General features: G+C 47.6%; 47 protein-coding genes, 1 tRNA gene and 1 pseudogene (1 of these 49 running past the window's edge). 38 read left to right on the top strand and 11 right to left on the bottom strand.

Features of this window, described 5'->3' with window-relative positions:
- Window positions 1-151: 151 nt before the first annotated feature.
- From rpoN to ispG, 4 genes are all read left to right on the top strand, one after another.
- On the top strand, window positions 152-1609 hold the full coding sequence (gene rpoN, locus Tanf_RS05965; protein WP_046825254.1) for an RNA polymerase factor sigma-54: 1458 nt from the start codon (window positions 152-154) through the stop codon (window positions 1607-1609).
- An 80-nt stretch (window positions 1610-1689) separates the two neighbouring features.
- On the top strand, window positions 1690-2067 hold the full coding sequence (gene gcvH, locus Tanf_RS05970; protein WP_014224526.1) for a glycine cleavage system protein GcvH: 378 nt from the start codon (window positions 1690-1692) through the stop codon (window positions 2065-2067).
- Between the two features lie 6 nt (window positions 2068-2073).
- Complete coding sequence (gene purE, locus Tanf_RS05975; RefSeq protein ID WP_014224527.1) at window positions 2074-2580, top strand: 5-(carboxyamino)imidazole ribonucleotide mutase; 507 nt, start codon at window positions 2074-2076, stop codon at window positions 2578-2580.
- A complete protein-coding gene (gene ispG, locus Tanf_RS05980; RefSeq protein ID WP_046825255.1) occupies window positions 2577-4406 on the top strand; it encodes a (E)-4-hydroxy-3-methylbut-2-enyl-diphosphate synthase in 1830 nt (609 codons plus the stop codon). The genes purE and ispG overlap by 4 nt, the downstream gene beginning before the upstream one ends.
- On the opposite strand, the gene Tanf_RS05985 is transcribed toward ispG, so the two are convergent.
- Window positions 4354-5262 (bottom strand): alpha/beta fold hydrolase, encoded by a 909-nt coding sequence (locus tag Tanf_RS05985; RefSeq protein ID WP_046825256.1) that lies wholly within the window; start codon window positions 5260-5262, stop codon window positions 4354-4356. The genes ispG and Tanf_RS05985 overlap by 53 nt on opposite strands.
- A gap of 104 nt (window positions 5263-5366) precedes the next feature.
- Window positions 5367-9125 (bottom strand): T9SS type A sorting domain-containing protein, encoded by a 3759-nt coding sequence (locus Tanf_RS05990; RefSeq protein ID WP_046825257.1) that lies wholly within the window; start codon window positions 9123-9125, stop codon window positions 5367-5369.
- A 407-nt stretch (window positions 9126-9532) separates the two neighbouring features.
- On the opposite strand from Tanf_RS05990, the gene Tanf_RS05995 reads away from it, so the two are divergent.
- Window positions 9533-11188, top strand: coding sequence for a phospholipase D-like domain-containing protein (locus Tanf_RS05995; RefSeq protein ID WP_046825258.1), 1656 nt, complete (start codon window positions 9533-9535; stop codon window positions 11186-11188).
- A 33-nt stretch (window positions 11189-11221) separates the two neighbouring features.
- Here the strand turns inward: Tanf_RS05995 and Tanf_RS06000 are convergent.
- Window positions 11222-11295, bottom strand: a tRNA-Ala gene (locus Tanf_RS06000).
- A gap of 73 nt (window positions 11296-11368) precedes the next feature.
- Between Tanf_RS06000 and Tanf_RS06005 the strand changes: the two genes are divergently transcribed.
- Complete coding sequence (locus Tanf_RS06005) at window positions 11369-11683, top strand: DUF4286 family protein (RefSeq protein ID WP_014224532.1); 315 nt, start codon at window positions 11369-11371, stop codon at window positions 11681-11683.
- Entirely contained in the window at window positions 11680-12255 is a 576-nt protein-coding gene (ruvC, locus tag Tanf_RS06010) for a crossover junction endodeoxyribonuclease RuvC (RefSeq protein ID WP_014224533.1), read from the top strand. Before Tanf_RS06005 ends, ruvC begins: the two co-directional genes overlap by 4 nt.
- A gap of 47 nt (window positions 12256-12302) precedes the next feature.
- Here the strand turns inward: ruvC and gdhA are convergent, their stop codons facing one another.
- The gene (gdhA, locus tag Tanf_RS06015; protein WP_046825259.1) at window positions 12303-13637 is read right to left on the bottom strand and encodes an NADP-specific glutamate dehydrogenase; all 1335 of its coding nucleotides are present in this window, start codon (window positions 13635-13637) and stop codon (window positions 12303-12305) included.
- A gap of 110 nt (window positions 13638-13747) precedes the next feature.
- Between gdhA and Tanf_RS06020 the strand changes: the two genes are divergently transcribed.
- The 3 genes from Tanf_RS06020 (at window position 13748) to Tanf_RS06030 (ending at window position 21686) form a co-directional block, all read left to right on the top strand.
- Window positions 13748-16720 (top strand): PEP/pyruvate-binding domain-containing protein, encoded by a 2973-nt coding sequence (locus Tanf_RS06020; protein ID WP_046825260.1) that lies wholly within the window; start codon window positions 13748-13750, stop codon window positions 16718-16720.
- A gap of 119 nt (window positions 16721-16839) precedes the next feature.
- A complete protein-coding gene (locus Tanf_RS06025; RefSeq protein WP_046825261.1) occupies window positions 16840-19839 on the top strand; it encodes a tetratricopeptide repeat protein in 3000 nt (999 codons plus the stop codon).
- A 32-nt stretch (window positions 19840-19871) separates the two neighbouring features.
- Window positions 19872-21686: a TonB-dependent receptor gene (locus tag Tanf_RS06030; RefSeq protein WP_236684395.1), complete on the top strand. Its 1815-nt coding sequence runs from the start codon at window positions 19872-19874 to the stop codon at window positions 21684-21686.
- A gap of 1 nt (window position 21687) precedes the next feature.
- Here Tanf_RS06030 and Tanf_RS06035 read toward each other — a convergent pair whose 3' ends face one another.
- On the bottom strand, window positions 21688-21951 hold the full coding sequence (locus tag Tanf_RS06035; RefSeq protein WP_041591137.1) for a tetratricopeptide repeat protein: 264 nt from the start codon (window positions 21949-21951) through the stop codon (window positions 21688-21690).
- A gap of 118 nt (window positions 21952-22069) precedes the next feature.
- On the bottom strand, window positions 22070-23488 hold the full coding sequence (gene ahcY / locus Tanf_RS06040; protein WP_046825262.1) for an adenosylhomocysteinase: 1419 nt from the start codon (window positions 23486-23488) through the stop codon (window positions 22070-22072).
- Window positions 23489-23829: 341 nt separating this feature from the next.
- On the opposite strand from ahcY, the gene Tanf_RS06045 reads away from it, so the two are divergent.
- The 5 genes from Tanf_RS06045 (at window position 23830) to dusB (ending at window position 28264) form a co-directional block, all read left to right on the top strand.
- Window positions 23830-25029: a beta-ketoacyl-[acyl-carrier-protein] synthase family protein gene (locus Tanf_RS06045; RefSeq protein WP_046825263.1), complete on the top strand. Its 1200-nt coding sequence runs from the start codon at window positions 23830-23832 to the stop codon at window positions 25027-25029.
- 6 nt (window positions 25030-25035) lie between these two features.
- The gene (locus tag Tanf_RS06050) at window positions 25036-26064 is read left to right on the top strand and encodes a beta-ketoacyl synthase chain length factor (RefSeq protein WP_014224545.1); all 1029 of its coding nucleotides are present in this window, start codon (window positions 25036-25038) and stop codon (window positions 26062-26064) included.
- Entirely contained in the window at window positions 26058-26411 is a 354-nt protein-coding gene (locus tag Tanf_RS06055; RefSeq protein ID WP_041590685.1) for an EamA family transporter, read from the top strand. Before Tanf_RS06050 ends, Tanf_RS06055 begins: the two co-directional genes overlap by 7 nt.
- A gap of 27 nt (window positions 26412-26438) precedes the next feature.
- Window positions 26439-27173, top strand: a complete 735-nt coding sequence (locus tag Tanf_RS06060; protein WP_014224547.1) for an RDD family protein — start codon at window positions 26439-26441, stop codon at window positions 27171-27173.
- Between the two features lie 86 nt (window positions 27174-27259).
- Entirely contained in the window at window positions 27260-28264 is a 1005-nt protein-coding gene (gene dusB, locus Tanf_RS06065; protein WP_046825264.1) for a tRNA dihydrouridine synthase DusB, read from the top strand.
- Here the strand turns inward: dusB and Tanf_RS06070 are convergent.
- Complete coding sequence (locus Tanf_RS06070) at window positions 28258-29679, bottom strand: lamin tail domain-containing protein (RefSeq protein ID WP_052449031.1); 1422 nt, start codon at window positions 29677-29679, stop codon at window positions 28258-28260. The two genes, dusB and Tanf_RS06070, sit on opposite strands and share 7 nt — an antisense overlap.
- 167 nt (window positions 29680-29846) lie before the next feature.
- On the opposite strand from Tanf_RS06070, the gene Tanf_RS06075 reads away from it, so the two are divergent.
- Window positions 29847-30857: an aspartate-semialdehyde dehydrogenase gene (locus Tanf_RS06075; protein WP_046825265.1), complete on the top strand. Its 1011-nt coding sequence runs from the start codon at window positions 29847-29849 to the stop codon at window positions 30855-30857.
- A gap of 27 nt (window positions 30858-30884) precedes the next feature.
- On the opposite strand, the gene Tanf_RS06080 is transcribed toward Tanf_RS06075, so the two are convergent.
- Entirely contained in the window at window positions 30885-31118 is a 234-nt protein-coding gene (locus Tanf_RS06080) for a rhodanese-like domain-containing protein (RefSeq protein ID WP_052449032.1), read from the bottom strand.
- A gap of 264 nt (window positions 31119-31382) precedes the next feature.
- Here Tanf_RS06080 and Tanf_RS06085 point away from each other — a divergent pair, with 264 nt between their 5' ends.
- The 9 genes and pseudogenes from Tanf_RS06085 to Tanf_RS16380 form a co-directional block, all read left to right on the top strand.
- Window positions 31383-33704 (top strand): TonB-dependent receptor, encoded by a 2322-nt coding sequence (locus Tanf_RS06085; protein ID WP_041590688.1) that lies wholly within the window; start codon window positions 31383-31385, stop codon window positions 33702-33704.
- The gene (locus tag Tanf_RS06090; RefSeq protein ID WP_046825267.1) at window positions 33701-34282 is read left to right on the top strand and encodes a glycosyltransferase; all 582 of its coding nucleotides are present in this window, start codon (window positions 33701-33703) and stop codon (window positions 34280-34282) included. Before Tanf_RS06085 ends, Tanf_RS06090 begins: the two co-directional genes overlap by 4 nt.
- Entirely contained in the window at window positions 34263-34670 is a 408-nt protein-coding gene (locus Tanf_RS06095) for a hypothetical protein (protein WP_041590689.1), read from the top strand. The genes Tanf_RS06090 and Tanf_RS06095 overlap by 20 nt, the downstream gene beginning before the upstream one ends.
- A 12-nt stretch (window positions 34671-34682) precedes the next feature.
- Window positions 34683-34874 carry a hypothetical protein gene (locus tag Tanf_RS14770; RefSeq protein ID WP_140230623.1) on the top strand — a complete coding sequence of 64 codons (192 nt, stop codon included), beginning with the start codon at window positions 34683-34685 and terminating at the stop codon, window positions 34872-34874.
- A gap of 370 nt (window positions 34875-35244) precedes the next feature.
- Window positions 35245-36783 carry a YcaO-like family protein gene (locus tag Tanf_RS06100; protein WP_140230624.1) on the top strand — a complete coding sequence of 513 codons (1539 nt, stop codon included), beginning with the start codon at window positions 35245-35247 and terminating at the stop codon, window positions 36781-36783.
- 218 nt (window positions 36784-37001) lie between these two features.
- Complete coding sequence (locus Tanf_RS14775) at window positions 37002-37523, top strand: hypothetical protein (protein ID WP_140230625.1); 522 nt, start codon at window positions 37002-37004, stop codon at window positions 37521-37523.
- The gene (locus Tanf_RS06110) at window positions 37493-37711 is read left to right on the top strand and encodes a LuxR C-terminal-related transcriptional regulator (protein WP_046825269.1); all 219 of its coding nucleotides are present in this window, start codon (window positions 37493-37495) and stop codon (window positions 37709-37711) included. Before Tanf_RS14775 ends, Tanf_RS06110 begins: the two co-directional genes overlap by 31 nt.
- Before the next feature lie 195 nt (window positions 37712-37906).
- A complete protein-coding gene (locus tag Tanf_RS06115) occupies window positions 37907-38203 on the top strand; it encodes an S-adenosylmethionine:tRNA ribosyltransferase-isomerase (protein WP_041590691.1) in 297 nt (98 codons plus the stop codon).
- Window positions 38204-38308: pseudogene (locus Tanf_RS16380) on the top strand (aspartate-semialdehyde dehydrogenase); the annotation flags it as partial. It abuts the gene before it with no gap.
- 27 nt (window positions 38309-38335) lie between these two features.
- On the opposite strand, the gene Tanf_RS06120 reads toward Tanf_RS16380, so the two are convergent.
- Window positions 38336-38725: a rhodanese-like domain-containing protein gene (locus Tanf_RS06120; RefSeq protein ID WP_041590692.1), complete on the bottom strand. Its 390-nt coding sequence runs from the start codon at window positions 38723-38725 to the stop codon at window positions 38336-38338.
- Between the two features lie 77 nt (window positions 38726-38802).
- Between Tanf_RS06120 and Tanf_RS06125 the strand changes: the two genes are divergently transcribed.
- The 3 genes from Tanf_RS06125 to deoC are packed head-to-tail and all read left to right on the top strand — an operon-like array spanning window position 38803 to window position 41608.
- Window positions 38803-40356: a sulfatase gene (locus tag Tanf_RS06125; protein ID WP_046825270.1), complete on the top strand. Its 1554-nt coding sequence runs from the start codon at window positions 38803-38805 to the stop codon at window positions 40354-40356.
- Window positions 40340-40687 (top strand): nucleotide pyrophosphohydrolase, encoded by a 348-nt coding sequence (locus Tanf_RS06130; RefSeq protein WP_041591140.1) that lies wholly within the window; start codon window positions 40340-40342, stop codon window positions 40685-40687. Before Tanf_RS06125 ends, Tanf_RS06130 begins: the two co-directional genes overlap by 17 nt.
- 6 nt (window positions 40688-40693) lie before the next feature.
- Window positions 40694-41608 carry a deoxyribose-phosphate aldolase gene (gene deoC, locus Tanf_RS06135; RefSeq protein WP_046825271.1) on the top strand — a complete coding sequence of 305 codons (915 nt, stop codon included), beginning with the start codon at window positions 40694-40696 and terminating at the stop codon, window positions 41606-41608.
- Here deoC and Tanf_RS06140 read toward each other — a convergent pair.
- On the bottom strand, window positions 41605-43284 hold the full coding sequence (locus tag Tanf_RS06140; RefSeq protein WP_014224564.1) for a nucleoside kinase: 1680 nt from the start codon (window positions 43282-43284) through the stop codon (window positions 41605-41607). The genes deoC and Tanf_RS06140 overlap by 4 nt on opposite strands.
- Window positions 43285-43348: 64 nt before the next feature.
- On the opposite strand from Tanf_RS06140, the gene Tanf_RS06145 reads away from it, so the two are divergent.
- From Tanf_RS06145 to Tanf_RS06190, 10 genes are all read left to right on the top strand, one after another.
- Window positions 43349-45154, top strand: coding sequence for a Na/Pi cotransporter family protein (locus Tanf_RS06145; RefSeq protein WP_046825279.1), 1806 nt, complete (start codon window positions 43349-43351; stop codon window positions 45152-45154).
- Window positions 45154-46560, top strand: coding sequence for a glucuronate isomerase (gene uxaC / locus Tanf_RS06150; protein WP_046825280.1), 1407 nt, complete (start codon window positions 45154-45156; stop codon window positions 46558-46560). The genes Tanf_RS06145 and uxaC overlap by 1 nt, the downstream gene beginning before the upstream one ends.
- 127 nt (window positions 46561-46687) lie before the next feature.
- Window positions 46688-47671 (top strand): 6-phosphofructokinase, encoded by a 984-nt coding sequence (pfkA, locus tag Tanf_RS06155; RefSeq protein ID WP_041590693.1) that lies wholly within the window; start codon window positions 46688-46690, stop codon window positions 47669-47671.
- Window positions 47672-47961: 290 nt separating this feature from the next.
- Window positions 47962-48075 (top strand): ClbS/DfsB family four-helix bundle protein, encoded by a 114-nt coding sequence (locus Tanf_RS16105; protein WP_369057634.1) that lies wholly within the window; start codon window positions 47962-47964, stop codon window positions 48073-48075.
- 970 nt (window positions 48076-49045) lie between these two features.
- Window positions 49046-50029 (top strand): stage II sporulation protein M, encoded by a 984-nt coding sequence (locus tag Tanf_RS06165; RefSeq protein ID WP_046825273.1) that lies wholly within the window; start codon window positions 49046-49048, stop codon window positions 50027-50029.
- Window positions 50030-50234: 205 nt separating this feature from the next.
- Window positions 50235-50948 (top strand): hypothetical protein, encoded by a 714-nt coding sequence (locus tag Tanf_RS06170; protein ID WP_140230627.1) that lies wholly within the window; start codon window positions 50235-50237, stop codon window positions 50946-50948.
- A gap of 9 nt (window positions 50949-50957) precedes the next feature.
- On the top strand, window positions 50958-51608 hold the full coding sequence (locus tag Tanf_RS06175) for a DUF4129 domain-containing protein (RefSeq protein WP_080948575.1): 651 nt from the start codon (window positions 50958-50960) through the stop codon (window positions 51606-51608).
- A complete protein-coding gene (locus tag Tanf_RS06180) occupies window positions 51595-53100 on the top strand; it encodes a DUF4350 domain-containing protein (RefSeq protein ID WP_052299237.1) in 1506 nt (501 codons plus the stop codon). Before Tanf_RS06175 ends, Tanf_RS06180 begins: the two co-directional genes overlap by 14 nt.
- A 1-nt stretch (window position 53101) precedes the next feature.
- On the top strand, window positions 53102-54073 hold the full coding sequence (locus Tanf_RS06185) for an AAA family ATPase (RefSeq protein WP_014224575.1): 972 nt from the start codon (window positions 53102-53104) through the stop codon (window positions 54071-54073).
- Window positions 54073-55386, top strand: coding sequence for a DUF58 domain-containing protein (locus tag Tanf_RS06190; protein WP_046825274.1), 1314 nt, complete (start codon window positions 54073-54075; stop codon window positions 55384-55386). The genes Tanf_RS06185 and Tanf_RS06190 overlap by 1 nt, the downstream gene beginning before the upstream one ends.
- A 367-nt stretch (window positions 55387-55753) precedes the next feature.
- On the opposite strand, the gene Tanf_RS06195 is transcribed toward Tanf_RS06190, so the two are convergent.
- On the bottom strand, window positions 55754-57671 hold the 3' portion of the coding sequence (locus Tanf_RS06195; RefSeq protein ID WP_046825275.1) for a M4 family metallopeptidase. It continues 503 nt past the right edge of the window; the window shows 1918 of its 2421 coding nt (coding positions 504-2421); its start codon lies beyond the right edge, outside the window — the gene reads right to left on this strand; the stop codon is at window positions 55754-55756.

Genomic DNA, 57671 nt, shown 5'->3' on the forward strand with positions numbered 1-57671 from the left:
AAATTTTTTTCCTCCAAGATAGTAAAATTGTGGCTAAGAACACGCAGAGGAGGGGACAGAAAACAGAGCGTCGGCCTTGTGTTTTTATCTGCCCGGTGTAAAATCTCGAGGATTTTATCTAAATTTGCACATACGTTTTCAGATGCTTTTTATGCAGAAACAGCAGTTACAACAAAGTTTACAACAACGTCTTTCACCCCAGCAAATTCAGATTATCCGCATGCTCGAGTTGCCGGCCATCGAAATGGAAGAACGCATCCGGCAGGAGCTTGAAGAAAATCCGGCGCTTGAAGAAGGGCGCGAACCCTTGTCGGATGGTGAAACCGATGGTTCCGAGGCAGATGAAACCATATATGAAAGCCCGGAAAACGAGACCGATTTAACCCTTGGCAACTATCTTACCGAAGATGATATTCCTGATTACCAGATTCGTGTAATGAACGGCACAAACGAACGACGCGAAGATATTCCTTTTTCTGCCGGCCCTTCGCTCCATGACTTCCTTGTCGAACAACTCAGTCTTCGGAATCTGACCGAGGAAGAAAAGAAAATAGGCGAATACATCATAGGGAATATTGATGACGACGGTTATTTGCGTCGCGAACTGTCGGCCATTGCAGACGACTTGATGTTTAAGGCTGGGGTAGATGTGAACGAATCCGACATCGAACCAACCTTAAAAGTCATTCAGGATTTCGAACCCATCGGTATCGGAGCGCGCAACTTGCAGGAATGTTTGCATATCCAGCTCGAGAAAAAAGAACAGACACCTTACACCCGTCAGGCCACAGAAATCATTGATTGTCATTTTGAAGCTTTTATACGGAAGCATTACGACAAGATTCAGCGGGCCTTGAATATAGACGACGAAACCTTGCGAGCCGTTTTACATGAAATAACGGCACTTAACCCCAAGCCCGGCAACGGCTGGAACGAATCTTCCGAGAGTGCCATGAACGAAATCACACCCGATTTCATCGTCGAAAATCACAACGGTGAACTGACGCTGAGTATGAATCAGCGCGATGTGCCCGACTTGCGCATCAGCCGTGAATACAGCGATATGTTTCGCGATTATGCCGGCAACAAGACGAACCGCAGCCCGGAGATGCGCAATGCCGTTCAGTTTGTCAAACAGAAACTCGATGCTGCACAGTGGTTTATCAATGCTGTTCGGCAACGTCAAGAGACTTTACAGCGTACCATGGAAGCGATCGTCGTATTGCAAAACGAATTTTTCCTCACCGGCGATGAAACGAAGCTCCGGCCGATGATTCTGAAAGACGTAGCCGAACGTGCGGGATACGATATCTCGACCATCTCGCGTGTCAGCAACAGTAAGTACGTACAAACGAACTTCGGGATTTTCCCGCTGAAGTACTTCTTTTCCGAATCAGCTCGTAACGATAGCGGTGAAGAAATATCTACACGTGAAATCAAGCAAATTATGCGCGAAACCATCGATGCGGAAGATAAACAGAATCCTGTTACCGACGATGCGCTTTCAGTCCTTCTGAAAGAGAAAGGCTATCGGTTGGCACGCCGTACCGTGGCCAAATATCGAGAGCAAATGGAAATCCCCGTAGCCCGACTCCGAAAAGAAATTTAAAACAGACCGTTCCATTACGGTTATCGGAAAGTTTTTTATCTTTGTCGCGGAATAACATTAACCCATAAAAAATTAGAATCATGAATTTCCCGACAGAATTAAAGTACACCAAGGACCATGAATGGATCCGTGTTGAGGGCGACTGCGCCTATGTAGGTATTACCGATTATGCACAGAAAGAGCTGGGCGAAATCGTCTATGTTGACATTCCCACCGAGGGTGAGCATGTAGCTCAGGAAGAGGCGTTCGGCTCTATCGAAGCCGTAAAAACCGTTTCAGACCTGTTGATGCCTGTATGTGGCGAGATTCTCGAAGTCAATTCCGAACTCGAAGATAAACCGGAGTTGATCAATGAAGATCCGTATGGCAAAGGGTGGATCGTAAAAATCAAACCGGACGACGTAAGCAAAGCTGAGTCTCTGCTTTCTGCTGCCGATTATCAGAATCTTATCGGATAAACTGGTATGAAACCGGTTGTAAGTATCATCATGGGCAGTACGTCAGACTTGCCCGTGATGAATAAGGCGGCACAATTCCTCGACGAGATGGAAATCCCGTTCGAGATGAACGCTCTCTCGGCCCACCGTACTCCCGAAGAAGTGGAACGGTTTGCCAAAAATGCCGCCGGACGCGGAATCAAAGTCATTATTGCAGCGGCCGGTATGGCGGCACACCTCTGCGGCGTGATTGCTTCAATGACAACGTTACCCGTCATCGGCGTACCTATCAATGCTTCGTTGGATGGTATGGACGCGTTATTGGCTATCGTACAAATGCCGCCCGGTATTCCCGTCGCGACAGTAGGCATCAACGGAGCACAGAATGCTGCTATTCTGGCTGTACAGATGCTTGCCCTTGGCGATGAGAAGTTGAGCTCTCACCTGGCAGCTTATAAGGAGGATTTGAAGAAGAAGATCGTCAAGGCCAATGAAGAGTTGGCCGCTGTGAAGTTCAAATATAAAACGAATTGAAACGCCGCCACACATCGGTTGTAACGATCGGGAATACTCCGCTCGGAGGAACCAATCCTGTTCGTATCCAGTCCATGGCCGATGTTTCGACCATGGATACGGATGCTGCCGTAGCTCAGGCTCTCCGTATGGCCGAAGCGGGTGCCGAATACATACGCTTCACGGCGCAAGGTGAGCGGGAGGCTCATAACCTCGGTCTTATCCGCAGCAAATTGCGCGAAAAGGGGTGTGAAACACCTCTCGTGGCCGATATTCATTTTAATCCTAAAGCGGCTGAGGTGGCTGCTGTTCATGTCGAGAAAGTCCGAATTAATCCCGGTAACTATGTAGATGGGGTACGTAAATTTCGAAGCACTGATTATACGGACGAAGAATATGCAGCCGGGCTTCAAAAGATTCGCGACCGCTTTATTCCTTTTCTCCGTCTATGCCGAAAACATCGCACGGCTATCCGCATCGGTGTCAATCACGGCTCTCTTTCGGATCGTATCATGAATCGTTATGGCGATACGCCCGAGGGTATGGTCGCCTCATGTATGGAGTTTCTCCGCATTTGCAAGGAGGAGCATTTCAACGATGTCGTACTTTCCGTCAAGGCTTCGAATACAGTCGTTATGGTGCGTACCGTACGACTTCTCGTGCACATGATGGAAGCCGAAGATATGTATTATCCATTGCATTTGGGGGTGACTGAGGCCGGTAACGATGAAGACGGACGCATCAAAAGCGCCACGGGCATCGGGGCGTTGCTGACCGACGGTATCGGCGATACGATCCGTGTATCGCTCAGCGAGCCTCCCGAAGCCGAAATACCCGTCGCACGGAAGCTGGTACATCATATTGAGGCCTGCAGGGAGGTCGAATTCACCGATATGCCCTCAACCTATCAAGGTACGGTCACGGATTATACGAGGGAGACGAAAGCCGTCGAAATCATCGGTGGAGAACATCTTCCTGTTGTTATTTCATGCCGGAAACCGGATGATCTTGCGATTTCAACAGTCGATCGGCCGGATTATTTTCGGGTATCTTACAATGATAATGACACACAGTCTGTACACGAATCAAATATCTATCGCACAGGCGAAACTCTGAAGCCGAGCCATGTCCGTTTAATGGAAGTTACCATTGCCGATCTTACCCCAGCATTTATTGAAGAAATCAAGGGGCAGGAGGCTGTTGTCCTGATCTTGAAAAGGCTCTCGGCCGACGGGGTCAACGAGGCGCGTGCAGCTGTCCTTCGTCTTAAAGAAGCCCAATCTCAAACGCCGCTTATCCTGCATCGTCATTATAAGGAGACCGATCTCGAAAACCTTCAGATCAAAGCGGCGGCCGATCTCGGCGTGTTGCTTATCGATGGAATCGGTAACGGGGTTATGATTACGAGCGATGGGTTCGATGCTTCGGTGACTGATCGCCTTGCTTTCGGTATCCTGCAAGCTGCACGTGCCCGAATCAGCCGTACGGAATATATATCATGCCCCGGATGCGGACGGACACTTTATAACCTGCAAACAACCATCTCCCGTATCAAGGCGGCGACATCTCACTTAACGGGGTTGAAGATCGGTATCATGGGATGCATCGTCAATGGACCCGGTGAGATGGCTGATGCGGATTACGGCTATGTCGGTGCGGGACGTGGTCGGATCAGTCTGTATAAGGGGAAAACGTGTGTACTCAAGAATATCCCTGAAGAAGAAGCCGTAGAGCAATTGCTCAAGTTAATTGCCGAAAACCTCAGCATCGAAACCACAGCGCCTCCGACAGACCTCAACGAGCATCCACTACGTCGCGTAGCAAAAAGTCGGTTATTGAAGCCATGACTTCGCGCGTATAGTCATCATTTTTAAAAAGTCCGAAATGACATCCGAGGTTGGTCAGGTTTGACATTTCAAGGAATGGGATGATTTTACGGGCGCGTTTCATGACTTCTTCACCCGGAAATAAACAGTCGGATTTATCGGCAACCAGACCTACCGGTGCGCGAAACTTATGTAAATCTTTCTTCCGGAATTCTTTCCAATCTCCTTTGGAAATCTTCATATGCAGAAAGAGTATTCTGGCCATTTCGATTAAGTCGTCGTGTTCGAACGAAAGCACCGGCATCAAGTGTTTTTTTAGCAGTTCATCGGTCAGCTGTTCTTCATGTTTATCTCCCATACGCATCAGCTTCTCGACTTTCAATGACGAGTTCTTTGTGATACCGGCCGGCTGAACAAGCAAAAGCCGCCGGACGCACAACAGCGCTTCCGTACAGAGTTGTAAGGCGATATTGGCCCCCCATGAGTAACCTAATACCGCACATTCCCGAAGTCCCAGACTGTCCATGACTTGGAAAGCCCACTGCCCGTATTCGTATTTGGCCGCCTGCAGACGTTGTTCCGCGCTGAATCCTACTCCTCCCGGCACATCCGGTGCAACGAGTCGTAATCGCCTTAAATCCAACCCTTCGATAAAAGGGCGCATCGCCAACGGGTTGGTGACCCACTCTCCACTGAAACACATGACGGGCATACCGCTCGGGGAACCGTAATACATGACGTGTGTATCTCCGAAACATGTTTCCACCATCTGTTCCGAAAGAGGGACTTTCAATGCCAGCAAATGTTTACGATATAAATCGTGAAGCAATCGCCTGCCTTCAGCTGATTGATACACTTCGGTATTGTTTCTTTTCATTACAGGTATAAATTGAACACTTACTTAAGTATAAGTACTGTGTCACGGAAAAAGATATTCATACCCTGTCTTTCCGTGACACAGTATTCTTTATATTTATCTGTCTATTTAATAATGATCTTTTGTACCATTTGATCAATCTTGACGATGTATAATCCTTTGGCCAGTGAGAGGGCAATTTCACCTGCCGGAAGTTGTTGATGGTAAGAGAGTGTACCCATCACTGTGTATATCTGCACCATGGCGGGTTGATCCGTCCGAATATGTATACCGTTTCTGTCTGCCCATACTGCTGCATATTCTTCAATCAATTGGTTTGCCGTAGGTTTGATGCCGGAGAACCGAACGTTCAGAGACTCCGTCACGTAACGGAACACGACCGTCATACTGCCGTCGAGGTTCTTTGTTTTTTTCATTCCGCCATCTTTATCCTGCCATTTGGAACCGGTTGTGATCTCCAGCTCATCGAGTGTATATCCTTCGTCCGGCGTAATCGTGAACGTAAAATTCTCTCGCGAAGGAACCGAATGAATTCCTTTACCGGGTTTCGTCTTGGCATGTTCACATTCGTTGATCACGACACTATGACTCAACTGAGTCGGCGGCAGATTTTTCGGAATAAATTCGTATGCTCCGATATCCACCCGGTCGTCATAGATTCGTTCCCCTCCCGCCAGGTCCTTTGTGCACCCGGCAGTAATAATCGGCGGATTCCATCCCGCATTGTTTGCTACGCTCCGCAAGTCTTTCAAACGATAGTCTCCGGCCACCATCCCCCCGTTAGTATTGAATCCGGGCTTGGCAAAATACAGGATGCCGGTATGATTATCTCCTGCATTCGTGCCCAATAAGTTCCATGCGTTAGGAACGTCTATACCTTCGATCACGCAGAAAGAATACTCCGTACCGACTGCCATATTCACAATGTTAGGAAGGATTTGCGATGCAATCGTACGATTATCATAGATGATACTATTCATGACTTTCACACCTGTTGTCTGCGCATTATACATCCCTGCTCCCGACACTCTTGCCTGATTCCCGGAAAGAGTGACATTCAGCAGATTCGTCGCACCTCCTTCATTGTACATGCCGGCGCCTCGATTTGCCTGATTCCCACTTATCTCGGTATTGATGAACAACGGACTTCCAGTTGCACATGTTCCGCGTGAGAGAGTATATACGCCGCCGCCTTCGTGTGTGGCCGCATTGCCGCGGATGATACAATTGACAATCGTCGGAGAACCATTGTCATTAAAGATACCGGCGCCCTGTTTAGCCATACCTCCGGTAATGATGAAGCCATCCCACCGTGCACCGCGACTGACTCCACATCCTCCTTCGGGATAAGAACGATTCCCGTCAATCCGGATAACCGACGAGTCTTTACCTTGTAATATCGTCGGGTGGGCAACGATCTTACGTTCCTCAATCGCCGACTCCGTACCCCCAAAGCCTCCGTACACTTCTACACTGTCGTAAGCCATCACGTACGAGCCACCGGCAGGCGTATAGACCCCTTCAGCCATCCATATCCGGTCGCCCTTGCCGGCAACAGCCAGAGCCGTATCCAGGTTCAGGAATGCATCTTTCCATGAAAGACCGGTCTGTAGTCCGGATGTTGATCGCTTGTTCACGAAAAAGTCGATTGTTTTTCCTTGTATGTTGACTGTTCTTTTCGCAACCATTTCGCATCGCATCGTGTCGCCCGGAGCATAACTGATTCCTTTTTCAAAGATTTTCAATTCGATCTGTTTTTGGCCGATGGTTGTCCAAGTGACACTCGGAGCGGCAACCGTTGATGAAGCCGGTGTCCCTTCGGCAAATGTCCACGTATATCCCGAGATGGACGATGAGGCATTTTTTACGGCAAAGGTTTGAGGCACATTTACTTTGGCCGGTTTTCCCAAAGGTGTACGGAGTATGGTAATCATATCCGGGTCGTAGCATCCAAGAATGAGCTTCTGGGCTGTAGGAGTAGAAGGAAGTCCTCTGACAACGGATTTGATGGAGTGCGTGAATTTGTCGGCATAAGAGGATGCATCAGCCAACGTATAGGTCGTACCGTCTATGGTTGCCGTTCCCGGCACGACGACGATTCGTCCGTAGGGAGCATCATGGTGTGTGTCGGTAGTGATCCTGAACCTCCGTTCCGGTTCACTGACGAGCGTGATAAATTTATTGCGTAGCGGGTCACCGTTGGGAGCGGGATTCAACGTATCTTTTTCCAAAAAGATATCATCCATAACGTACGCCGTTCCCCCGAGATTAAACACAGAGACCGTTCCCCCGTTTTTGTCAGCCGCCATGAAGATGCCGTTGCCTACAGGCGCCTTATTGTTCTGTATCGTTGCGCGTCCAAGGATGCTTACTTCTGGAGTATTCGTTGCATGCGAGCCGATAAAGAGGCCTCCGGCTTTTTGAGAAGCCTGATTACCGCTGATTTCGCCACCGGTCATATAAAGTACGGTTTGGTTATTGACACCGATGCCGGCTGCAGTCGGCGCCTTATTGCTGGCTATTCGTCCTCCGGAGATACGGATGGTATCGGTCAGCCCGGAAGCATAAATTCCCCCACCGCTCTCTGATGCCGTATTATAAGCGATTTCGCCGAAGCGGAGATGTACTGTAGCATGTGAATCCATCGAAATACCACCTTGTGTCGTTTTCGCAGCATTGTGATTAATACGTCCACCGGCCATGTATAGAGTTCCCTGAGCTGTGGGTGTTCCCGAAAGGGCGACCCCTCCGCCATTCATCCCGGACTGATTATTACGTATGCCGGCATTGTCTTGCAAATAAATTCGGCCGGATTCATTCGCTACCCCGCCGGCTACTTTTTTCGACCGGTTATTGTATATACTGGTATTGTCGTTCATATGCAGTGTTGCACCGCCTCCGGCACCTCTCATGCTCAGAGATACCCCACCTGCCAATTCGGATGCTTCATTGCTGTGTACGGAGGCATTACCTTGCATTTCGACCGTAGCGTCTGTGTAGGCAGCTATTCCGCCTCCGCTTTTCGAAGCGCAGTGATGGATGGAAGCACTTCCGTTCATGATGAATTTGTTTTCGCGTTGTGTTACTCCGCCACCGGTATTTTTACTATAACAGCCATAGACAGACGAATTACCGTTCATCATAACAAGCGAACCATGCCCGCTGAAGATTCCTCCCGCGTCGTTATCATCAGCTTCGGACATACATCCGGCAATCGTGGCATGGCCATTCATCGTTACCACCGAATTGGGTCCTGTACTGCAAATGGCGCCGGCAACCGTTCCGGAAGCGGCTCCGGCGGGATGATAAGAACATAACCGAATAAGAGAGCCGTTGTTGAGGGTTAGCTTCCCGGAGTTCCGGATTCCGGCACAATCCCCTGAACCGGTGTTATGGTTATTCTGTAAGATCGCACCGTCGTTAAGTATCAGCGTAGCACCGGCATTTATAAGGATGAGCGGATGATCGGCCATAAGGCCACTGTTCGTACGGGTCGTATCGGCCTGCACCGTGAGAGCCTGTTGGTCCCATAAAGCGCCTCCGTCAAGCACAATACCCTCCATGAGGAGGGTAGCATCATTTTGTACCGTGATCAAAGACGTAAGAAGTGCTGCGCTGCGTTTGAGTGTAAATATCCCTCCCGCGCTTTTCAATACGATGTGCTGGCCGCTGTTTACGGTTACAGCCGTCGTCATACTGTGATTCATTGTGGCTTCGATGGTCGTAGGAATTCCTGTTGTGGGGACGGCAGCCACGGCCGCACTCAGTGTCGGGTAGTCCGTTGTCCCAATGCGAAACTGCGCTTGTGCAGCATAAGCTACCCCCAGGCAGAGGGCAAGGATTCCAAGTAATTTTGTTTTCATGTCCTTATTTATTATTATGAAGAATTTAACTGGTTTGCAAATGTCGGAGACATTATAAATGTCACCACAAAATTAGATGTAAATTATGAGAGGAAAAAATATTTTTCAAAAAAAAACTGTGCGTTCAATATTATTCTATATATTTTAGCTGTATAATCTAATATACAAAGCATAAATCTGTTGTAAGATGGATCGGGGCCCTTACTGTCAGAATATCTGATTATGCTCTGAATGGCTTGAAATGGTTGAGATCTGTCGGAAGAATTGTTATTGATTTTCACCTGTTTTTTATTGCCTTTAAAAATTCAGATTAAACGAAGGTCGGATTCTTTATTTTTTTATATCTTTACAGCGAAAAAGGCTGAATACGATATTTTGAAGAAAATCACCAGATAAAAAAGATTCTTATGAGAGCACAAAGAAAAAAAGGAGGGCTGAAGGTATATGCCGTATCCGGAAGCCATGTGGTTTTGCTGGGCATTCATTTGCCCGAAGAAGAGTGCGAGGAGTTGCTCGGCTTTTCGGTTTTGCGGGAAGACCATACCGAGGGGGAGAGGTATTATCTGAAAGCATCGAAAGTTTTTGAGGAGACGGACCCGAGGCTCAAACCCGGCACGCAGTATTCCACGCATAAGTTTCCCATTCAGAGTTTCCAGTGGGCCGACTATTCGGCCAAGCCGGGATATGCCTACACCTACGAGGTGTCTGCCCTGAAGGGCACGCCGGCCCATTTAACGGTCTATGCCACCGTGCGGGTGGCGATACGTACCGAGAAAGAGGAGGACGTGGGGCACAATGTCTTTTTCAACAGAGGGTCGGCCGCCTCGCAGGAATATGTGCGGCGATTCGGCGATGTGTCGCCGAAGGATGTGCCGGACAATAGGGCGTTTGAATGGCTCTCGCGTGGGGCCTACGAAGCGCTGGTGAGTTTTGTGGAGTCGTGCGGGCCGGAGCACAGCTTGCGGATTGCGGCCTACGAGTTTCATTACCGGCCTTTTCTCGAAGTGATCGGGAAAGCGATGAAGCGGGGGGTGGATGTGCGGATTGTTTACGACGGACGGAAGGAGTATCCGCGCCTGATCAATGAAGCGGCCATCCGCGAGACGGGGCTTGCCTCTTGTTGCACGCCCCGCCTCAACGGCAAATCCTGCATTTCGCACAATAAATTCATCCTGAAGCTCGAAAGAGGCCGTCCGGTATCGGTATGGACGGGTGGGATGAATTTTTCGGAAGGAGGCATTTTCGGACATTCCAACGTGGCGCATGTCGTCAACAATCCCGCCATTGCCGAGCGGTACGCACGCTATTGGGAGGCATTGCGAAGCGACCCCGAGAACGGGCCGATGAAGAAACGGGTGGAAGAGATCACGCCGGCATTCGCTTTGCCGTTCCGGGAGGAGGAAATGGTGGTCTTCAGCCCGCGCACCGGTATGGAGGTGCTGGAGAATTATGCCGGTATGGCACGGTCGGCCAGGCATGCGTTGTTTATGACGTTCGCTTTTGGAATGAACGAAGAGTTCAGGAAGGTGTATCAGACCGCACGCACGCCGTTGCGATATGCACTTATGGAGAAAGCGTGCATGGCCGGAAAAGACCGGGAGAAATTTGAAAGGGAGAAGAAGGAGATCGAAGCGATCCGGCGTAAGAAAGAGAATGTATTCGCTATTGGCAATATGATCCGCACGAATCGTTTCGACGGATGGCTCCGGGAACGGCTCACAGGATTGAACTCCAACGTGAAATACATCCACAACAAGTTTATGCTCATCGATCCGCTGGGCAAAAACCCCATCGTGGTTACCGGTTCGGCCAATTTCAGCGTCGCTTCCACGAAGAACAACGACGAGAATATGGTGATCGTCCGCGGCAACCAGAGGGTGGCCGACATCTACCTGGGCGAATACATGAGGCTGTTCAGCCACTACTCGTTTCGTGAATCGCTGCAATGGCGCGACCCTCTCGAAAAACCGAAATACCTGAGAACCGACGACTGGTGGAAAGATTATTTCCGGGACAATGCACGGGGAGCACGGAGAAAATATTTCGCTCAGGTCAGCGAATAAAAAAAGGAAGAATATGTTTCTTCCCACAAGAGGTGGAGTATAGCGGACTCGAACCGCTCACCTCGACACTGCCAGTGTCACGCTCTAGCCAGATGAGCTAATACCCCCTCGAATTATTTCACGGCAAAGGTAACGTTTTTTTCAACAATAGCGCTACCTTTGACGGGAAATTTACGGACTATGCTTGTTTTTTATACGACATTTCATCTCTCACACAGGAAATATGAAGAGGGGCTTGCTTATTTACGGACGGTTTACATCCCGGCGGCAACGCGCAGCGGTCAACTCCGATCGCCACGTTTGCAGCGAGTCGTTCATGAGGTGGAAGGTGCGGAAGGAGTCAGTCTGTCTGTGCAGTTCGGGGTAAGCGATGAAAAGACGTTACAAGCCTGGATGTGTGACGAGGGGGCAGCGTTACATCAAGAGCTTGTCGCGCGATTCGGACATGAGATGGCGGGGTTCTCGACTGTACTCGAAGAACTTGATTTGATATGAAAGGAGGGGGGGCGACGGCTTTAGAACGGATTATTCTCGGGATTGACCCTGGGACGATCGTTATGGGATATGGCGTACTTTCCATCAATGGGCGAAAAGCAGCCCTCGAAACGATGGGCGTGTTGAAGTTAGACCGTTATGAAGATCACTATGTACGTCTGCGCCGCATTTATGAACGTGTCATCTCGCTAATCGACCAATATCATCCAGACGAGATGGCGATCGAAGCGCCTTTTTTCGGGAAGAATATACAAAGTATGTTGAAGCTGGGACGTGCACAGGGGGCTGCCATTGCCGCAGCGTTAAATCGTGACGTGCCGATATTCGAGTATGCGCCGTTGAAGATTAAGATGGCCATCACCGGTAACGGACAAGCGGCTAAAGAGCAGGTGGCCGGCATGTTGCAGCATATCCTCCGTATTCCCGACGAATGTATGCTTCCGCAACTTGATGCGACGGATGGGCTGGCCGCAGCCTATTGTCACTATTTGCAAACCAACCGGCCCATGCCCGAAAAAGCATACACCGGTTGGAAAGATTTCATTGCTAAAAATCCCGGCAAGGTGCGGTGAAAATAAACAGTTGTGTTCTTTTCCGCCGCGATCGCCGGATGTAACTGTTATACTACGCCTTGTGCCATCATTGCGCGGGCTACTTTCATAAACCCTGCAATGTTCGCTCCTTTCACGTAGTTGATATATTTGCCTTCGCGACCGTGGAGCACGCACTGTTCGTGGATGCTGTTCATGATCTGATGCAGTTTCTCATCTACTTCTGACGCCGGCCAGGAGATATGCATGGCATTCTGGGTCATTTCTAACCCCGATGTGGCCACACCACCTGCATTCACCGCTTTACCCGGAGCAAACAGACGGTTGTTATGCAGGAACAGATCGACTGCTTCGGCCGTACAACCCATGTTCGAAATCTCGGCCACGCATAGCGTGTCATGGTCAATCAGAGCACGTGCATCTTCAGCGCCTAATTCGTTCTGTGTAGCACACGGCAACGCAATATCAACCTTCTGCTCCCACGGGCGTTTGCCTGCAAAGAATGTTGCTCCCTTAAATTCGTCGGCATATGGAGCAACAATATCATTTCCGGAAGCACGCAACTCGAGCATATAATCAATTTTCTTACCGGAGATACCTGCCGGATCGTAAATATAGCCATCGGGACCGGAAATAGTTACGACTTTTGCACCCAACTCGGTCGCTTTGGTGGCAGCACCCCAGGCTACGTTACCGAAACCGGAAATTGCAACCGTTTTGCCTTGGATATCGTGCCCGTGCTCACGCAACATCTGATGTACGAAATAAAGTCCACCGAAACCGGTCGCTTCGGGACGCAAGATCGACCCTCCGAATTCCATGCCCTTACCCGTCATCGTTCCCGTATTTTCACGAGCTAATTTTTTGTACATGCCATAGAGATAACCCACTTCGCGTGCACCTACGCCAATGTCACCTGCCGGAACATCCGTATCCGGGCCGATGTTACGCCAGAGTTCCATCATGAACGACTGACAGAAGCGCATCACTTCGGCATCACTGCGTCCGCGGAAAGCAAAATCCGCCCCGCCTTTTCCGCCCCCCATAGGAAGGGTGGTCAATGCATTTTTGAAGGTTTGCTCGAAGCCGAGGAATTTCAGGATCGAGAGGTTTACCGACGGATGGAAACGCAGCCCACCTTTATACGGGCCAATTGCATTGTTAAACTGTACGCGGTAACCGAGGTTGACATGTACTTCGCCCTGATCGTCGACCCAGGGCACACGGAATGTAAAAATACGGTCGGGTTCCACTAACCGTTCGATGATTTTTGCTTTTTCAAATTCCGGATGTTCGTTGTAAACATCTTCAATTGAGATAAGCACTTCTTTGACAGCCTGCAAGTATTCCTTCTCTCCGGGATGCTTGGCTTCCAATGATAATAAGATTTCTTCGGTCTTCATGTTTTTTTTATTTTTAAAAGTCCACAAATGTAAGGAGTTTTTACGGTATACCAAATATTTTTCTTTAATTTTGGCGAATGATCCCGTAACAGGTAGGGATCGTGAATTGTATGAGCAAAATAAAGGACTTTCAAAAAGTTGCATTCAAAGATGTTTCGTTTGCTGATCTGATGAATAAGCGTATATATAATGTGCTGCTGATTGCAACGGAATATGATACGTTCATGCTCGAAGATGACGGGCGAGTGGATGAGCAGATTTTCAATGAATACATGTCGCTGAGCTTGCGTTATCCACCGCGATTCACACAGGTTTCGACCGAAGCGGAAGCCTTACGGGAGCTGGCCAATCGGACATTCGAACTGATCATTTTCATGCCGAACATGATGGAGGCCGATATTTTCGGCGCTCCGAAAGAAATTAAACAACAGTTCCCGGCCATTCCGATTGTGGTTTTGACGCCTTTCTCGAAAGAAGTAACAAGACGTGTGGTGAATGAAGATTTAAGCGTTATCGATTACGTCTTCAGTTGGCTGGGGAATTCGGACCTGCTTCTGGCGATCATCAAACTGATTGAAGACAACATGAACGCGCCGGACGACACAGCCAGCGTAGGGGTACAGATCATCCTGCTGGTCGAAGACTCCATACGCTTCTACTCTTCGGCACTGCCGCATCTTTACAAAGTTGTATTGGAACAAAGTCAGGAATTTGCCAAAGAAGCACTGAATGATCATCAGCGGACGCTTCGGATGCGCGGAAGGCCGAAGATCAAGCTGGCACGCACCTACGAAGAAGCAACAGCTATATATGACCGGTATCGTGAACATATTCTGGGTATCGTTTCCGATATGAGCTTTACGCGTGAGGGAAAGAAAGATATGCTGGCAGGCTACCGTTTCGGGCAATATGTGCGTGAAACAGGACCGGTGACACCGATCATTATGGAATCCTCCGAATCGAGCAATCGCGAATATGCCCGAAAACTGGGCGCTTCATTTATCGATAAGAATTCCAAGAGTTATCCGCAAGATTTGCGTGAAAAAATTATGCGACGCTTCGGCTTTGGCGACTTTGTGATCCTGGAACCTGAAACAAAAGAGGAGATTATGCGTATCAAAGACCTGAAAGGATTACAACATCAGATTTTTAATATTCCGGAACGCTCGCTCAGGTATCATCTTTCGCGCAATCACTTTTCGCGTTTCTTCTATTCACGCGCGATGTTTCCGCCGGCTGAACTGCTGAAACAGATTGATGTGAACATGTGCGCGGACTTGAATGATGCACGGCAACTTATTTTCGATGTCATCGTACAGTATCGGCAGATGAAGAACTCCGGGGTTGTGGCTGTTTATCAGAAAGAACGATTTGACGAGTACAGTAATTTTGCACGTATCGGCGAGGGATCACTCGGAGGTAAAGGGCGGGGACTGGCTTTTATCGGTGCGATGATCAAACGCTATCCGATGCTGGATCAGGAGAACTTTCCGGTCAACATCCCTAAAACGGTTGTTCTCTGCACCGATATCTTCGATGAGTTTATGGAAACGAACCGTCTGTATCCACTGGCATTGAGTGATATCAGCGACGAGGAGATGCTTAGCCGTTTCTTGGAGGCCGAACTTCCGAAGAGGTTGGTCGACGATCTGATGGCTTTCTTCGAAGTGGTGAAGCGCCCGATCGCGGTTCGTTCGTCGAGTTTGCTCGAAGATGCCCATTATCAGCCGTTCGCAGGTGTCTATTCGACGTATATGGTGCCTAATATGGACAATAAAAACGAGATGCTGCGGGCGGTGAGCGATGCCGTCAAAGGGGTTTATGCGTCTGTGTTTTATCGCGACAGTAAGGCTTATATGACGGCTACAAGCAACCTGATCGATCAGGAAAAAATGGCCGTCGTGCTTCAGGAAGTCGTCGGCGTACGGTTTAACGACCGTCTCTATCCGCTGATCAGTGGAGTGGCACGCTCCCTGAACTTTTATCCCATTGGCAAGGAGAAGGCCGAAGACGGTATTGTCAACATTGCTTTGGGATTGGGTAAATACATTGTCGACGGTGGCGTTACGCTGCGTTTTTCACCTCGTCATCCTCGCAATATCTTGCAGATGAGCACAATCGAATTTGCCTTGAAGGAGACGCAGACCCATTTTCTGGCATTAGATATGAAGAATATGCCAACCCGTTTTTCGGTCGACGACTCGTTCAATTTGATACGTTTGGGAGTTAAAGATGCCGATGAAGATGGGGCATTGAAGTTTATCGTCTCGACATACGAGCCTCATGACCAGATCATCCGTGACGGTTATTACCCCGGCGGACGGAAAATCTTGTCGTTTGCAAATATTTTGCAGCATGATATGTTTCCGTTAGCTAAAACGCTTGACACCTTGCTCCAGATCGGTCAGAAAGAAATGGGACGTCCGGTCGAGATTGAATTTGCAGTCAATATTCATCCGCAAAAACGCGATCGTGCATCGTTTTATTTGCTGCAAATCCGCCCGATCGTCGATCAAAAAGAAATGATAGACGAAGATCTGAAGCGCGTGGATCCGAACGATACGATTCTCTGGTCACCCAACTCACTGGGACACGGCATCTCGAATGATGTGCACGATGTGCTGTACGTCAAGACCGCATCTTTCGATTCGTCCCGGACGCAAACGATTGCAGCAGAAATCGAGGCGATCAATCGTGAATTTTCCGGTAGAGGTTGTTACTATGTGTTGGTCGGTCCTGGTCGATGGGGTAGTCATGACCCGTGGCTCGGTATTCCGGTAAAATGGCCGCATATCAGTCATGCACGAGTGATCGTGGAATACAGTTTGGACCATTACCGGATGGACCCGAGTCAGGGGACGCACTTTTTCCAGAACTTGACGTCGTGCGGTGCAGGCTATTTTACGATTCATCCTTCGTTTGGCGGAGGTACGTTCGATGAAGCGTTTCTGAATGCACAACCGGCTTTACGGGAGACGGAGTATCTGCGGCTCGTACATTTCGAGCATCCGATAACGATCAAAATAGACGGCCGCCAAGGGTTAGGTGTCGTGATGAAACCTAATGAACAAACACAGGAGTGATCTTTGTTTTATAAGGCAAAGAGTTTACGGACATAAAATAAAAGGAAATTAATCCCGTTTTCCGGAAAGGATGGCTATCTTTGCGGAGATAAATGTAAGCCATTAGCCATTAGAAGCGTATGAAGAAAATTGTTATTTCACTGTTTTTGATGACCGGATGTTGTCTGACATATGGGCAGCGTACGCATCAATTCGAGTCGCCCGAGCGGTTATTTAACGAGGGGAAAGAGTTATTTCATTTACGAAACTATCCCGGTTGCTCCGACAAACTGAACGCTTATAAAGCACAATCGACCAATCGCGATCTGATTCAGGAAGCAGACTATATGCTGGCCTGCGTCGCTTTCGGACAAGATCATCCGGCAGCCATCGAGATACTCGAGAACTATCTGACGACTTATCCCGACACACGTCATGGAGACGAAATTTGCTTCATGCTTGGCTCAACTTCCTTTGCACAGGAGAATTATCAGGCAGCGATCGAATGGTTTAATCGCTCCGAAATCGATTACTTGGACGAAGAACAGCAGGAGGCTTACGCTTTCCGTATGGCTTATGCTTTATTGCAGACCGACGATCTGCGCACGGCGCGGAACTACTTTGCCCGCATCCAACAGGTCGGACATAAGTACAAAGAAGCTTCCGGGTATTATTTGGCTTATATCGATTATGCCACAGGCAACTATGAAAAAGCCTTGACCGGATTTAACCGGCTGAAAAATAGTCTGACTTATCGCGAACAGGCTCTTTATTACATCACCCAGATCAATTTTATTGAAAATCGTTACGACCGGGTCATCGCAGATGGTGAAGAGCTCTTGCGAGCTTACCCGAATAGTGCGAATAATTCGGAGATATACCGGTTATTGGGAAACGCCTACTACCGGAACGGCGAGCCATCGAAAGCGATTGATCGGCTGGAAAAATATGTGGCTCATACGGATTCCGTACTTCGTGGCGATATGTATATTTTAGGTGTCTGCCACTATAATCAAGGCAATTATGACCAGGCGATCGAAGCGTTGACTGAAGCCATTGATGAAGAAGATGCATTGACACAAAATGCCTACCTCTATTTAGGACAGTCTTACCTCAAGACGAATGATAAAAATAAGGCACGCATGGCCTTTGAGATGGCCACGACATCCGAATTCGACAAGCAGGTGCAGGAAACGGCCATGTATAACTACGCTCTGCTGATTCACGAGACGTCATTTTCCGGATTTGGCGAGTCAGTCACCATTTTCGAAGATTTCCTGAACCGTTTTCCGGACTCGAAATACACGGACAAAGTAAACGATTACTTGGCTGAAGTGTATCTTACCACAAAGAATTATGAAGCAGCATTGGCTTCGATCGAAAAGATACGCCAACCGGGAGCCAAGATCCAAGCTGCGCGTCAAAACGTATTATTCCGATTGGGAACACAGGCTTTTGCTAACCAACAGCCCGAGAAGGCCGTCGATTACTTCAACAGCGCCATCGCATTAGGGAACTATGACAAGGAAGCCTATAGCGACGCCTACTTCTGGCGCGGAGAGGCTTATTACCGTCAGCATAACTTCAGTGATGCGGCCTCAGACTTCCGTGCCTTCGCAGCAAATACGCCTGACCGAGCCTCCGATGCTTATGCGCTTGCACATTACAATCTGGGGTATTGCTATTTCAAGCAGAAGAACTACGAAGCGGCACATTCAGCTTTCCGGCAGTATGTCGACCTCGAAAAAAACACATCGGCGATATCGCTGGCCGATGCCTATAACCGAATCGGCGACTGCCTGTTCCATAACCGTCAGTTCACGTCGGCCGAAGAGCAATACACACGCGCCGCGTCATTGCAGCCTTCGAGCGGAGATTATGCGCTTTATCAGAAAGGATTCCTTCTGGGATTGCAGAAAGATTACAAAGGAAAGATCAGTCTGATGGACCGGGTTATCCGTGAATATCCCGAATCCCCCTACGCAGACGACGCCTTGTATGAGAAAGGACGTTCGTATGTGCTGATGGAAAACTACGATCTGGCGGCCGACGCTTTCAAAGAACTGCAACAGCGTTTCCCACAGAGTAGTCTGGCACGGAAATCGGGTTTGCAACTCGGCCTTTTGTACTTTAACAATAACCAGCCTGAGCGGTCCGTCGAAGCCTATAAGAAAGTGATCAGCGACTATCCGGGCAGTGAAGAAGCAAAGACGGCCGTACAGGACCTGAAATCGGTCTATGTGGATATGAACGATGTGGCATCGTATGCGAGCTACGTCAACTCGCTTGGCAATACATCGACCCGTTTCGATGTAAGCGAACAGGATTCTCTAACGTATTTTGCCGCCGAGAAGCTCTTTATGCGTGGCGATAATGAAGGGGCGCGCCGGAGTTTGAACAATTATTTGCAGCAATTCCCGCGTGGAGCGTTCAGCCCGAATGCCAATTATTATCTGGCCCAGATAGCTTTTGCGCAGAAGCATTACGATGAGGCCCGAACACGCTATGCGGCGGTAGCCGAAAGCGGCAATACGAAATTTCTCGAAGAGTCGATAGCACGCAAAGCCGAGGTGGAATACCTGCAAAAAGATTGTGCCGAGGCCATCAAGAGTTTCAAATGGCTGGCAGTTATCGCTGAAACGGCTCATAATCGTGAGGCGGCCAGACTGGGTATTATGCGCTGTGCCCGGCAGACAGGACAACAGACCGAAGCCTTGCTGGCAGCCGATGAACTGCTAAAAAGTTCGAAACTCAGACCCGAAGTAGAGGCCGAAGCCCGTTACTTGCGTGCTCAATCGTATCTCGGCTTGGGTGAAGAAAATAAAGCCCGGGTCGATCTGCAGGCACTGAGTAAAGATACACGTACGGTCTACGGAGCTGAGGCTAAATACTTATTAGCTCAGTCTTATTACGACGGAAACGAGCTTGACAAGGCCGAAAAGGAATTGCTGAACTTCATTGAGAAAGGTACGACACATCGTTATTGGCTTGCACGCGGATTCGTGTTGCTCTCTGACGTGTATGTTCGGAAAGGAGATAAATTTCAAGCACGTCAATACCTCACAAGCCTGCAAAAGAATTACAAAGGCAATGATGACATTGCCGGAATGATAACGGAACGACTCGCAAAACTGAAATAAAGAAAAGGATAGTCGAAATGTCAATGAAAAAAATGAAGAAGATGACAACGAAGAACCAAATACGGATATCGATCGCAGCTGTTTTATTAAGTAGCAGTCTGACGCTTGCGGCTCAGGAAAAGGAAACGAAATTGAACCGTGAAATGACGCTCGAACGCGAATATGATCCGAGTGTACAAGATGCGAATAAGGTCAATCGCCTCCCCGACCTGAAAGAGCCGAAAGTGACGAAGCATACGATCGAATATTCACCGTTCACCCTGCCGGCCGATCCGGAAAAGGAGATCGTCGTGCTTCCTTCGGGTAAAATCATGACGGCCATCCCTTACAACAAACGTCGCGGGTATCTTCGTCTCGGTACGGGAATGAACATGAATGTAGAAGGAGATTTCGGCTATCATCTTTTAAATAACCGGACGGATTTCCTGAATGTTTTCTTTTCCCACCGTTCGACGAGTAGCAAGCTAAAAGACTACGATGGAAGCGGCATGAAACAAAAAGCCAAGCTCAATGATAACCTCGGAGGAATCCATTTTCATCATCATTTCGACTTTGGCACGTTGCGCCTCGGAGGGAAATATGGCTACACAGGGTTTAACTATTACGGTTTCCCCTTAGACTCGCTCTACCGAATCCAACAACCGAGCAACAATCTGCTGCTACCACAGAGTTACCCCGCTGATCGCGAGAAGAATCAGGTAAACCAAACCATGAACGCATACATAGGCATCCGATCGAAAGCAGACGCCTTGCTTGGCTATCTGCTCGATATTGAATATCAGCGCTTCGGACAAAAATACGGACATACCGTCGACGTGGATGGCATACGTGAAAATCGATTCACTCTTCAACTGGGCTTTAGCTCACGTTTCAGTAATAACACTCAACGGGTAGGTCTTGCCGGTAAGCTGGACTATTTCAACTATACGTATCCTTCGAACAATAAGGGAGGTGATACCCTTGCCTTCGGCTATCAGAATCATGCCCAAATCACCGTGACGCCTTATTACCGTTACGCAGATGATAACTGGAAGTTACAGTTAGGAGCCAACGTGATGCTCATTACCGGCGATTCGTCCAAACTTTTTCTGTCGCCGAATATCTCGGCCGAAGGAAAGATAGCGGATAAGACGGTGCTATACCTCTATGCCGGAGGCGGTATTGGAATGAACGATGCGCGTTCGATCTCACAACTGAACCGTTATACGGATCATGGGTTAATGGTGAAACCGTCGCGTACATGGTTAGATTTGGAGTTGGGCATCCGAAGCGGCTTCGTTTCGAACATGTGGATGGAATTCTTCGGTGGTTACAAGATGACGGAAAATGAGGTGTTTTTCGTTCCGGCTAATTATGTCGGAACCAAGCACGATTTTGGGAATTACAGCTTCGCTTATCAGCCGGATGCTTCGCTGTTTCGCGTCGGTGCGTCGTTGAAGTATGCTTATCGGAAATGGGTCGATGCCTCGATCAAAGGCGTGTACCATAATTGGTCATTGCGCGACGGAGATGGCAATACGTGGCTCTCCGGCAAAGGGAATGGTTATAAAAGGGCTTACGGATGCCCCGAGTTGGAACTTCATGCCGATCTTGCCGTCCGTCCGTTCCGTCCGCTAACGCTGGCGCTGGGATATTATTTAGGTGCGAATCGTTATACGCTGTTCCATCAGAAAGAAATTAAGCTGTCGAACATCAACGATCTGAATCTTACGGCGACGTATAACTTCAACGATACGTTCGGCACTTATGTAAAGGTGAATAATATGCTGAACAGGCAGCAGGAACTGTGGTATGCTTACCCTACTCAGCAGTTTCATGTGCTGGCAGGTGTCAACCTCAATTTCTGATTCACTGATTATACAGATTCCTGTCGAAGAAATCGAGGATTTCGATCTCGCTCTGATATGCGCGATGGGCAGGACTGTCAGGGTTCAGTTCCATCGCTGCTAAATAGTTATTTAATGCTTCGCGGCTGTTGCCCTGCTTACGGTAGGCATTGCCACGTAAGAAAAAGGCTTCGTCCGACTCGGGATGGTCGGTCAGGTAGGCATCAAGCCGGCGGATAGCGTCGGCAGTTTGGCCTTCACGGATGAGTTGTTTTATCTCGTTCATGTTCATGCAGCAAAGATAGGGACTTGTTTGTGAACGGGAAGATCATCCGCTGTAAAAATCGTATAAAGATAAAAACGGCGCTGTCTCTGAAGTGGGAGCAGCGCCGTTCGATTGTATATCAATACCGGTAGATGTCCGACTTGAACGGCCCGTTTACCGGAACGCCGATATAATCGGCTTGTTTTTGGGTGAGTTTCGTGAGTTTGACGCCGACCCGCTCGAGATGCAGCCGTGCCACTTCTTCGTCGAGGTGTTTCGGTAGACAGTAAACGCCAATTTCGTACTTCTTTTGCCAGAGATCGATCTGTGCCAATGTCTGGTTCGTAAACGAGTTACTCATTACGAAGGAGGGATGTCCGGTTGCACAGCCGAGGTTGACAAGACGGCCTTCGGCCAACAGGAAAATCGAATGCCCGTCGGGGAAAGTGTATTTGTCGACCTGAGGTTTGATATTTTGATGCTTGATACCGGGGAATGTCATCAGTTTTTCGACTTGAATCTCATTGTCGAAGTGTCCGATGTTGCAAACGATCGCCTGATCTTTCATCGCCTTCATGTGGTCGATGGTGATGACATCGCAGTTACCGGTTGTGGTTACAAAGATATCGCCTTCTTTTATACCTTCTTCCATGGTTGTTACTTCAAAGCCTTCCATCGAAGCCTGTAGTGCACAGATGGGGTCTATCTCCGTTACGATCACACGGGCCCCATACGAACGCATCGAATGAGCGCAGCCTTTGCCTACATCGCCGTAGCCGGCTACTACCACGACCTTTCCGGCAATCATCACATCGGTAGCGCGCTTAATCCCGTCGGCCAGCGACTCGCGGCAGCCGTATAGATTGTCAAACTTCGATTTCGTTACCGAGTCGTTTACATTGATAGCAGGCACGAGCAGTTCGCCGCGCTCCATCATTTGATAGAGACGATGTACACCGGTTGTTGTTTCTTCCGATACGCCTTTCATTTCCTTAAGCATATTGTGCCAGCGTTGCGGGTTTTCCTTATGGATGCTTTCGAGGAGGTTCAGAATCACTTGTTCCTCGTGATTGGCTGCTTTGCGTTTAAGGATCCGGGGATCGTTTTCGGCCGCATATCCCTGATGGAAGAGCAGCGAGGCGTCTCCTCCGTCGTCGACAATGAGGTTCGGGCCTTTACCGTCGGGGAAACGTAGCGCCTGATCAGTACACCACCAATATTCTTCAAGCGTTTCGCCTTTCCACGCAAATACGGGCACGCCGGCCTTGGCGATAGCCGCTGCCGCATGGTCTTGCGTAGAGAAGATGTTACAACTTGCCCAGCGTACATCGGCGCCAAGGTCTACGAGTGTCTCGATCAGAACGGCGGTCTGAATGGTCATGTGCAGCGATCCGGTGATGCGTGCACCTTGAAGCGGTTTCTTATCCGCATATTTTTTGCGCAGCGCCATCAGCCCCGGCATTTCGTGTTCGGCGATTTCGATTTCCTTGCGTCCGAAATCCGCCAGTGTAATGTCTGCCACTTTATAGGGCAGCGTGTTCGTTGTTTCCTTTGCCATAACTTTCTTGTATGATTTTATGGCGCAAAGGTATGAAAATTTTGGATATGCTTTTTCCCCAACGCTCCGCTTCGCTACATATTGGACTGAATTAAGGCACCCTTTCAGGGCTGTTTTTTTATTGTTCGTTGTCAATGGTTAGCGTTTTTTTGCCGGATATCATGGAATAACCATTAACCATTGACAATTTTTCCGAGATTGGTTTTCTGTGCAAATTGACGAAGAGACGGGAAAGCTGTTTTCCTCTCCTCCCGGAGTTTTCGTATCTTTTCGTATCTTTGCCGTGTTTTTTTATGTAATAGAATGACAAGGCATCAGGTTATGAAGTCATAAATCCGCTTATGGAGAGGAAAGAAATTTACATCACCGGTGCGGGGATTGTTTCGGCTATCGGGATCGGTAAGGCGGAGACACTCGACGCGTTAATGAACCGGCGTACCGGAGTTGCTCCCGTACGATACCTGCAAACGACGCATACCGGGTTGCCTGTGGGTGAAGTGAAGTTTACCGATAATGAGTTGCGCGAGATGTCGCAGTTGATGCCTTCAGACGCATTTATACGCTCGTCGTTGTTAGCCATTCCGGCTGTGCGCGAAGCAATGGAACAGGCACGGATCAATCGTTCTGCAGCGTTGCGCATCGCTTTTCTTTCGGGGATCACCGTTGGAGGGATGGACAAAGCGGAGCGATACTACACCGATTTTCTCACGAACGATTCTAAAAATATTTATATCGAACTGAACGATTGCGGCTCATGTACCGAGCAAATTGCCGATTACTTCGGATGCTTCGGTATGGTTTCGACGGTTGTGACGGCTTGCTCTTCGTCAGCGAATACGCTGATGATGGGATGTGACCTGATTCGCGATGGACGGGCCGATGTCGTCGTAGCCGGCGGATGCGAATGCCTCTCGCGCTATCATGTGAATGGCTTCAATACGCTAATGATCCTCGATCATGAGGTTTGTCGGCCGTTCGATCGTGACCGGGCAGGGATTAATCTGGGAGAAGGCGCTGGATATCTCGTGCTCGAGTCGGCAGAAACGGCGCTGTGTCGGGGAGTGAAGCCTATCGGTAAAATATCGGGTTACGGCAATGCTTGCGACGCATATCATCCGACAGCCTCGTCGTCCGACGGTCTCGGAGCATACTTGGCGATGAAAGGAGCGATAGACGATGCGGGAGTAAAGCCCGAAGACATCGGTCACCTCAATGCGCACGGCACAGGTACTCCCAATAACGATTTGACCGAAGGATTGGCCGTCATGCGCCTCTTCGGCGAACGGATACCACCGATTTCATCGGTCAAGGCTTATATCGGACATACGACAAGTGCAGCCGGAAGCATCGAAGCTATCGTTTCCCTGTTAGCCCTCGAGCACAACTTCCTGCCGGTAAACCTGAATTTCCGCAATCAAATCAAAGAGCACAGTTTCGTACCGATAACGAACCCGGAGCCGCAACGTCCCTTGCATCACGTGCTCTCCAACTCGTTCGGCTTCGGAGGCAACGACTCCGCGATCATCTTATCCAAAAGCTAACCGCTCATGTCTGTCTATCTTCAATCAGCCCGGCAAATCTCTGTGCAACAACCTCTCTCCGACGAGTGGTTTGACCATCCCATAGCATACGGCAAGAAGTATGTGCCTACACTCGACCCGCAATTCTCCGATTATCTTTCTCCCCTGATGTCGCGCCGTATGTGTACGCTCCTCAAGCGTGCGGTCGTCGTGTCTCGTCTAACGCTCAAGGATGCGGACGTCGAAAGGCCCGATGCCATCATCAGCGGCACAGGACTCGGATGTATCGCAAACACGGAGCAGTTTCTCCTTTCCATCATGGAGAACAACGAACAATTGCTCCAGCCCACCTTTTTCATGCAATCGACACACAATATCCTGAGCGCAACGATTGCCATTGATCTGAAATGTCACGGGTATAATAATACGTATGTGCATCGCGGTACGTCGTTCGATCAAGCCTTGCTTGATGCTCTCCTGCAATTCGGGAGAGGAAAAGTCGAGACGGTGCTGGTCGGCGGATACGATGAACTGACGGAGCATTATTATCGCTTCTTCGACCGTCTCGGGAAGTGGGACTTCGAACCCGGAAAATGCTTTGCCGGCGAAACAGCTGTCAGCATGTTGCTCGGCAACGAGAAAGGTGCTCGTACGCTATGCCGGATCGACGGCGTAGAGTTGATGTATCGTCCGACACCTGTACAGATGCGCGGAACGCTCGACAGATTGCTTTCCGGGGCCGGTTGTGAACCGACGGAGATCGATGCCGTATTGACGGGTCTCAATACGCACCGACAAAACGATGCGGTGTATCACGATGTGATGGCACACCTTTTCGAACACTGTCCGACAATGCAATACAAACACCTCTTCGGCGAATCGTTTTCTTCGTCCGCATTGGGCGTATATGTGGCTGCCACTTGCCTGCATCGTCGGGAAGTACCGTCACACCTGCTTTGCGGGCGTACGAAAGCTCTGCCCGACCTCAAGAGGATTCTCGTCTATAACCATTACAACAATAAAGCTCATTCTTTCATTCTTTTGTCATCATGCTGAAGCTACTCTGCTGCTCAACCGTTCAATGCCTGTTTCTTGTAGCGGGACAAATCTTCCTGAAATGTGCGATGGCCGAAATCGGGACTTTCTCGTGGACATGGAAATTTTTCCGTCAAGCCATGTTCAGCTGGCAGCTTCTCGCTTCGGGATTGTCGATGGTTGTGGCGTCATTCATCTGGTTTTACATACTGAAACATTACGAACTGTCCTTAGCCTATCCTCTGATCAGCATCAGCTATATCTTCGGCACGTTGGCAGCCATTTTCTTTTTTCACGAAACTGTCCCTTTCACACGGTGGATGGGTGTTTTACTGATTATGGGAGGAGTTGTGCTGTTGACCAGATAAAGAAAAGAAGAACAAACAATCGAACGAATGGCATACTCGAGTATTATCACGAATTCATATGTACGGATTGACCAGGAACCGGCCAGCGTCGGACACAGGGTTTTGGCGCGGACGATTGACTCTCTTTTGCTGTTTGCTTACGTTTTATTGATCTCCGTGCTCTGTGGTATTTATATCAATCTCACAGAAAAAAAAGAAATAGACCTCGTGCTGGCGATCATGATAGTCGTATGTTTTCTGCCTGCCCTGTGTTATTCGCTCCTTTGGGAAGTTTTCAATCGAGGGCAATCGCCCGGAAAACGATTCGCAGGCATACGTGTCGTGATGAGAGATGGAAGCCCCCCTTCATTTTCTGCCTACTTGCTGCGTTGGGTGATGCTGATCATCGATCTGTATATGTCGTGCATCGGACTGATCCCGATGATTCTGACCCGTAACAACCAACGATTCGGCGATCTTGCCGGCGGAACCCTCGTGGTCAAAGAAAACGATTTTCGAGGGATACAGCTTATCTTTCACGAACTTCGTCATTTGACGGAAGACTATCATCCGATCTTCCCGCAGGCCGAACATCTTTCGCTCGAACAAATGAATCTGATCGCTGAAACCTTATCGGACAAGACAAACAAACGCTCGCAGCGCATTCATCAATTAGCGTTACAGGCCCGCAGTTTTCTGAAGATTGAAACAACAATCCCGGACGAGCATTTCCTCCGCACTCTCATGCGCGATTACCAATATTACACACTGGAAGAAATCTGATTGATGATGACGAACTCCTATTCTGTGATCCGCTTTATTTGGAGACATTAAAATCATTACTTTTACAACCATTTAAGAAAGAAAAGGTGAAAATCGGAACAATAGATTTGGGAGAACGGCCGGTCATGCTGGCACCGATGGAAGATGTGACAGACATTTCGTTTCGTCTGATGTGTAAGCAATTCGGGGCGGACATGGTCTATACCGAATTTGTATCGAGCGATGCATTAATCCGTCAGGTAAGCAAGACGGAAGAGAAACTCAAAGTTTCGGACGAAGAGCGTCCCGTGGCAATACAAATCTACGGCCGGGAAGTGATGCCTATGGTTGAAGCGGCACAAATTTGCGAAGCAGCACATCCTGACATGCTCGACATCAATTTCGGTTGCCCGGCCAAGAAAGTGGCGAATAAAGGGGCCGGGGCCGGGATGTTACGCAACCTCCCGCTGATGCTTGAGATAACACGTGCCGTAGTGAAAGCCGTAAATATTCCCGTAACGGTAAAGACGCGTCTTGGCTGGGATGCCGATCATCGCATTATCGTCGAACTGGCCGAGCAGTTGCAGGACTGCGGCATTGCAGCCCTCACGATCCACGGACGCACACGTGCACAAATGTACACCGGCGAGGCCGACTGGACGCTCATCGGCGCCGTAAAAGAAAACCCACGCATGCATATCCCCATTATCGGTAACGGTGACATCACATCGGCCAAACGGTGTAAAGAAGCCTTTGAGTGTTACGGGGTAGACGGTGTAATGATCGGACGTGCGAGTATCGGACAACCGTGGATTTTCCGCGAAGTAAAACATTTTTTACAGACAGGAGAATCGCTCCGCCCTGAGTCGTTCGTATGGTATCTCAATATCCTGAAACGACAGGTGCGACAAAGTGTGGAACGGCTCGACGAACGGCGCGGCATCCTTCATATCCGTCGACATCTGGCCGTAACCCCTCTGTTTAAAGGCATCCCCGATTTCAAATCGACACGGGTAGCCATGTTGCGTGCCGAAACTGTGTCGGAACTTTTCGAAATCATGGACGGAGTCGAGGAGATCATCCGAGATAAACACCCCACGGCGGATCAGTGAATCAAAAAGGCTTTTTTGACACGCCGGCGGTTGCCGTCGGCGTGATAAAGCTCGGCAAAAAAGATATATACACCAGACGACAGGCGGCTTCCGTCTGTTCCTGTACCATCCCACGAGATTTCGCCGTTAGGCGTTAGCAACTGGTTGTTTGCTATTTCCGCCACTCTCTTCCCATTGGGTGTATACACCTCGATCCGGCAACGATAACCCGTTTCATCCGTTCGGTAAGATATAACGTAACGGTCGGTAGTATGGAGATATTCGGGAGGTTGGATGGAAAACGAATAGTCGGCCTGTGTATCCCTGAACTGTGAATTTCTGTAGCCGGGCGTCGCGTAGCCTGCTTCCGAAGCCGCCGAAGTCCAGTTCGAAGCCTCTTCCGACGCTCCGTCGGGACGGATACGCTCCAACGACACACCTTTCATATGTCTGATCGCCGCATCATGCCACTTCGATGAGTAAGCGACCTTATCGATAATGAGAGAGTCGAACTTTCGCAACAGAACGATCGTGGCTTCACTGTTATGCAGGACAGGTAATTTGAGTTCATGGATCCGTTCGGGAAAAGGAGTCGTATAAAACTCGATCACACCACTACGACTTGAGGTCAGGACGAGATATTCGTCGGCCACAAGAGAGTCTTTGACCGATGTCAGAGGGTATCGCGTACCGATTTCACCGTTTGCCTTTCGGATCGCAAAAGTAAGGCTGTTTACCGGCAATATCCGTCCCGAACGATTATAGAGCTCGATGAATTCGCTTCCGCCGACGAATGGATCGAATAAAATCTCATTCACGACGATTTCACCGGGCTCGATTTTTATCGGCTCTTCAGGCGTCGGATCAGGTTGGGCCGGAGGGACTGGCGGTTGAGGAGGCGTAGGCTCGGGTGGTGAAGCAGGTGACGAATTAACCGTACCCGGCGTACCTCCTCGCGGGTCGGTACAGAGATGCCACGTACTATCCGACCCGCGTTCGTGCGATTTTCCGGCTACGGCTTTCGGGTAGTCGTAGGCGTGAATCATAAGCCCATCCGAGTTTTTTAAGGCGATATGCTTACCGCCATTGGCCAGATTCGCAGGGAACTTCTTTAAACCTATCCCCAGTGCCTCAGAAGGGATTACGATCTCTCGTCCTTCGTGATAAAGCACTGCATACCTGCCGGCAGGTAGCATAACATCGGGCAGGGCAACCGTCGTTCTATCGTAAATAAAAGTCCATCCCTTCAGTGAAAGAGTTTTGTCCGAAGCATTATAAATCTCGATATATTCCGTTTTCGGCAATGCCGTCAGTCCTTTCGGATTGGCCATCACTTCGTTCAGCAATACATCGCCCGGCTTTGATGGATCAGACGTTTGTGCCCGCAAGAAGACCGGCATAAGTATCAAACTGATGAGTAGCATCATGTGTTTCATTGTACTTCCCTCCTTGTTTCTCTGGCTGCAACGGATGAAAAATGTAAGGCGGATACCGTTTGCCGCATTTGTTTTTCTATCTTTGCAGCCGTATTTGAAGATTTCTGTTACAAATATACAACGAAAATAGTAAACATTCCATATCTTTCTATACACAACGAATAAAGATGAAAGTAGCAATTGTTGGAGTAAGCGGTGCGGTGGGACAGGAGTTCCTTCGTGTGTTCGAAGAGAGAAATTTCCTGATGGACGAGCTGGTACTGTTCGGTTCGTCGCGTAGCGCAGGACGTGAATATACGTTTCGAGGGAAACCGTATATCGTCAAAGAACTGAAACACAATGACGATTTCAAAAGCATCGATGTGGCTTTTACTTCGGCCGGAGGCGGTACTTCTATGGAATATGCCGAAACCATCACGAAACACGGCACGGTGATGATCGACAATTCAAGTACTTTCCGGATGGATGAAGACGTCCCTCTGGTCGTACCCGAAATCAATCCCGAAGATGCGCTGACACGCCCTAAAGGAATCATCGCAAACCCGAACTGTTCGACAATTCAGATGGTTGTTGCGTTGAACGTGATCGAAAAACTCTCGCATATCAAACGTGTGCATGTGGCAACGTATCAGGCTGCCAGCGGAGCGGGAGCGGCTGCGATGGACGAGCTGGTAAAACAGTATGTGCAGCTTCTCAAAGGTGAAGAACCGACGGTCGAAAAATTTGCCTATCAACTTGCTTACAATCTGATTCCGCAAATCGACGTATTCGCCGACAACGGTTATACAAAGGAGGAGATGAAGATGTACGGCGAGACACGCAAAATCATGCATTCCGACATTGAGGTGAGTGCAACGTGCATACGTGTTCCGGTGATGCGTGCGCACAGCGAAGCAATCTGGGTAGAGACAGAGCGTCCCGTCTCGGTCGAAGAGGCAAAAGAAGCGTTCGCACGAGCCGAAGGGGTCATCTTGCAGGATGATCCGGCTAAGAAAGATTATCCGATGCCGCTCTTCGTAGCCGGGAAAGACCCTGTTTACGTAGGCCGTATCCGCAAAGACCTTGCCCATCCGAACGGATTAACGTTCTGGGCGGTCAGCGACCAGATCAAAAAGGGAGCGGCTCTGAACGCGGTACAGATTGCCGAATACCTGCTCAAAGCCGGAGGCCTCGGCTAAGATCAAAAAAAAGAGGAGGGGAAATCCTCATGGTTTTTTCCCCTCCTGATAAAGACGCCATTCATGATAGCCTTCGTTCAAATTATGAACCGTATAGCCTTTTTCGACTAACATCTCGGCCGCTCTTCGGCTACGCCTACCGCTCCGGCAATATACCGCCACAGGCCGCGACTTGTCGAGCAACGAGTCGGCCTTCGCCAGAAAGTCTTTTTCCGTGACATCGATCAGGATCGCTCCTTCGATGTGTCCGGCCTTAAACATTTTCGACAAATACTCGTGGAAATATCCTGATGTGCTACCTACTTCAACAAATCATTTTTGGGACTAAAGTATAAGGTGTTGTTAAAAGTATAGGTTTTATTCTTTTTAGAACGTCAATATATTGACTATAGGAAGATTAACGCTTCTGGTATTTTCAAAAACTATAGCAACTTAACAATGCCGAAAATAATTATACAAAAAATAGTAGGCTGTTCACAAAGGTTCCATACCTTTGCACTTAAAACGTTTGTAGTAGTTGGATAGATGAATATACGAATTACATTAGTGAGTTTGCTTCTTTTTATCATTCCTTATTGGATAAATTACATACAAGGGCAAATTTCGGGCATTGTGATAGACCGGAAAGGTTTCCCTATTCCTTACGCAAACGTCAGCGTATTGTCTGCCGGAGACTCTCTTTTCGTTAAGGGCGGCGTTGCGGATTCAACGGGACACTTTCAAATCACAGACATGGAGCCGGATAAACCGTATATGTTAAGACTTTCATCCGTAGGATATAAAACCGTCCATTATCCCTATATTGCCGAAAGGGAGCGCATCTATCTTATGGAAGAAGACAATCTTTTGCTGGATGAAGTTATCGTAAAAGCCGAAACGCCTCAGGTGAGAGTCATTGATGGCCGATTAAGTTTCCCTGTACAAACGCTTGTAAAGAATAAACCTGTGACAAACGCCTTCGACCTGCTTGGAGAGGTGCCAGGATTAGATAAATCGGGGGATCGTATTTCGATTATTGGTGCTCCTTCGACTTCAATCATTATCAACGGAAAAAAAAGCTCCATGTCTGCAGAGCAAATCAAACAGATGTTAAAATCGATGCCTGCTAACCGAGTGAAAAGCATTGAAATATTATACGTGACTCCTACTTCGTTCGGCGTTCGGGGAGCATCCGTCAATGTTGTTTTAGATCGTTCCTCTGAAGAGAAAGGATGTCGAGGAGAATTTTATTCCAGCATATCTCAATCCTACAAGCTATCCCCTTCTGCCGGTGCTTCCCTCGTTTTTTCGAGAGAAAAAACAAGTATTGATATAAACTATGAATTTCGTCGAAAAGGTAATTACACAAAAGAAGACTTGTATTCCGTCCATACGCTGACTGAAGGGACATCATCCCCCGCAACATTCATAATTGAGCAGGACAACAAAGGAGAGAGCTTTAATCATGCACACCGTATACGGTGTGCACTGTTTCATTCCTTTTCGACCAAACACACCTTAGACCTGTCTTATTATACATCTATAAACCGTACAGATTCCCACAGAAAGGGTGCCGTTGCAATTGAAAACGTAGGAATGACTCACAGCGACAACGATTTGTCGGGAAATAGTTATCTACACGTCGTCTCTGCCGACTATATGCTCAGTACACTCTCTGCAGGAGGTGATTTTCTTATTTATAAGCAGAGAAACACCCAACAACAGTCTAACAGAGGGCAGCAGATGTACACTATAAACGGCAGAGCATTTCAATCGGTACACCAATCGAATTTTTATCTGACCAACAAATCGAAACTGTTCCGAAACGCGTCGCTTACTTATGGCGTAAGAGCCCTAATAAGTTGTGCGGAAAACACGAATACAACAGAACGCGACCGCATTTCCATTGAAAATATAAACCAGACCCAGAGCGAAATAATACTCGAAATTTTCAATGATTGGTCATATTCTTTTCTGAAGAAAGGAACTCTGTCTGCCGGAATTAGCTGCCAACATCACAAAGCAATGACTAATCCCGACGAAAAAATCTTGTGGAATAGGAATACATGGTATCCTACTTTGGGATTCACTTGGCGATTTAGCCCCACTCATGTCCTTCAACTATCATTTTCGAACGAGAAGCGTTATCCCTCGTATTGGCAACAAACCCCAACAACGACTTACCGCAGTAGCTATGTGTCGATTGCCGGTAATCCACAGTTGAAACCATCGGACGATTATATGTTTCGCACAGTGTATATCTTCAGAAGCAAATATATTTTCCAATTGTTCGGAACACGGAGTGCTCGAAATATCAGGCAGACCCTTGTTCAAAGTCCCGACCAGTTACAAGCCGTGTACCGTGTATCGAATTTAGATTATCGTGATACGTACGGTTTTCTCATCATCACACCATTCATGATCGGCAAACACCTTTCATCCAGAGTAATACTTTCGGGCTTCAACGTTATTGACAAAGGCCAGATTACTCATGTTTCATTCGACAGGCACATATGGGCCGGCCAAATCCGACTGAATAATACGCTGAATATAAGCAAAACTTTGTCCATGCAGATAAACGGGTATTTTATCAGTAAAGCGATTCAAGGCATTTATACTATCGACCCAATATATGACTTGTCAGTTGGAATACTCTGGAAACCTGCAAAAAAATGGGACATCCATCTGAATAGTGAAGACCTGCTGAAGGGACGCAGACAAGGAGTCAGAGTCGATGAGGGAGGGCAGTATTATAAGTTGAATATGGACAATGATACGCGGTTTGTCTCATTATCCGTTAAATATACGTTCGGCGCATTTAAAGCGCGTAACAGAGAGAATATAGAAACGTCAAGGTTAGGGCTATGACGAATAACAGAATAACAAATAAAAAGCTTTCCATTGTTATAACATTCTGTAATGAGGGAAGAGAGGTAAAAGAGACGCTAGAAAGCCTAAGAGTCTCTTCAGACGAGAGACTTGTTGATATTCTTTTAGTCAATGATGCTTCTGATGACAAGTTTGATTATAATCATATTGCTTCCAAATACAACGCTTCGATCTATACCAATAAAAAAAGAAAAGGAGTCGCAGAATCAAGAAATATTGGAGTTAGCCTAAGCAGGACACCTTATATAATTATTTTAGATGCCCATATGCGAATATATCAAACCGATTGGGCAGATATAATTCTGCACTTGCTTTCTATGTATCCAAGAACTCTCTTTTGCTGCCAGACACTACCGATAAATAAAGTGGGAGAAATTATATCCTCTACTCCAACAAGTTTTGGCGCATATATAGACATGCAAACAATGGGTGCCAAGTGGAATAAAGTTGATCTATCCCTCAAAGATTATATATATGATATTCCTTGTCTTTTAGGGGCTTCTTATGCTTTTTCACGCAATTATTGGCTTGAAATCCATGGATGCCGATGGGCTTAAAAGCTATGGATATGATGAACAGCTTATAAGTCTTAAATCTTGGTTGTATGGAGAAGGCTGCAGTTTAATTAAAACAATTTCATTTGGGCATATGTTTCGAGATAAGACGGATGTTCCATATTCTCTTTCCGAACTTGATTATACATATAACAAATTATTGCTTATTTGCTTGTTCCTGGGAAAAAATGAAGCACTCTCATTCTCTAAGAAAGAGAAATTACCATCAAATATCCTATATGAAGTTTATAAATATGTAAGTGATAATAAAACATGGCTTGATAAGATTTTTACGGCTGATAATAAAGCCAAGTTTTATCAAATAAATAATAAGGTAATTCAATTAAATGAGATAGCGGAAGCCGAAAAGCTAAGAGTAGGCATATTTTAATTCAAATTCATTATGAGAACAAAAAGTCAAAAACTTGGCAATTGGATTCTGGAAGAATCGATTGAGATTGATTCAATGGGATCAATCAAAGGTGGAAAATTCCAAAATTTTCCTTCAGCTCGCACTGATGAGTCTGGGTCAACTTATGAAGGTCAAACCCTCGAAGAAGTTATAGTAACCCCACCACCATCATCGGTATTTTAACTTAATTCTGAGAGAGGGCTGAGACTGCTTCAGTCCCTCTCATTTTCTTTTCTAATTTTTATAACAATGAAAAAATACAAAGTCGTATCTACTTATAAAACAGTTGGTTCTATCAAATCTATTTTGAATGATATCGGTATTCTGACACGAGAAGAGTTTTTGGTAACAATCAATTTCACTCTTGTCGGATTTCTATTGGAAATTCTGACATATCATCACTGAATATCGGTTCGAATGGGAAAGGAAGATCTTTTGAATACTCCCTTGCTAGTGGTTATGCTGAATTCATGGAGAGGCTTCAAAACAACTGCTTCTATTTGGTAGACGTTTTGCGACGCATCAATTCTTTGAAATAGAAAAAGTTTCTGATGTGTATATTCAACGTTTGTCTAGTGAAGGTCTCATATTTGATCACTACTATGATTCAAATGAATTATACATGAGCCCTGACACTTTGGTGTCAAAATATGGAAAAGAACTATGCAAGCTGTTTAACTACAAGGATATAGACGATTTCTCAAAAAGTCTACAAAAAAGATTTGGTAATAAAAAGTTCATCTGTGTTCCTTTTTATGCTGTTGAAGAAAACAAAGAGGTATACCTTCCTGTTGAATTGTGTTTGTTTGCTACTGGATCAAATGGTATGGCATCTGGCAATACTCCAGAAGAAGCTATTTTACAAAGTTTATGTGAGATATTTGAACGATATGCGATTTCGGAAATATACAATAAAGGCTTAACCCCTCCTACAATTCCTTTTGAATATTTTGAGGGAAAATCTATTTATAACAAAATCAACTATCTAACAAAAGACAAAGGATTTGAATTAATTATCAAAGATTGTTCTTTAGGGAAAAAATTGCCTGTAATCGGAGTTATTATTATTGACAAACAAAAGCAATTATACAATTTCAAAATTGCTTCTGATTTCGTTGCTGAAATAGCTTTGGAGCGATGCCTTAATGAATTACATCAAGGCTCACAAACATTTAAAAGTATCCCTCTGAAATATTATACATTTGAAGAAATTAATAATTTGAATGGTCCGGATTCGGCATTAATAAATCTTGAGAAAATCTTTGTAAATGGTAGTGGCTTTTGGCCTGTTACTATATTTCATAAATCCGAGTCATATAAATTCATAAAATTCGATATCGAATATGGGCAGTCGAATGAAAAAGACATTAAAATTGCAAAAAAATTAATCAAAAAGAATGGGTGCAATATCTATATTCGTGACAATTCCATATTGGGGTTTCCGACCTATTATATTGTAATTCCTGGCATGAGTCAAATAGATATGACAACTCCTAAATTAGAGCGCCTGCATAAATCCGAAAGTCTTGACCAAATAAGATACTTGGGAAATAAACACATTAATACAATAACCTTATTAGCAGAGATTGTTAATGAAGAGTATAACATTATAAAAGCCCAAAATAAAAGTTATACTAAGAATTATATTTATTGTATTGATCCTGATCTTACAGATCTTGACCTTGAACTATTAGGCTTTATGTTGAATTTCTATTTAAAAGATTTTGAAAAGGCATTGTATTATCTTGACATTTTTTTATCGGAAAAACACACATTGATATATCAATATTATTATGCTATCCGTGATTTCGTAGATTTATATCATATTAAGAATATTGATCCTACAGATATAAAAATAATGCTTGATCTAAAGTATTCAGAAGATTTAACCTCAGAATTATTTTCTGATTTTTCTAATCCTGAGTTAGTGTTCCAATATCATAACTTCCCTAAAGGATTTGATTTTACACCTGAACAATTTGATTCTTCTACGGCGTTATTACCTATATTGAGAATAGAGAAAGAGATGGAACGGTATTGTAAAGAAAATCCTATACAACAAATTAAACTTGCATCCATATTTCATTCTTAACTTTTAATGACTTTGTTGCAATGGATAAATTCCTAAAAAACAATGGAATATTTTCATCTGTACTGAAATATTAATTTTGACACATTGCTGATTATTAGTTAGTTGTTTTTCTATATGCACCTATGTTCTTTGAGAATCAGATGTCAACCGCTGGAACAAAGTCATTCCTTTCTATTAAACAAAAATAACTCCTAATAACTATGAGATCATCCTTGGCTATGAGACAAGAAATATTAGATGCCTTTTTTGATGGGATTCAATATAGTTCCATGCATTCGCATCAAGCGATATATATGTTTGATTATCAAAGTGACAGAGCTTTGTATATCTCACCTGCATGTGAAATTTTGCTGAATAAGTGTGGAGCTTTGAAGGTTTTTGAATTGACATACAATATCTTCCTTGAACAAATCGTATGCGGAAGTACTGGGTGGATTCATGATGCGAATACTGCAGCAATCAACTTTTTCAAATGCTTGTCCACCGAAGAATATAGACAATATATTCTCTCCTACAATTTCTATCTGAAAAGCTATAATTCTTCTAATCTTGTTTGCCATCGACTTACTCCAATTCAGCTAACTGATACAGGAAATGTGCATTGGCTACTGGGTAGCTTTTCTTTATCTTCCCATAATACTATTGGTCACATTCGCATCAGTAAAAGTGGAAGTTCTGTTTATTGGAAATATTCCGAGAATGAACGAAAATGGACAGAGAAAAAGAGAAAAAAGGAATAATCTTGTCTAACTTAGAAAAAAAAATTATCTTATTGTCAGCACAAGGGGTTCAAGAACAGGAAATCGCAAAAATGCTACATATTTCCACACCATTATTAAAGTTTCGTAAGCGCGAGCTGTTTATCCGGCTTAAAGTCAATAATATATCTAAAGCGATTCTTCGCGCTATTAATTATCATCTGCTATAAATATTCAACAAGCTTTCCCCTTGTATCAATAATTTTAGTGGATATACGTATATTTACCTATAATGATTTTTGCGTAAAAAAATATTGCATGTGAAATGAATTGATTTTGCATTCTGAATCTGTTCCCCGACGAATGAATTGCCCGATACTCGTTACCGCAACGCGACGAAGCTGCTTGTTTATCGTGGCGGATAGATGTGCGAAACAGTTTCCAACCTGTTTCCTGACGAATGTTCACCTGATGACCTGCTTGTCTTCAGCAATACGCGTGTCATACGAGCAAGATTGTTCTTTCATAAAACGACGGGAGCACAGATCGAAATCTTTTACCTCGAACCGGCCGAACCGGCCGACTATGCGCAGATATTTCGACAAACGAAGCTGTGTAGTTGGCATTGCCTCATTGGAAATCTCAAGAAGTGGAAAGACGGCACACGTACGCTATCTCTTGGAGAGAGAGCCGTCCAACTGTCGACCTTTTTCAGGACATGACACGGATTAACGTTCTGGGCGGTCAGCGACCAGATCAAAAAGGGAGCGGCTCTGAACGCGGTACAGATTGCCGAATACCTGCTCAAAGCCGGAGGCCTCGGCTAAGATCAAAAAAAAGAGGAGGGGAAATCCTCATGGTTTTTTCCCCTCCTGATAAAGACGCCATTCATGATAGCCTTCGTTCAAATTATGAACCGTATAGCCTTTTTCGACTAACATCTCGGCCGCTCTTCGGCTACGCCTACCGCTCCGGCAATATACCGCCACAGGCCGCGACTTGTCGAGCAACGAGTCGGCCTTCGCCAGAAAGTCTTTTTCCGTGACATCGATCAGGATCGCTCCTTCGATGTGTCCGGCCTTAAATTCGTCGGGACGACGAACGTCTACCAACTGAATCGACTTATTCCCTTTCAGCAAAGCATCGAACTCAGCGACTGAATACGATGTAAAATCTCCTCCGCTTGCTTTCTTCGTACAGCAAAGCGCAACAAACAATGATATAACTGTAATAAATTTCGTCATAATGCAAAAAATAGGGTGGCAAAGATAACGAAAAACCGGAAAATGTCGCTACCTTTGCCCGTATACGCATGATAACAATGAAAACAACATGTCTCATTCCGTTTGCCCTGCTTCCGGTTGTCGCACAGGGAGCGGAAACACAGGATACCGTTCGTCGTCCGAATATCATTTTGTTTATGGTCGATGATATGGGCTGGCAGGATACCTCACTGCCTTTCTGGACACAGCGTACGCCGTTTAACGAGACGTACGAAACGCCGAATATGGAACGCCTTGCACGACAAGGGATGATGTTCACGCAGGCTTATGCCTCAGCCATCAGTTCGCCCACGCGATGCAGCCTGCTCACCGGAGCCAACGCGGCACGACACCGGGTGACGAATTGGACGCTCCATCGCGACCAATCGACCGATGCCCAAAGTGATGCCCTTACTTTTCCGCAATGGAATGTAAACGGAATCTGCCAAGTGCCGGGTATCGAACAAACTTACTGTACGACCTCGTTCGTACAGTTGCTCAAAGAGCACGGATACCATACCATTCATTGCGGAAAGGCACACTTCGGTGCCATTAATACGCCGGGCGAAAACCCCGCACATTTCGGCTTCGAAGTCAACATTGCGGGACATGCCGCGGGAGGCCTGGCCAGTTACCTCGGCGAACAGAACTTCGGAAACCGTACCGATGGCGGCGCACAATCGCCCTTTGCCATCCCGGGACTCGAAAAATATCACGGCAAGGACATCTTCGCGACCGAGGCGCTCACGCTCGAAGCCATCCGCGCCCTCGACAAGGCGAAGCAATACGGACAGCCGTTCTTCCTTTATATGGCACACTACGCCATCCATATCCCCGTCGATAAAGACATGCGCTTCTATGCCAAATATCTCGACAAGGGATTAGACCCCAGAGAGGCGGCCTATGCCGCCCTGATCGAAGGGATGGACAAGAGCCTCGGCGATCTGATGGACTGGGTCGAAGCGCATGGCGAAGCCGACCGGACCATCATCCTTTTTATGAGTGACAACGGTGGCTTCAGTTGCGGATCGAAATGGCGGGGCGGTACGCTGCATACCCACAACGCTCCTCTCAAAAGCGGGAAAGGTTCCGCTTACGAAGGCGGGATACGCGAACCCATGATCGTCTCATGGCCCGGGCAGGTGAAGCCTCAAACCCGTTGCAATGATTACGTTATCATCGAAGATTTCTTTCCCTCCATTCTTGAAATGGCCGGAATAAAGAACGATAAAATCGTACAGCCCATCGACGGACGAAGCTTCATCCCCCTCCTCACCGGAAAAGGCGAAAATCCTTCCGACGGCCGAGCACTTTTCTGGAACTGCCCGAATCTGTGGGACGGAAGCGGCCCCGGAGTAGGTCTCTCATGTACCATTCGCGAAGGAGACTGGAAACTCATTTATTTCTATGAAACCGGCAAGAAGGAGCTGTTTAATATATCCGAAGATATCGGCGAAAACCACGAACAGTCCGCCTCTTATCCGGAACGTGTCACAGGCTTATCAGCAAAGCTCGGTACTTATCTACGCAGTGTCGATGCCCAACGGCCTTCGTTCAAAGCCACAGGCAAACCGTGTCCCTGGCCCGATGAAAAAAATGAAAAGCGAAAATAATTTAACTCTAAGAGACCTCCAGCAGCGGGTAGACGACTGGATCAAGATGTACGGCGTACGTTACTTCAGCGAGTTGACCAATATGGCGATCCTGGCGGAAGAAGTCGGCGAAGTTGCTCGTATCATCGCCCGTAAGTATGGCGATCAATCGTTTAAAGAGAGTGACAAGACGCGTCATCTGGCCGATGAGATGGCTGATGTGTTATGGGTGCTTGCCTGTCTGGCTAATCAGACGGGCGTCGACCTGACGGATGCTTTCGAAAGAAACCTGTGCAAAAAAACGGAACGAGACTCCGAACGACATAAGAACAATCAAAAACTAAAAGAATAACATAAGATGGAAGAACATGAACACGGGCATGCCTGCAATCATTCGCATGCCGACAAGTATCACGAATGTATAGAACGTTTCGATCCGGCGCTTTCGGCGGATGCCGTCGCGGAAAAAGTGAACAATCTACTTGAAAAGTCTTATCAGAAGAATTTCAACAGTGAAACCCTGAAACAAGTCTACGGATTGATCGACTTAACAACATTGACCACCCTCGACACAAAAGAAACCGTTTGGCAGATGGTCGAAAGAGTAAATGCCTTTGAAGGACTGTCGCCCGACATGTCGAACGTGGCAGCGATCTGCACCTACCCGGTTTTTACCGCGACGGTAAAGCAGGCCCTGACGGCACAGGACGTAAAAATTGCCGCGGTATCGGCCGGTTTTCCTTCGTCTCAGACATTCCCGGAAGTTAAGGTGGCCGAAACAGCCTTGGCCGTGATGGCCGGCGCCGACGAAATCGATATCGTGATGAACCTCGGCTGCCTGATGGAAGACGCCTGTGAAGAGGTGGCTGACGAAATCGCCGAGATCAAAGATGCTTGTCGCGACGCCAAGCTGAAAGTCATTCTCGAAACAGGAGCCTTGTCGACTCCGGACAACATACGGAGGGCTACGCTCCTCGCCTTGTATTCGGGTGCCGACTTCATTAAGACGTCGACGGGTAAAGGTTATCCCGGCGCCACACCTGAAGCTGTATATACCATTTGCCGTGTGATCAAACAATACCACAAGTTGAGCGGACGGAAGGTGGGCGTCAAAGTATCGGGCGGCATACGTTCGGCCGAAGACGCAGTGAAATATTATACGATCGTAAAAGAACTGTTGGGCGACGAATGGCTGACGAAGGAATACTTCCGTATCGGTGCCAGCAGCCTTGTAGCCGACATCGAACACCGGCTGGGACTCGGTATCCGTTAATACTGGAAGACTCCCCCACCCAAAAATTCACGTAGGAGAGAGGTCACGGGCAATTCTTCGAGCGGGATGTAGTTAAAATAGCGAAGGAATCGCAACAACCGATAAGCCTCGGCGCTCTCCGCATCTTTTTCGCGGATTTCGCTGAGGATCGGTTCGGCGAACTTACGCAATACGGCCAGCTCATAAATCATGGCGCTGTTGAACATTGCATCGGCATTCTCCTGATACGGAAACACCCACTTGTCTTCTCCCCGGCGTACTTTCGGCCACATAGCAATCGTCTCACGCGCCGAGTAACCGCGTGAACGGTAGTCACGCACGATACGTCGAAGCAGGCGGTTGTCGGTCGTGGGAATCCAGTTATGCCCGTCGAGCGAAATCGTCGTCAAGGCCGAGACATAGATGCGGTAAATATTTTCGGGTGGGAGGTGTGACGTCAGTTCGGGGTTTAACCCGTGAATTCCTTCAAGAATCAGGACGGAATTTTTCTGTATCTGTAATTTATCTCCGCGAAACACCCGCCGGCCCTGCTCGAAGTCGAACGAAGGAATTTCGATTTCTTTCCCGGCAATGAGCTTGCGCAGGTCGCTGTGAAAGTAGGGAAGATCGATCGCGTAGAGCGACTCGAAGTCATACTCCCCCTCGTCATCTTTTGGCGTGTCTTCTCGATTCACATAATAATCGTCGAGCGAAATCCCAACCGGATGTAACAAGTTTGTGATAAGTTGTACTTCGAGACGTTTGCAGAAGGTTGTTTTGCCCGAAGAGGACGGGCCGGAAATCAGGACCACGCGTACGCCTTCGTTGTAACGCGAAGCAATCTCCTCGGCGATGTGGGCAATCTGTTTCTCCTGCATCGCTTCCGATACCATGATAATCTTACGCGCGTCTCCGACCGATATGGCGCGGTTCAGATCGCCCACATAGTTGACACCGATCGTACGCTGCAACTCTAAATGCTCCTTATAGGCGTGGAACATCTTATCTTGACGCACCATCGGGTAAAGCTCGTGCACGTTGTCGCGCTGAGGTATCTGCAACAGTACACCATCGGAGTAGGGCATCAGATCGAACAGATGGATATAGCCCGACGAAGGTACGAGGCTGCCGTAGAAATAGTCGATGTAACCGTCCAGCTCGTAATATGACGTGTAAGCCATACCGGCCGTCTCGATCAGCAGAGCACGGTCGTTCATATCCCGCTCGTAAAACGTCTCCATCGCATCGGGAGTGCGTACATTGCGCATCTTGAACGGAAGATCGGCGTCGATCAGTTCTTGCATCCGCTGTTTGATCTGTTCAACATCTTTCTGTGTCAGCTTCCGGCGATTTTCGAACACGCAATAAAACCCTTTCGACACGGGATGCTCAAGATTGAACGGGGTATCGGGATAGAGGTCGTAGACGGCCTTGACAAGGATGAAGCAGAGCGAACGCAAATAGATACGATAGCCCGAAGGATGGGTATAATCGACAAAATCGATATCTTTCGGATTCCAACAACGATATGTCAGACTCTCGACCCGGTTATTGACCCGCGCCCCCAGCGGGCGGTAATGTAGCGGAGCCCCCAACATGACGTAAATCTCACTCAAAGACGAACCGATAGGGACCTCCTTATATAAATCGTTGTTTTTGCAATAGACCGTAATCGATTCTTTATCTGTTTTTGTCATAATTCTGTTTTTTTTGTATTTTTGTCCGCAAAGTAACAAAAAAATTATACAAGTCAATCTTTCTATGAACTATTCTTTCTTGGACTTTTTGACACTCGTCGGTTCGTTAGGAATGTTCCTCTACGGAATGAAAACGATGAGTGAAGGTCTTCAGAAAGTGGCCGGAGACAAACTCAGGAACATTCTTTCCGTCATGACGACGAATCGCTTTACGGGCGTCCTGACGGGACTTCTCATCACTGCCATGATCCAGTCGTCGAGCGCAACGACGGTGATGGTGGTCAGTTTCGTCAATGCAGGGCTGCTTACATTGGGACAATCCATCAGCGTCATCATGGGGGCTAACGTCGGAACAACCATTACGGCATGGATCATCTCGATCTTCGGATTCAAAGTTGACATCAGCATCCTCTCCCTGCCGCTCATCGGTGTGGCTATTCCGCTCATGTTCGCCAAAAAGAGCAGCCGGAAATCGTGGGGAGAGTTTATTCTCGGTTTTGCCTTCCTCTTTCTCGGGCTGGCTTACCTGAAAAATTCTGTACCAGACCTGCAAAACAATCCCGAAGTACTCTCGTTTATCCGTGACTACACTTCCATGGGATATGGTTCATTGCTTCTCTTTATGTTTTTAGGTTCGGTACTTACCGTTATTGTGCAGTCTTCGAGCGCCACTGTCGCCATTACCCTGATCATGTGTACCCAGGGATGGATCCCTTTCGAAATGGCTGCCGCCATGGTATTGGGCGAGAATATAGGAACGACCATCACAGCCAATATCGCAGCGATCTCAGCCAATACATCAGCCCGTCGTGCAGCCCTGGCACATCTGATGTTTAACCTGTTCGGAGTCTGCTGGATGATGCTTCTCTTTTATCCCTTCTCCGATATGGTTGCCCAAGTTGTTACGAAATTCGGCCCGGGCGATCCGCACGAAATAACGAATTTCATCAGCTCCCTTGATCCGGAAACCGTGAAACAGATTACTTCCGGCCAAGAACTGACAGACCCGAGGCTGATCGCCTTGCAAACACACCTCTTCTCATTGCAGGTTTCTGTCTCATACGGACTATCCCTGTTCCATACAATGTTCAATCTGTGTAATATTGTCATTATGATCTGGTTCACGAAGATGTACGTCCGTATTTGCTCGGCCATCATCAAATCACCGCGTGAGACGGAAGAAGAAGAGTTCCAACTTAAATATATTTCGTCTGGAATGCTTTCGACCTCAGAGCTTTCGCTTGTACAGGCCAAGAAAGAGATGGCTGTCTTCGGACAGCGTGTATACCGGATGATGGATATGGTTAAAGAAATCTTGTACGAGACAGATGATGAAAAATTCCTGAAAACATATAACCGCATCGAGAAATACGAGCAGATCAGTGACCGCATGGAGGTCGAAATCGCAGACTACTTGACTCGTGTGCTCGAAGGACGCCTCAGTGCCGAGGGAAAGAATAATATCCGCGTGATGCTTCGCGCCGTATCTGAAATCGAAAGTGTCGCCGACTCATGCAACAACATTGCGAAGATCATCAAACGGCGTAACGATGCGAAAAGTCATTTTACCGACGAGCAAAATCATAATATTGAACACATGCTGGCCCTAACCGATGCTGCAATCGTCCATATGAACGACATCCTGCACCGTCAGACCGGTACCCGCGAAGACATGGCGCTCTCCTACAATATGGAGAACGAAATCAACTCCTATCGAAATCTGTTGAAAAATAACAATATCGACAATATCGACAATAAGTTGTATAAGTATTCCGATGCCATCTTCTACATGGATATTATTTCCGAATGTGAGAAGTTGGGCGACTATGTGTTGAATGTGGTACAAGCTATCGTGGAGAAAAAATTATGATGCGACGAACATTTCTGGATGCCAATTTTCTGCTGCAGACCGATACGGCTGCCGAGCTTTTTCGCAAACATGCCGAAAAACTGCCGATTATAGACTATCATTGTCACCTCGATCCCAAAATGATCGCCCGAAACTATCAATTTGCCGATCTGACCGAGATATGGCTGGCCGGCGACCATTACAAGTGGCGTGCCATGCGTGCGAACGGGGTGCCCGAAGAATACATTACCGGTAACAAACCCTCGTATGAGAAATTCGAGAAATGGGCGGAAACAATCCCTTACACCATGCGAAATCCGCTCTACCACTGGACGCACATGGAACTAAACCGTATCTTCGGTATTCAGGAGACATTGAAACTTTCCAATGCACGTCATATATACGAAGAGTGTACGGCTAAGCTGCAAACACCGGAATATCGCCCGCAAGCGATTATGCGACGGATGCGGGTCGAGGTTGTTGCTACAACCGACGATCCGGCCGATACGCTCGAATATCACCGAGAGATTCGCGAAAACAGCTTCGGGGTTAAAGTGTTGCCCGCATGGAGACCCGATAAAGCGATGGCCATCGGAAATCCGAAGGCGTATAACGAATACCTCGACAAACTGTCGGCCGCAGCCGATCAGACCATCGGTACTTATAAAGAGCTTGTCGATGCATTGCAAAAGCGACACGATTATTTTGAGCGGGAAGGCTGTACACTGTCCGATCACGGGTTGACGACCTTCTACGCTGATCCGTACACCGATGCCGAGGTCGAAACGATCTTCGGAAAGGTACGTGCCGGACAGACGGTCGGAAAAGATGAACATGATCGTTTTTGCTCCGCCTTGCTGTATGATCTGGCTGTGATGGACTGTCGCTCCGGATGGGTGCAACAGTTTCATATCGGAGCGATCCGTAACAACAATGCCCGCATGTTCAAAAAGATTGGACCTGATACAGGCTTCGACTCGATCGATGATGTAACGGTAGCCGTTCCTATGAATCGCTTTTTCAGCCGTCTTGACGAAGAAGAACATCTGGCCAAAACGATTGTATACAATCTGAACCCGCGTGATAATGATTTGATCGTAACTAACCTCTATAATTTTAACGACGGGTCTGTTCCCGGCAAGATGCAATACGGTGCAGCATGGTGGTTTCTTGATCAATATAAAGGAATCGAGAATCAGTTGAACAGCCTCTCGTCGCTTGGCTTGTTAAGCCGTTTCGTCGGTATGTTGACCGACTCGCGCAGCTTCCTGTCGTATCCGCGTCATGAATATTTCCGCCGTATTCTGTGTAATATCATCGGGAACGAGATAGAGCACGGCCTGTTACCTGCTTCCGAATTTTCGTTTATCAATCAGATGGTCGAAGATATCTGCTATTACAATGCCAAGCGTTACTTCGGATGGTAACGTGGCGGGTTTTTCGTTGTGTTGCATCGTTCGATTATTTTATCCCTGCTCCTCTTATTCGACGTTAATCACTATCTTTGCGCCCCGGTTCGGGCTTTAATTGGGTTTTAAATTAATAAGAAGCAATATGTCGACAAAGATCAAGTGTATCGGTCTATTGACCTCGGGAGGAGATGCTCCCGGCATGAACGCGGCCATTCGTGCGGTGACGCGTACTGCGATTTATAACGGAATGGCGGTAAAGGGGATTTACCGAGGATATAAAGGATTGATCACAAACGAGATCGAAGATTTCAAGACACAGAGCGTCAGCAATATCATACAACGTGGCGGAACGATTTTGAAGACGGCTCGATGTGCCGAATTTCAGACCTCCGAAGGACGAAAGCTGGCGTATGACGTTATTCTTCAGCATGGTATCAACGCTATGATTGTCATAGGTGGAGATGGCAGTCTTCGCGGAGCTCGTGACTTTGCGCAGGAATATGATTTCCCTATTATCGGGTTGCCGGGAACGATCGACAACGACCTGAACGGAACGGATACGACGATCGGCTATGATACGGCGCTGAATACGATTATGGAATGTGTCGATAAGATACGTGACACGGCATCGTCGCACGAGCGTTTGTTCTTTGTCGAGGTGATGGGACGTGATGCAGGGTTTCTGGCACTCAACGGCGCGATTGCATCAGGTGCGGAGGCTGCGATTATTCCGGAAATCTCTTTGAAGAAAGACCAATTGGCTGAAATGATCGAGATGGGTTTTCGGAAGTCGAAGAACAGCAGCATCGTGCTGGTAGCTGAGAGCGAGGTGACAGGCGGAGCGATGGGTGTAGCCGAACGGGTGAAGAAGCAATATCCGGGATTTGACGTGCGCGTCTCTATTCTCGGTCATTTGCAGCGCGGAGGTTCGCCGACGGCGCAGGATCGTATCTTGTCTACTCGTATGGGAGTGGCAGCCGTCGATGCGCTGATCGAAGGACAACGAAATGCCATGGTCGGTATTCAAAATGAAGAGTTGACGCTGGTACCTTTCGTGAAAGCCATCAAAAAAGACAAACCGATTAACCGCGATCTGCTGAACGTGCTTCGGATCGTTTCAACCTAACATGACCGGGAAACCGTTGCGGCGGCTTCTGGAATATCTATATACGGCAGAAGAGGGATGGTACCTAAAACCTATCTTGCGCAATTGGAGGAACACTTGCAGGTCTTCCGCAACGAAGGCAACGCGATTTTTTTTCCGGCCGAGGCCGTTGATTTCGAGGGATTGGACTTGGTATATATCCGCATCGCAGACAGATACGGGGCATCCGAAGCTTACAGAACAGGCTGGAAGAAACTCTTGCAATACTTGTCAGACAGTCGGGAACTGAACGAAACAACCCGCTTTATCGGATTAAGTTTCGACGACCCGAATGTAACTGTGTTTCGGCCACGTCGAGCCATTACGATTGGGCGATAAAGAAAATCCGCAAACATAAAAAGACTGCAGGCTCTGCTGAACCTTAACCCCGGACTTGCAGCCCTTGTGCCCCGAAAGGACTTTTTGTTGACGATAAACAGCTTGTTGTCAGAGGTTGTAATTATTTTCCTGATAAATGGTACAATTACAAATGACGAATTACGCATGCCTCTTTCTGTCATTCCGAACGGAGTGAGGGATCCCGTACGGAGAGGAAAGATTCATCACTCACACTCTGAATGACAAATGTCCGAACGCAAAGGGCGCAAATGGACGCGAAAATCAATTACGAATTACGAGGTACGAATGCGAATACATCATTGTATATGCACCGTAGAGACGCAATGAATTGCGTCTCTACCATCCGCGGCCGAATCGGTTGTTATGGCGGGCGAACACTACACGGCAAACAAATCAACTATTCAACGCCCGCAGGGCATAACCATTAACCATTAATTTACGTCAGACTTTCAGCCCTCCCATGACCTGGCAACCATTTTCCCCAACGCTTCGCATTGGGCTGAATTATTACGCCCTTTCAGGGCCGTTTTCCAAATGTTAATTGTCGATGGTTAAAGGTTTTGTCGGGTACATGATTCGGCGTGTAACACGCATAACCATTACCCGAAAGGGCTGCAAGCCCGATATATTTCAGCCCCATCCCGTAAGGGTGGGGTATCGATGCTCATACCTTGGTTAGAGGGCTGTAAGCCTGACATAATCGTTAGCGGTCAGTATTCAGCTTTCGTAATTTGTCATTCGTAATTGTTCGTTGGCGTTCATCCAACAAATCAACAACTAAACAAATAAACATCTCAACAATTCAATATCTCAACGCCCTGCGGAATATAAGGGCTGTAAGCCTGACATAATAAATGTTTGCATGTTGACTTGTTTCAATAACAACTTTTTCGGCGATAATCACGCCGACAATAGTTTTTTCACGTCTCCGTTTTGCGTAAACACATGAAAAGGTTTACTTTTGTGCTGTTTTTATCAGCAATAAACGGTTAGCAGTTGAAAGAGATTTCGTTTATACGGCAAAACATCGCCAAGTGGGAAGGTCTGGAACAGGTGGTAGCATCCGCCGACACGCAAGACCCGGGGCGCCTTGCCGACGCGTATACCGAAATCACGACCGATCTTTCTTTCTCGCGCAGCCATTATCCACGGTCGCGTATTACGACTTATCTGAACAATCTGGCATCGGCGCTTCACAATGCGTTGTATAAAAACAAGAAAGAGAAACGGTCGCGTATATTGCTCTTTTGGAAAGAGGAGCTTCCGCTCGTAATGTACGAGTCGCGCCGCGAACTGCTCTATTCGTTTCTGGTATTCCTGTGCAGTGTGCTGATCGGAGCGTTCTCTGCCCTTCACGACGATACATTCGTGCGTCTGATTATGGGCAACGACTACGTCGATATGACGCTCGACAACATCCGCAGCGGCAAACCGATGGCCGTCTATGGCAGTCAGGGTGAACTGGGAATGTTTTTGGCCATTACGTCGAATAATATCTATGTCTCGTTTCGGGTGTTTATTGCCGGATTGTTTACCGGGATCGGCACGGGATTGATGCTTCTCTACAACGGCGTGATGGTCGGGGCGTTTCAGACGTTCTTTTTTCAGCAAGGCGTAGGGATGGAGTCGCTTCTCTCGATCTGGCTTCACGGCGCGTTAGAGATTTCGTCGATCGTCGTGGCGGGTGCAGCCGGCTTGGCGATGGGCGACGGGTGGCTGTTCCCAGGCACTTATCCGCGCGGATATGCTTTCCGGCAAGGCGCTAAAAGGGGATTGAAGATCGTCGTAGGGCTTGTGCCGATGTTTATCATCGCCGGATTTATCGAGAGCTTCCTGACGCGGCATACGGAATTGCCCGATATGTTGCGGGCTGCATTTATTCTGCTCTCGTTCGTGTTCGTAATCGTCTATTTCGTGATTTATCCACGTATGGTATGGAAGAACAAACATCATACATCCTCAGATAATGGAATATACTAATCCTAAAATTCGTTACTATCGGGTACGTACATTCGGTGAAAAACTGAATATTACGTTCGATTACCTTCGTGAGAACTGGCGTGTTATCCTCCGTTTCTCGCTTTACTTGATTCTACCCTTGTGTATTTTTCAATCATTTGCTCTAAACGCATATTTCTCAACAAATTTAGAATTAATGAAGGATCCAAACGGCTCAAAAGACATCTTGATAGAATTTGTTCTTCGAGGCGGTATATACGTCATTATCTATATGATAGGCAATATGATACTTTCTGCCCTTATCTATGGTATGATGCATGTGTATGATCACCGTACCGAACGACTGATGGAACTGACGTTCGGCGAATTCAAGGAAACACTTTTCCGTTTCTTGGGTAAATGCTTTCGTATCATCCTGTTTTATGGTGCAATGACAATTCTGGTAGGAGGTCTTGCAGGAATGCTTGCCACATGGTCCGTTTGGGCGCTTGTCGTCTATCTTATTTTCGTACTGATCGGCGCCCTGATCATCATGTTACCGATGGCGCTTCTCACCCCGATGTATCTCTTTGAAGAGCAGCCTTTCTTCGAAACCTTGCAGCGGGCATTTCGTTATGGGATGTCGTTCTGGATCGAAATATTCGGCGTTCTCTTTGTCTTCGGACTCATCGGAGGAATTATCAACACGGTAACTTACCTGCCCTGGTATCTGGTTGTGGTAGTATCTCAGGTGTTCATCCTGACCTCGCCCGATTCGGGGATCGACCAGTCGCTTTGGTATCAATTGCTGACGTACGTACTGGGGATTATCCAGTCGTACGGATCATATATTGCACAAATGGTGGGGATGGTGGGGATTGCATTCGAGTATTTCCATATCCGTGAGAAACGCGAGGGCGTCACGGTCGAAACGGAAATTTCCAATTTCGCGAACCTGTAGCACGCAAGCATGATTCACGCCGTCTCCGACACGATTTGTTACAATGCAGCCAGAATCGCGGAATATCAGTCCGATGCTCGCTATGACTATAACAGTCAGCTACAAATGTCGGATACCGGCCTGACGGAGATCATCCGGCAGTGGTTGGCGCATATCCTGCGGCGATTATTTCGCAACGCCGAAGTCGATACGATTGATACATGGACGGGATGGGTGTTAATCGGAGGCTTCGTGTTGGTGCTCGCACTTGCCATATATTTTATCCGGAAAAAACATCCTGCTCTGTTTATGCGCGAAAAGAAGATGCCAGATCTTCCTTACGACGTGGAAGAGGAAAATATTTACGGCGTCGATTTTGAGAAAGAACTGTCGGCCGCTTTGACGTCGAACGATTTCCGGTCGGCCGTTCGCCTTCTTTACTTGCAGACCCTGCGTTTTTTGGCCGATAAGCAAAGGATCGACTGGCGCATTTTCAAGACGCCTACCGAATATATTTACGAATTAAAGCCGGCAGTGCTGCGACCGGTGTTTCGCGATTTTACGAATCGTTTTTTGCAGGTACGATACGGTAACTATCAGGCCACGCCGGAACTGTTCGATGCTATGCGTGAGCTACAACGGCAAATCCGGGAAGGAGGGGAGGAGCATGAAGGGGAGTAAACGTTATTTCGTGATACTCGGCGTATTTATGGTGCTGGCTTTTGTATTTCAGTACTATTCACCCAAGCCGTTCCGGTGGACTCCGACGTTTTACCACAACGACCGCCAGCCTTTCGGATGTTACGTGTTCGATGAGGTGGTCGGGACGTCTGTCGTTGCGTATGAAGTCCAAAACCGGTCGCTTTACGAAATCTATATGGCAAGTGTCGATACGTTCAGGCTGTGGCAAGAACAGAGCGATTTCCTAATGGAGGATGAGACGTTTTCGGCCGAAGAGACAGAAGAATATTTTGAAGAGGATGCGTCTGATGACGAATACGATACCATCTATTTTGACGAAGATAACAGTCTAATCTCCGTGCGAGATGCGGAGGAAGATGCTTTCGATTTACCGAAGCCAGAGCTGCTACCCGAAGCGGGGCGGCGTGCTATCCTCGTAGTCGAAGAGCGTTTGCTGATGCAGCCGATCGATGTGAAAGCGCTGTACGGTCTGCTTCGGCAAGGCAATAAGGTGATGCTTTGCGCCTCGTGGTTCTCCGGTGCGTTGTGTGATTCACTCCGGTTTTCGACCGAGCATGATGCCGTCTTGGGCTATGTCCGTTATTTTGAGCGTTCGGTCAAACAAACTCGCGAACGCGACAGCCTTTATTGGGGGTTCGATACGCTTCATGCCGAAGCGATTTATGAAGTTTATCCGCAAACCCATTCGTCTTACCTGAATACAGGTGACGATACGTTGAAAATCAAAGCGCAAGAGTTGCGCTCTGAACACGATACGCTTGCGCGACCTCGTTCGGACAAGATGAGATGCGACTCGTCCGGAGTGCTCGTTTGCGACGGGCAAGGAAGGCCGGTAGCGATACGGGCGCATATCGGTGAAGGTGAACTGTTTCTGGTGACAACACCGCTGCTCTTCACCAACTACGGCATGCTCGACGGAAATAATGCCTCGTATATCTTCCGTCTGCTTTCGTGTATGGGGGCGGGAACTTTACCGCTCATACGGCTCGAATCATACGGCGAAGGCGCGCAGGAGTCAGGCAGCCTGTTCCGTTTTTTCCTGAAACATTCGCCATTGCGTTGGGCTTTGTACACAACCATGCTGACGCTTCTGCTGTTTATGTTCTTCACCGCCCGACGGCGGCAGCGGGTGATCCCCGTCGTGCAGCCACCCGCTAACGGGATGCTTCGGTTCGCGCAGCTGATCGGTCATCTGTATTATCAGCGGAAAGATTATAAAGAGATGATTAAAAAGAAATATCTGTATTTCTGCACAGAGGCAAAACGGCTTCACGGGCTTGATCTGCAATCGGGCGAGCCGGCAGAAACGCTTAACGGACGTTTGGCCCGAAAAATGGGACTGCCTGCCGAAGAGCTATGGCCGGCTTTCCGTGAGCTGAACGAGTTGCTGCACAACGATACACCGGCCGATGAGGCTGCGATGATACGCCATATCGACCGGATCAATGAATGGAAAAGCAAATTGGATTAATATGGAAGAAAGAGTAGAAACAATGGATTTGACGGGGTTCACGGAGAAAATCGGTCGGATACGCACGGCCATGTCGTCGGTACTTGTCGGGCAAGAGCGCACGGTCGATTTGCTGCTTACCGTGATGCTGGCCAAAGGGCATGTGCTCATCGAAGGCGTACCGGGTATTGCCAAAACACTGATGGCGCGACTGATGGCACAGCTCGTGGACGCACGCTTCTCACGTATTCAGTTTACGCCCGACCTGATGCCGTCGGATGTGCTGGGTACGTCGGTGTTTAACATGAAAACGAGTGATTTCGATTTTCATAAGGGGCCGATTTTCGCCGACATCGTACTCGTCGACGAGGTGAACCGCGCTCCCGCCAAGACACAGTCCGCCCTGTTCGAGGTGATGGAAGAACGACAAGTGACCCTCGACGGAACAACGTATAAGATGAGCCCGTTATACACCATTCTGGCTACGCAGAACCCGGTAGAACAGGAAGGCACCTACAAGCTGCCCGAAGCGCAGTTAGACCGCTTCCTGATGAAGATCACGATGCAATACCCCACGCTCGACGAGGAGGTGCGGATTCTGGAACGTCATCATGCGAACGCGCGGTTGACGTCGCTGGAGACGATCCGCCCCGTCCTGACGGCCGACGAGCTGCTGCGGCTCAGTGACTGTGTAGGCAAGGTATATGTCGAACCGTCTCTGCTGCGTTATGTGGCTGCCATCGTCCATCAGACACGCACGAGCAAGGCCGTCTATCTCGGCGCCTCGCCGCGTGCGTCGGTAGCGCTTATGCAGTCGGCCAAAGCCTTCGCACTGTTGCAGGGACGCGACTTTATCACACCCGAAGATGTGAAATTCATCGCCCCATCCGTATTGCAGCATCGGTTGACGTTGACGGCCGAAGCCGAGATGGAAGGTCATACGCCGTCGAAAGTCATACGCCGTCTGATCGAAAAAGTAGAAGTACCGAAATAATGTACCTGAGCAAGCGGTTTTACATCTTCTGCGTGGCAGCCGTCGTCCTGTTTCTGGCGGGCTACGTCTTTCCCGTGTTATTCATGGCGGGGAAGATGCTGCTCGTGGCACAGGCGCTGCTCTCGGCAGCTGACATTGCGCTGCTGTGGCGGCAGAAGGATGGAGTATATGCCGAGCGTTCGTGTGCCGCCCGTTTCTCGAACGGCGACCCCAACCCTGTACGCATCGCCGTAGAGAACCGCTATCCCTTCGCCGTACATATTGAGGTGATCGACGAGCTACCCGACGTGTTTCAGCGGCGCGATATTCTTTTCCCGCTCCACCTGCTATCCGGCGCTCGCAAAGAGATTGTCTATCAGCTACGGCCAGTGAAACGCGGCGAATATGGCTTCGGACATATCCGTCTGTTCGTCTCCACGGCCATCGGGTTCGTCGTACGCCGTATCACGGCTGGTCAGCCTGCCCGGGTCAAAGTCTACCCCTCCTACCTCATGCTGCACCGCTACGAGCTGATGGCCATCCATAATAACCTGACCGAATTAGGTATCAAACGCATTCGTCGCATCGGTCATCATACCGAATTCGAGCATATCAAGGAATATGTGAAGGGCGACGACTACCGCACCATCAACTGGAAGGCCAGTGCCCGCCGGCATCAGGTAATGGTCAACACGTATCAGGACGAACGGTCGCAACATATCTACAACATCATCGATAAGGGGCGCGTCATGCAGTCGGTATTTCGGGGGATGACCCTACTCGACTATTCGATCAATGCCGCGCTGGTACTCTCGTTCGTAGCGATCCGGAAAGAAGACAAGGCCGGGCTGATTACCTTTGCCGAGCGTTTTGAGACATTCGTTCCGGCCGGAAAGCAGTCGTCTCAGATGCAGCTCCTGCTCGAAGACCTCTACCGTCAACAGACTACCTTCGGCGAAAGCGATTACTCGTCACTCTACGTGCATCTGAACAAACACGTAAGCAAACGCAGTCTGCTCATCATTTACACGAATTTCGACCGCATCATCGGGATGGAACGCCAGCTGAGCTATATGCAGCAGTTGGCACGTCAACACGTCGTGCTGGTCATCTTCTTCGAGGATGTCGAGCTTCGTGACTTTGCCGCACGCCCTCCGCAGAGCTCCGAGGACTGCTTCCATCAGGTGATCGCCGACCGGTTTATCTACGAAAAACAATACGTGACGACCACCCTCCGCCGGCATGGCATCTATTCGCTCCTCACCACACCCGAAGACCTCTCGGTCGATGTCATCAACAAATACCTTGAGATGAAAGCCAAACGACTGCTTTAAGTTTAAGGCCATATTCCCCTTCGAGTGTTTAGATATTTAGTTGTTGGTTAGTTAGCGTTCAGCAGCCAGCGTAATTTAATTGTCAATTATCATGCAGAGTACATGATTTGGTCTGTACCACGTATAACCATTGACCATTGTTCAAACGCCCCAAGGGCATACAAGGGCTGAAAGCCCGTTCTGTTTCAGCCCCATCCCGTAAGGGTGGGGTCCCGTCCCACCTTGTTCGGAGGGCTGTAAGCCTGACATGATCGTTAGCGGTCAGTTTTCAAGCAGTCAGCTATTATCATCCAACAATCAAACAACTCAACCATTCAACAGCTCAACGCCCGAAGGGCATCACTTTTCATTTTTCATTTTTCGTTTTTCACTTCTTAATCAATTTCTGCGTGTACGTCTGTCCGTCTTTGACGACGCGCACGAAGTACAGTCCCGCCGGCAATCCGGCCATCGAGATTTGGAACGTCGGCTCATTCGTCCGGAACGAGCGCAGCATCGTCATACCGCTCCAGAGCTGGATTTCGTAGGGGCTTCTGTCGGTCGAGAGCACGCTTAATCCGCTGACTTCGTCCGTCTCCATCAGCTGCAAGGTCACTTCGTCCGTTGCCGGGTTGGGGGAGAGGGTGAAGTGAGAACGGGATGTTACCTCAATTGACAATGCTATGCTATTCGTGTAGCAGCCTTGTTGCTTAACGCGAACATTAATTCTTGCTCGTCCTTCCTTGAGAGGTGTAAGATGTGCTATATATCCACCTTGATGAGATACCGATACGATATTCGGATTATAATTAACCCATTCCCAGTTGCTAATGGGGATATTTATTAAAGGAGCATTATTAATACGGAAATGAATATCTCTATTAGGAGTAACTTGATACAAATTTAAACCGATCTGCCCATATGACATATCTGCATTATGCCATCCTATTCCATTATCATAAACAGATGCTTCTAATATTGGGTCGAATAACCATATGTTTCTGTTAATATTAAGGGGGTTACTGTTTATTCTGATATTTGCTCTTAATTCAACATCTCCTGTATTTCTACGCTTTAATGTTACTTTATCAGTTGTAGACGATAAGATTATAGCATTATTATTGCTTAAACTCCATTGAACTATTGCTCCTGCCGGCAGGTTTTCTATCGTATAGGTTGCCTGATCGCAGACCGATGCAGGGCCGGAGAGGTGGGGCTGATATTGGGTATTCCCCACTCCTACGGCATACCAGGCATTTTCGATCTGGTGCTCTAAGAAACTATTTGTGCCCGCTATTTCTCTTGCTGCATTAATCATTGATGTTCTGATTTGTGCATAAGAAGTTGTAAAGCGTAAATATCCACCGAAAACAGCTTTAACAATAAGATTTTCCGCATTATCCATCCCAATTCCCCATACTGAATAGTTTCTTCCCAAGGTATTTACTCCAGTACCTCCATTTACTAATAGGTAAAACCAGTGCGAAAAAACACCTCCACGCACATAACTGTCTCCTGAGTTATATTGTGGAGAAGCGTATGTATTTGCAATTTGACTCATCGCATTACTTGCATTCGTATTCTGTAAATTTCTTAAACAAGAATAATTTCTAGTAATTTGTTCTCCAATTTGCCATACAGAATTAGGATGTATGCGATGTTCCATTATAACTCCCCAAATATCACTCATCCCTTCGTTAAAAGCCCTTTGATCTGTTGTGTTGTTCCAGCCTATCTGAAAATGAGTAATACCGTGCCCAAACTCATGAGCAACCACATCAACACTTGCTAAGGGTTGAAAATCACTACCTCCTTCTCCAAAAGATAATGTGCGATCAATAGAATTCCAAAATGCGTTGTCATAATTATTGCTATAGCGTATATGTGCGTCAATTGTAAACCCATCATCATCCATGCTGTTTATATTGTGAGTATTGTATAATCTGTCGCAAATACGCTGTAATGCCCACTGCACGTCCAAGCCCATATCGTTGTTGTTGGGACGGTGTTCTGCCTGTGTCCAATTGTTATCATTATCCGTTATATCTACTCTGCTTAAGATATTCGTTCTCCCTTCTAAATTCCATGTATGAATAATTGTATTTCGTGTGGAATCGACCAAATGATAACTTCCTTGATAGTTATGTGTAGTTCCTTGTTGGCTTCCGGAATAGCGGGTCGCAAATGTTCCCTGTGCCGAAAAATCGATAAAAACTGGTTCAGTCATTCGCAGACTCCCCGTATGTGCATCTATAAATCCTACTTCTGTATTTTGCGGATAATCTGCATATAAATATACTCTGTAA

The sequence above is a fragment of the Tannerella forsythia genome, assembly GCF_001006485.1.
Lineage (GTDB): Bacteria > Bacteroidota > Bacteroidia > Bacteroidales > Tannerellaceae > Tannerella > Tannerella forsythia.

Bases quoted from the DNA above. Each gene is read 5' to 3' on its own strand.
- Tanf_RS06140 (WP_014224564.1), bottom strand. From the start codon at position 43,284: ATGACAAAAACAGATAAAGAATCGATTACGGTCTATTGCAAAAACAAC.
- Tanf_RS06145 (WP_046825279.1), top strand. From the start codon at position 43,349: ATGAACTATTCTTTCTTGGACTTTTTGACACTCGTCGGTTCGTTAGGA.
- Tanf_RS06070 (WP_052449031.1), bottom strand. From the start codon at position 29,679: ATGAAACACATGATGCTACTCATCAGTTTGATACTTATGCCGGTCTTC.
- Tanf_RS06185 (WP_014224575.1), top strand. From the start codon at position 53,102: ATGGAAGAAAGAGTAGAAACAATGGATTTGACGGGGTTCACGGAGAAA.
- ahcY (WP_046825262.1), bottom strand. From the start codon at position 23,488: ATGGCAAAGGAAACAACGAACACGCTGCCCTATAAAGTGGCAGACATT.
- gdhA (WP_046825259.1), bottom strand. From the start codon at position 13,637: ATGAAGACCGAAGAAATCTTATTATCATTGGAAGCCAAGCATCCCGGA.
- Tanf_RS06035 (WP_041591137.1), bottom strand. From the start codon at position 21,951: ATGAACGAGATAAAACAACTCATCCGTGAAGGCCAAACTGCCGACGCT.
- pfkA (WP_041590693.1), top strand. From the start codon at position 46,688: ATGTCGACAAAGATCAAGTGTATCGGTCTATTGACCTCGGGAGGAGAT.
- Tanf_RS06085 (WP_041590688.1), top strand. From the start codon at position 31,383: ATGAATATACGAATTACATTAGTGAGTTTGCTTCTTTTTATCATTCCT.
- uxaC (WP_046825280.1), top strand. From the start codon at position 45,154: ATGCGACGAACATTTCTGGATGCCAATTTTCTGCTGCAGACCGATACG.
- Tanf_RS06075 (WP_046825265.1), top strand. From the start codon at position 29,847: ATGAAAGTAGCAATTGTTGGAGTAAGCGGTGCGGTGGGACAGGAGTTC.
- ruvC (WP_014224533.1), top strand. From the start codon at position 11,680: ATGAAAGGAGGGGGGGCGACGGCTTTAGAACGGATTATTCTCGGGATT.
- Tanf_RS06060 (WP_014224547.1), top strand. From the start codon at position 26,439: ATGGCATACTCGAGTATTATCACGAATTCATATGTACGGATTGACCAG.
- Tanf_RS06050 (WP_014224545.1), top strand. From the start codon at position 25,036: ATGTCTGTCTATCTTCAATCAGCCCGGCAAATCTCTGTGCAACAACCT.
- Tanf_RS06090 (WP_046825267.1), top strand. From the start codon at position 33,701: ATGACGAATAACAGAATAACAAATAAAAAGCTTTCCATTGTTATAACA.
- Tanf_RS06095 (WP_041590689.1), top strand. From the start codon at position 34,263: ATGGATGCCGATGGGCTTAAAAGCTATGGATATGATGAACAGCTTATA.
- Tanf_RS06045 (WP_046825263.1), top strand. From the start codon at position 23,830: ATGGAGAGGAAAGAAATTTACATCACCGGTGCGGGGATTGTTTCGGCT.
- deoC (WP_046825271.1), top strand. From the start codon at position 40,694: ATGGAAGAACATGAACACGGGCATGCCTGCAATCATTCGCATGCCGAC.
- Tanf_RS14770 (WP_140230623.1), top strand. From the start codon at position 34,683: ATGAGAACAAAAAGTCAAAAACTTGGCAATTGGATTCTGGAAGAATCG.
- Tanf_RS05985 (WP_046825256.1), bottom strand. From the start codon at position 5,262: ATGAAAAGAAACAATACCGAAGTGTATCAATCAGCTGAAGGCAGGCGA.
- Tanf_RS14775 (WP_140230625.1), top strand. From the start codon at position 37,002: ATGAGACAAGAAATATTAGATGCCTTTTTTGATGGGATTCAATATAGT.
- gcvH (WP_014224526.1), top strand. From the start codon at position 1,690: ATGAATTTCCCGACAGAATTAAAGTACACCAAGGACCATGAATGGATC.
- Tanf_RS06125 (WP_046825270.1), top strand. From the start codon at position 38,803: ATGAAAACAACATGTCTCATTCCGTTTGCCCTGCTTCCGGTTGTCGCA.
- Tanf_RS06025 (WP_046825261.1), top strand. From the start codon at position 16,840: ATGAAGAAAATTGTTATTTCACTGTTTTTGATGACCGGATGTTGTCTG.
- Tanf_RS06020 (WP_046825260.1), top strand. From the start codon at position 13,748: ATGAGCAAAATAAAGGACTTTCAAAAAGTTGCATTCAAAGATGTTTCG.
- Tanf_RS05990 (WP_046825257.1), bottom strand. From the start codon at position 9,125: ATGAAAACAAAATTACTTGGAATCCTTGCCCTCTGCCTGGGGGTAGCT.
- Tanf_RS06005 (WP_014224532.1), top strand. From the start codon at position 11,369: ATGCTTGTTTTTTATACGACATTTCATCTCTCACACAGGAAATATGAA.
- Tanf_RS06080 (WP_052449032.1), bottom strand. From the start codon at position 31,118: ATGTTTAAGGCCGGACACATCGAAGGAGCGATCCTGATCGATGTCACG.
- rpoN (WP_046825254.1), top strand. From the start codon at position 152: ATGCAGAAACAGCAGTTACAACAAAGTTTACAACAACGTCTTTCACCC.
- Tanf_RS06115 (WP_041590691.1), top strand. From the start codon at position 37,907: ATGTGCGAAACAGTTTCCAACCTGTTTCCTGACGAATGTTCACCTGAT.
- Tanf_RS06030 (WP_236684395.1), top strand. From the start codon at position 19,872: ATGAAGAAGATGACAACGAAGAACCAAATACGGATATCGATCGCAGCT.
- Tanf_RS06180 (WP_052299237.1), top strand. From the start codon at position 51,595: ATGAAGGGGAGTAAACGTTATTTCGTGATACTCGGCGTATTTATGGTG.
- Tanf_RS06130 (WP_041591140.1), top strand. From the start codon at position 40,340: ATGAAAAGCGAAAATAATTTAACTCTAAGAGACCTCCAGCAGCGGGTA.
- Tanf_RS06110 (WP_046825269.1), top strand. From the start codon at position 37,493: ATGGACAGAGAAAAAGAGAAAAAAGGAATAATCTTGTCTAACTTAGAA.
- Tanf_RS06055 (WP_041590685.1), top strand. From the start codon at position 26,058: ATGCTGAAGCTACTCTGCTGCTCAACCGTTCAATGCCTGTTTCTTGTA.
- Tanf_RS06175 (WP_080948575.1), top strand. From the start codon at position 50,958: ATGATTCACGCCGTCTCCGACACGATTTGTTACAATGCAGCCAGAATC.
- Tanf_RS06120 (WP_041590692.1), bottom strand. From the start codon at position 38,725: ATGACGAAATTTATTACAGTTATATCATTGTTTGTTGCGCTTTGCTGT.
- Tanf_RS05995 (WP_046825258.1), top strand. From the start codon at position 9,533: ATGAGAGCACAAAGAAAAAAAGGAGGGCTGAAGGTATATGCCGTATCC.
- purE (WP_014224527.1), top strand. From the start codon at position 2,074: ATGAAACCGGTTGTAAGTATCATCATGGGCAGTACGTCAGACTTGCCC.
- Tanf_RS06190 (WP_046825274.1), top strand. From the start codon at position 54,073: ATGTACCTGAGCAAGCGGTTTTACATCTTCTGCGTGGCAGCCGTCGTC.